The sequence below is a fragment of the Mesorhizobium sp. WSM4844 genome (genome assembly GCF_055811775.1).
The window spans coordinates 1-54,392 of sequence record NZ_JBVVQB010000033.1 but is presented as its reverse complement, the minus strand read 5'-3'; the positions used below and the strand labels follow the sequence as shown (position 1 = coordinate 54,392).

The 54,392-nt window shown below is 63.2% G+C and carries 58 protein-coding genes and 1 pseudogene (1 of these 59 running past the window's edge); 35 read left to right on the top strand and 24 right to left on the bottom strand.

Going from position 1 to position 54,392, the window contains the following annotated elements; all coding sequences use genetic code 11:
• The 3 genes and pseudogenes from AC0L2A_RS23285 to AC0L2A_RS23275 form a co-directional block, all read left to right on the top strand.
• On the top strand, positions 1 to 144 hold the 3' portion of the coding sequence (locus AC0L2A_RS23285) for a hypothetical protein (RefSeq protein WP_027151070.1). Its footprint begins 105 nt before the window's first position; the window shows 144 of its 249 coding nt (coding positions 106–249); its start codon lies off the left edge, out of view; its stop codon occupies positions 142 to 144.
• A 50-nt stretch (positions 145 to 194) separates the two neighbouring features.
• The gene (locus AC0L2A_RS23280) at positions 195 to 332 is read left to right on the top strand and encodes a hypothetical protein (protein WP_167366538.1); all 138 of its coding nucleotides are present in this window, start codon (positions 195 to 197) and stop codon (positions 330 to 332) included.
• 169 nt (positions 333 to 501) lie between these two features.
• A pseudogene (locus tag AC0L2A_RS23275) lies at positions 502 to 2,054 on the top strand (EAL domain-containing protein).
• Between the two features lie 87 nt (positions 2,055 to 2,141).
• On the opposite strand, the gene AC0L2A_RS23270 reads toward AC0L2A_RS23275, so the two are convergent.
• Positions 2,142 to 2,543, bottom strand: coding sequence for a Kazal-type serine protease inhibitor family protein (locus tag AC0L2A_RS23270; RefSeq protein WP_473610834.1), 402 nt, complete (start codon positions 2,541 to 2,543; stop codon positions 2,142 to 2,144).
• A gap of 500 nt (positions 2,544 to 3,043) precedes the next feature.
• Here AC0L2A_RS23270 and AC0L2A_RS23265 point away from each other — a divergent pair, with 500 nt between their 5' ends.
• From AC0L2A_RS23265 to AC0L2A_RS23255, 3 genes are all read left to right on the top strand, one after another.
• Complete coding sequence (locus AC0L2A_RS23265; protein ID WP_023799871.1) at positions 3,044 to 3,256, top strand: cold-shock protein; 213 nt, start codon at positions 3,044 to 3,046, stop codon at positions 3,254 to 3,256.
• A 266-nt stretch (positions 3,257 to 3,522) separates the two neighbouring features.
• Positions 3,523 to 3,735: a cold-shock protein gene (locus tag AC0L2A_RS23260; RefSeq protein WP_006202521.1), complete on the top strand. Its 213-nt coding sequence runs from the start codon at positions 3,523 to 3,525 to the stop codon at positions 3,733 to 3,735.
• A gap of 232 nt (positions 3,736 to 3,967) precedes the next feature.
• A complete protein-coding gene (locus AC0L2A_RS23255; RefSeq protein WP_473610832.1) occupies positions 3,968 to 4,381 on the top strand; it encodes a BA14K family protein in 414 nt (137 codons plus the stop codon).
• Positions 4,382 to 4,494: 113 nt separating this feature from the next.
• On the opposite strand, the gene AC0L2A_RS23250 is transcribed toward AC0L2A_RS23255, so the two are convergent.
• From AC0L2A_RS23250 to AC0L2A_RS23240, 3 genes are all read right to left on the bottom strand, one after another.
• On the bottom strand, positions 4,495 to 5,136 hold the full coding sequence (locus AC0L2A_RS23250; protein WP_473610831.1) for an MBL fold metallo-hydrolase: 642 nt from the start codon (positions 5,134 to 5,136) through the stop codon (positions 4,495 to 4,497).
• 265 nt (positions 5,137 to 5,401) lie between these two features.
• Positions 5,402 to 5,719, bottom strand: coding sequence for a hypothetical protein (locus AC0L2A_RS23245; protein ID WP_027151066.1), 318 nt, complete (start codon positions 5,717 to 5,719; stop codon positions 5,402 to 5,404).
• Between the two features lie 144 nt (positions 5,720 to 5,863).
• Positions 5,864 to 6,757: a branched-chain amino acid aminotransferase gene (locus tag AC0L2A_RS23240; RefSeq protein ID WP_473610830.1), complete on the bottom strand. Its 894-nt coding sequence runs from the start codon at positions 6,755 to 6,757 to the stop codon at positions 5,864 to 5,866.
• Between the two features lie 243 nt (positions 6,758 to 7,000).
• Here AC0L2A_RS23240 and AC0L2A_RS23235 point away from each other — a divergent pair, with 243 nt between their 5' ends.
• The 4 genes from AC0L2A_RS23235 (at position 7,001) to AC0L2A_RS23220 (ending at position 11,015) form a co-directional block, all read left to right on the top strand.
• Positions 7,001 to 7,534, top strand: coding sequence for a MarR family winged helix-turn-helix transcriptional regulator (locus AC0L2A_RS23235; RefSeq protein WP_031255243.1), 534 nt, complete (start codon positions 7,001 to 7,003; stop codon positions 7,532 to 7,534).
• Positions 7,521 to 8,240, top strand: a complete 720-nt coding sequence (locus tag AC0L2A_RS23230; RefSeq protein ID WP_036261013.1) for a response regulator — start codon at positions 7,521 to 7,523, stop codon at positions 8,238 to 8,240. The genes AC0L2A_RS23235 and AC0L2A_RS23230 overlap by 14 nt, the downstream gene beginning before the upstream one ends.
• Before the next feature lie 52 nt (positions 8,241 to 8,292).
• The gene (locus AC0L2A_RS23225; protein ID WP_091598380.1) at positions 8,293 to 9,705 is read left to right on the top strand and encodes an ATP-binding protein; all 1,413 of its coding nucleotides are present in this window, start codon (positions 8,293 to 8,295) and stop codon (positions 9,703 to 9,705) included.
• Between the two features lie 203 nt (positions 9,706 to 9,908).
• A complete protein-coding gene (locus AC0L2A_RS23220; RefSeq protein ID WP_473610828.1) occupies positions 9,909 to 11,015 on the top strand; it encodes a glycosyltransferase family 4 protein in 1,107 nt (368 codons plus the stop codon).
• 202 nt (positions 11,016 to 11,217) lie between these two features.
• On the opposite strand, the gene AC0L2A_RS23215 is transcribed toward AC0L2A_RS23220, so the two are convergent.
• From AC0L2A_RS23215 to AC0L2A_RS23200, 4 genes are all read right to left on the bottom strand, one after another.
• Positions 11,218 to 11,661 carry a YybH family protein gene (locus tag AC0L2A_RS23215; protein ID WP_473610827.1) on the bottom strand — a complete coding sequence of 148 codons (444 nt, stop codon included), beginning with the start codon at positions 11,659 to 11,661 and terminating at the stop codon, positions 11,218 to 11,220.
• A gap of 188 nt (positions 11,662 to 11,849) precedes the next feature.
• Positions 11,850 to 12,209, bottom strand: coding sequence for a tRNA-binding protein (locus tag AC0L2A_RS23210; protein WP_027151061.1), 360 nt, complete (start codon positions 12,207 to 12,209; stop codon positions 11,850 to 11,852).
• Positions 12,210 to 12,227: 18 nt separating this feature from the next.
• Positions 12,228 to 12,728: a type III secretion system chaperone family protein gene (locus AC0L2A_RS23205; RefSeq protein ID WP_006202532.1), complete on the bottom strand. Its 501-nt coding sequence runs from the start codon at positions 12,726 to 12,728 to the stop codon at positions 12,228 to 12,230.
• 311 nt (positions 12,729 to 13,039) lie between these two features.
• A complete protein-coding gene (locus tag AC0L2A_RS23200; RefSeq protein ID WP_027151060.1) occupies positions 13,040 to 13,342 on the bottom strand; it encodes an accessory factor UbiK family protein in 303 nt (100 codons plus the stop codon).
• A gap of 131 nt (positions 13,343 to 13,473) precedes the next feature.
• On the opposite strand from AC0L2A_RS23200, the gene lgt reads away from it, so the two are divergent.
• The 6 genes from lgt to AC0L2A_RS23170 all read left to right on the top strand — a co-directional run bounded on the left by lgt (position 13,474) and on the right by AC0L2A_RS23170 (position 19,347).
• Entirely contained in the window at positions 13,474 to 14,349 is an 876-nt protein-coding gene (gene lgt, locus AC0L2A_RS23195; RefSeq protein WP_473610826.1) for a prolipoprotein diacylglyceryl transferase, read from the top strand.
• 72 nt (positions 14,350 to 14,421) lie between these two features.
• Positions 14,422 to 15,510, top strand: a complete 1,089-nt coding sequence (locus AC0L2A_RS23190; protein ID WP_473610824.1) for a class I SAM-dependent methyltransferase — start codon at positions 14,422 to 14,424, stop codon at positions 15,508 to 15,510.
• Positions 15,511 to 15,621: 111 nt separating this feature from the next.
• Positions 15,622 to 16,416 carry a peptidoglycan editing factor PgeF gene (gene pgeF / locus AC0L2A_RS23185; RefSeq protein ID WP_473610823.1) on the top strand — a complete coding sequence of 265 codons (795 nt, stop codon included), beginning with the start codon at positions 15,622 to 15,624 and terminating at the stop codon, positions 16,414 to 16,416.
• A complete protein-coding gene (locus AC0L2A_RS23180) occupies positions 16,416 to 17,567 on the top strand; it encodes a M24 family metallopeptidase (protein ID WP_473610822.1) in 1,152 nt (383 codons plus the stop codon). The genes pgeF and AC0L2A_RS23180 overlap by 1 nt, the downstream gene beginning before the upstream one ends.
• A 54-nt stretch (positions 17,568 to 17,621) precedes the next feature.
• Positions 17,622 to 18,245 carry a hypothetical protein gene (locus AC0L2A_RS23175; protein WP_473610820.1) on the top strand — a complete coding sequence of 208 codons (624 nt, stop codon included), beginning with the start codon at positions 17,622 to 17,624 and terminating at the stop codon, positions 18,243 to 18,245.
• A 166-nt stretch (positions 18,246 to 18,411) separates the two neighbouring features.
• Positions 18,412 to 19,347 (top strand): ribose-phosphate pyrophosphokinase, encoded by a 936-nt coding sequence (locus tag AC0L2A_RS23170; RefSeq protein ID WP_023799890.1) that lies wholly within the window; start codon positions 18,412 to 18,414, stop codon positions 19,345 to 19,347.
• A gap of 85 nt (positions 19,348 to 19,432) precedes the next feature.
• On the opposite strand, the gene AC0L2A_RS23165 is transcribed toward AC0L2A_RS23170, so the two are convergent.
• A complete protein-coding gene (locus AC0L2A_RS23165) occupies positions 19,433 to 20,299 on the bottom strand; it encodes an AraC family transcriptional regulator (RefSeq protein ID WP_473610819.1) in 867 nt (288 codons plus the stop codon).
• A 131-nt stretch (positions 20,300 to 20,430) separates the two neighbouring features.
• Here AC0L2A_RS23165 and AC0L2A_RS23160 point away from each other — a divergent pair, with 131 nt between their 5' ends.
• The gene (locus AC0L2A_RS23160; protein ID WP_473610818.1) at positions 20,431 to 21,681 is read left to right on the top strand and encodes an MFS transporter; all 1,251 of its coding nucleotides are present in this window, start codon (positions 20,431 to 20,433) and stop codon (positions 21,679 to 21,681) included.
• Between the two features lie 42 nt (positions 21,682 to 21,723).
• On the opposite strand, the gene AC0L2A_RS23155 is transcribed toward AC0L2A_RS23160, so the two are convergent.
• The gene (locus AC0L2A_RS23155; RefSeq protein ID WP_473610853.1) at positions 21,724 to 22,401 is read right to left on the bottom strand and encodes an ArsR/SmtB family transcription factor; all 678 of its coding nucleotides are present in this window, start codon (positions 22,399 to 22,401) and stop codon (positions 21,724 to 21,726) included.
• Positions 22,402 to 22,509: 108 nt separating this feature from the next.
• On the opposite strand from AC0L2A_RS23155, the gene AC0L2A_RS23150 reads away from it, so the two are divergent.
• The 7 genes from AC0L2A_RS23150 (at position 22,510) to AC0L2A_RS23120 (ending at position 28,218) form a co-directional block, all read left to right on the top strand.
• Positions 22,510 to 23,013, top strand: a complete 504-nt coding sequence (locus tag AC0L2A_RS23150; RefSeq protein WP_473610817.1) for a DUF2938 domain-containing protein — start codon at positions 22,510 to 22,512, stop codon at positions 23,011 to 23,013.
• A gap of 319 nt (positions 23,014 to 23,332) precedes the next feature.
• On the top strand, positions 23,333 to 23,974 hold the full coding sequence (locus tag AC0L2A_RS23145; RefSeq protein ID WP_023799895.1) for a 50S ribosomal protein L25/general stress protein Ctc: 642 nt from the start codon (positions 23,333 to 23,335) through the stop codon (positions 23,972 to 23,974).
• 22 nt (positions 23,975 to 23,996) lie between these two features.
• Positions 23,997 to 24,722, top strand: coding sequence for an aminoacyl-tRNA hydrolase (pth, locus tag AC0L2A_RS23140; protein ID WP_473610815.1), 726 nt, complete (start codon positions 23,997 to 23,999; stop codon positions 24,720 to 24,722).
• 97 nt (positions 24,723 to 24,819) lie between these two features.
• Positions 24,820 to 25,923 carry a redox-regulated ATPase YchF gene (gene ychF, locus AC0L2A_RS23135; protein WP_473610814.1) on the top strand — a complete coding sequence of 368 codons (1,104 nt, stop codon included), beginning with the start codon at positions 24,820 to 24,822 and terminating at the stop codon, positions 25,921 to 25,923.
• Between the two features lie 247 nt (positions 25,924 to 26,170).
• Positions 26,171 to 27,145 carry a magnesium/cobalt transporter CorA gene (corA, locus tag AC0L2A_RS23130; protein WP_287280406.1) on the top strand — a complete coding sequence of 325 codons (975 nt, stop codon included), beginning with the start codon at positions 26,171 to 26,173 and terminating at the stop codon, positions 27,143 to 27,145.
• Between the two features lie 126 nt (positions 27,146 to 27,271).
• Positions 27,272 to 27,751, top strand: coding sequence for a MaoC family dehydratase (locus tag AC0L2A_RS23125; RefSeq protein ID WP_287316643.1), 480 nt, complete (start codon positions 27,272 to 27,274; stop codon positions 27,749 to 27,751).
• Complete coding sequence (locus tag AC0L2A_RS23120; RefSeq protein ID WP_473517628.1) at positions 27,748 to 28,218, top strand: MaoC family dehydratase; 471 nt, start codon at positions 27,748 to 27,750, stop codon at positions 28,216 to 28,218. The genes AC0L2A_RS23125 and AC0L2A_RS23120 overlap by 4 nt, the downstream gene beginning before the upstream one ends.
• A 168-nt stretch (positions 28,219 to 28,386) precedes the next feature.
• Here AC0L2A_RS23120 and AC0L2A_RS23115 read toward each other — a convergent pair whose 3' ends face one another.
• From AC0L2A_RS23115 to petA, 4 genes are all read right to left on the bottom strand, one after another.
• Positions 28,387 to 28,932: an adenine phosphoribosyltransferase gene (locus AC0L2A_RS23115; protein WP_091598429.1), complete on the bottom strand. Its 546-nt coding sequence runs from the start codon at positions 28,930 to 28,932 to the stop codon at positions 28,387 to 28,389.
• A 227-nt stretch (positions 28,933 to 29,159) separates the two neighbouring features.
• Positions 29,160 to 30,032 carry a cytochrome c1 gene (locus AC0L2A_RS23110; protein ID WP_473610812.1) on the bottom strand — a complete coding sequence of 291 codons (873 nt, stop codon included), beginning with the start codon at positions 30,030 to 30,032 and terminating at the stop codon, positions 29,160 to 29,162.
• An 89-nt stretch (positions 30,033 to 30,121) separates the two neighbouring features.
• Positions 30,122 to 31,426, bottom strand: coding sequence for a cytochrome b (locus AC0L2A_RS23105; RefSeq protein ID WP_473610811.1), 1,305 nt, complete (start codon positions 31,424 to 31,426; stop codon positions 30,122 to 30,124).
• Positions 31,427 to 31,443: 17 nt separating this feature from the next.
• Complete coding sequence (petA, locus tag AC0L2A_RS23100) at positions 31,444 to 32,004, bottom strand: ubiquinol-cytochrome c reductase iron-sulfur subunit (protein ID WP_027151039.1); 561 nt, start codon at positions 32,002 to 32,004, stop codon at positions 31,444 to 31,446.
• A 302-nt stretch (positions 32,005 to 32,306) separates the two neighbouring features.
• Here petA and AC0L2A_RS23095 point away from each other — a divergent pair, with 302 nt between their 5' ends.
• Positions 32,307 to 32,651, top strand: a complete 345-nt coding sequence (locus tag AC0L2A_RS23095; protein WP_473610852.1) for a cupin domain-containing protein — start codon at positions 32,307 to 32,309, stop codon at positions 32,649 to 32,651.
• Positions 32,652 to 32,943: 292 nt separating this feature from the next.
• On the opposite strand, the gene AC0L2A_RS23090 is transcribed toward AC0L2A_RS23095, so the two are convergent.
• Both AC0L2A_RS23090 and AC0L2A_RS23085 read right to left on the bottom strand, forming a co-directional pair.
• Positions 32,944 to 33,561 (bottom strand): cupin domain-containing protein, encoded by a 618-nt coding sequence (locus tag AC0L2A_RS23090; protein ID WP_473610810.1) that lies wholly within the window; start codon positions 33,559 to 33,561, stop codon positions 32,944 to 32,946.
• 322 nt (positions 33,562 to 33,883) lie between these two features.
• Entirely contained in the window at positions 33,884 to 34,255 is a 372-nt protein-coding gene (locus AC0L2A_RS23085) for a hypothetical protein (protein ID WP_473508311.1), read from the bottom strand.
• Positions 34,256 to 34,343: 88 nt separating this feature from the next.
• Between AC0L2A_RS23085 and AC0L2A_RS23080 the strand changes: the two genes are divergently transcribed.
• Positions 34,344 to 36,011, top strand: coding sequence for a winged helix-turn-helix domain-containing tetratricopeptide repeat protein (locus AC0L2A_RS23080; protein ID WP_473610808.1), 1,668 nt, complete (start codon positions 34,344 to 34,346; stop codon positions 36,009 to 36,011).
• Positions 36,012 to 36,236: 225 nt separating this feature from the next.
• Here the strand turns inward: AC0L2A_RS23080 and AC0L2A_RS23075 are convergent, their stop codons facing one another.
• Genes AC0L2A_RS23075 through AC0L2A_RS23060 form a run of 4 tightly spaced genes read right to left on the bottom strand, consistent with a single transcriptional unit; the run spans position 36,237 to position 40,849 of the window.
• Positions 36,237 to 36,551, bottom strand: coding sequence for a DUF6665 family protein (locus AC0L2A_RS23075; RefSeq protein ID WP_473519242.1), 315 nt, complete (start codon positions 36,549 to 36,551; stop codon positions 36,237 to 36,239).
• 31 nt (positions 36,552 to 36,582) lie between these two features.
• On the bottom strand, positions 36,583 to 38,466 hold the full coding sequence (locus AC0L2A_RS23070; RefSeq protein WP_473610807.1) for an ABC transporter ATP-binding protein: 1,884 nt from the start codon (positions 38,464 to 38,466) through the stop codon (positions 36,583 to 36,585).
• Positions 38,467 to 38,520: 54 nt separating this feature from the next.
• Positions 38,521 to 40,395 carry an ABC transporter ATP-binding protein gene (locus tag AC0L2A_RS23065; RefSeq protein WP_473610851.1) on the bottom strand — a complete coding sequence of 625 codons (1,875 nt, stop codon included), beginning with the start codon at positions 40,393 to 40,395 and terminating at the stop codon, positions 38,521 to 38,523.
• Complete coding sequence (locus AC0L2A_RS23060) at positions 40,379 to 40,849, bottom strand: hypothetical protein (RefSeq protein WP_473610806.1); 471 nt, start codon at positions 40,847 to 40,849, stop codon at positions 40,379 to 40,381. Before AC0L2A_RS23060 ends, AC0L2A_RS23065 begins: the two co-directional genes overlap by 17 nt.
• 417 nt (positions 40,850 to 41,266) lie before the next feature.
• On the opposite strand from AC0L2A_RS23060, the gene AC0L2A_RS23055 reads away from it, so the two are divergent.
• The gene (locus AC0L2A_RS23055; RefSeq protein WP_091598453.1) at positions 41,267 to 41,725 is read left to right on the top strand and encodes a tRNA (cytidine(34)-2'-O)-methyltransferase; all 459 of its coding nucleotides are present in this window, start codon (positions 41,267 to 41,269) and stop codon (positions 41,723 to 41,725) included.
• 169 nt (positions 41,726 to 41,894) lie between these two features.
• On the top strand, positions 41,895 to 42,341 hold the full coding sequence (gene soxR, locus AC0L2A_RS23050) for a redox-sensitive transcriptional activator SoxR (RefSeq protein WP_023799942.1): 447 nt from the start codon (positions 41,895 to 41,897) through the stop codon (positions 42,339 to 42,341).
• On the opposite strand, the gene AC0L2A_RS23045 is transcribed toward soxR, so the two are convergent.
• Positions 42,338 to 42,595 (bottom strand): hypothetical protein, encoded by a 258-nt coding sequence (locus tag AC0L2A_RS23045; protein WP_006202578.1) that lies wholly within the window; start codon positions 42,593 to 42,595, stop codon positions 42,338 to 42,340. The two genes, soxR and AC0L2A_RS23045, sit on opposite strands and share 4 nt — an antisense overlap.
• A 107-nt stretch (positions 42,596 to 42,702) precedes the next feature.
• Between AC0L2A_RS23045 and hemF the strand changes: the two genes are divergently transcribed.
• The 3 genes from hemF (at position 42,703) to AC0L2A_RS23030 (ending at position 44,557) form a co-directional block, all read left to right on the top strand.
• On the top strand, positions 42,703 to 43,617 hold the full coding sequence (hemF, locus tag AC0L2A_RS23040) for an oxygen-dependent coproporphyrinogen oxidase (protein ID WP_027151031.1): 915 nt from the start codon (positions 42,703 to 42,705) through the stop codon (positions 43,615 to 43,617).
• 246 nt (positions 43,618 to 43,863) lie between these two features.
• The gene (locus tag AC0L2A_RS23035) at positions 43,864 to 44,124 is read left to right on the top strand and encodes a DUF1344 domain-containing protein (RefSeq protein WP_473610804.1); all 261 of its coding nucleotides are present in this window, start codon (positions 43,864 to 43,866) and stop codon (positions 44,122 to 44,124) included.
• 247 nt (positions 44,125 to 44,371) lie between these two features.
• Entirely contained in the window at positions 44,372 to 44,557 is a 186-nt protein-coding gene (locus AC0L2A_RS23030) for a DUF1059 domain-containing protein (RefSeq protein ID WP_023799945.1), read from the top strand.
• Positions 44,558 to 44,708: 151 nt separating this feature from the next.
• On the opposite strand, the gene AC0L2A_RS23025 is transcribed toward AC0L2A_RS23030, so the two are convergent.
• From AC0L2A_RS23025 to AC0L2A_RS23015, 3 genes are all read right to left on the bottom strand, one after another.
• On the bottom strand, positions 44,709 to 45,965 hold the full coding sequence (locus AC0L2A_RS23025; RefSeq protein WP_473610803.1) for a CCA tRNA nucleotidyltransferase: 1,257 nt from the start codon (positions 45,963 to 45,965) through the stop codon (positions 44,709 to 44,711).
• A gap of 8 nt (positions 45,966 to 45,973) precedes the next feature.
• Complete coding sequence (locus AC0L2A_RS23020) at positions 45,974 to 46,606, bottom strand: CoA pyrophosphatase (protein ID WP_473610802.1); 633 nt, start codon at positions 46,604 to 46,606, stop codon at positions 45,974 to 45,976.
• Positions 46,607 to 46,683: 77 nt separating this feature from the next.
• A complete protein-coding gene (locus tag AC0L2A_RS23015) occupies positions 46,684 to 47,277 on the bottom strand; it encodes a DUF1285 domain-containing protein (protein ID WP_473610800.1) in 594 nt (197 codons plus the stop codon).
• 182 nt (positions 47,278 to 47,459) lie between these two features.
• On the opposite strand from AC0L2A_RS23015, the gene AC0L2A_RS23010 reads away from it, so the two are divergent.
• From AC0L2A_RS23010 to AC0L2A_RS22995, 4 genes are read left to right on the top strand one after another with little or no spacing between them, the layout of a single operon-like run.
• Positions 47,460 to 48,464, top strand: a complete 1,005-nt coding sequence (locus AC0L2A_RS23010) for an AAA family ATPase (RefSeq protein ID WP_023799949.1) — start codon at positions 47,460 to 47,462, stop codon at positions 48,462 to 48,464.
• Positions 48,464 to 49,378 carry a DUF58 domain-containing protein gene (locus AC0L2A_RS23005; RefSeq protein ID WP_023799950.1) on the top strand — a complete coding sequence of 305 codons (915 nt, stop codon included), beginning with the start codon at positions 48,464 to 48,466 and terminating at the stop codon, positions 49,376 to 49,378. The genes AC0L2A_RS23010 and AC0L2A_RS23005 overlap by 1 nt, the downstream gene beginning before the upstream one ends.
• Positions 49,375 to 52,200 (top strand): DUF4159 domain-containing protein, encoded by a 2,826-nt coding sequence (locus tag AC0L2A_RS23000; RefSeq protein ID WP_473610799.1) that lies wholly within the window; start codon positions 49,375 to 49,377, stop codon positions 52,198 to 52,200. Before AC0L2A_RS23005 ends, AC0L2A_RS23000 begins: the two co-directional genes overlap by 4 nt.
• 3 nt (positions 52,201 to 52,203) lie before the next feature.
• Positions 52,204 to 54,291, top strand: coding sequence for a hypothetical protein (locus AC0L2A_RS22995; RefSeq protein WP_473610798.1), 2,088 nt, complete (start codon positions 52,204 to 52,206; stop codon positions 54,289 to 54,291).
• The last annotated feature ends 101 nt before the right edge of the window (positions 54,292 to 54,392 follow it).

Here is a 54,392-nt window from a genome sequence, read left to right as displayed (position 1 = left end):
AAGACCGCCGAGCTGTTCCAGATCAAAAGCAGGCTGCCGGTCAAGGACGGCTCGCCGCAATACCGCATCCGCAGCGACGAGGAGACCCATGAGCGGGTCACCACGGAAGACAATCTCGAAGTGGCCGACGATCCAAACAGCTAGCCGCCCATCAACCGTCGCCACCATGTTCACCAATCACGAGGGACCAGGAAATGGCCAAGGGTCAACAGCGCAGCAACCGCGAGACACGCAAGCCCAAGAAGGACAAGACGGCGGCAAAACCGGTCTCCCCCTTCGGCTCGGCTGTGAAGCAGGCGGAAGCCGGTTTGAAACCGAAGTCCAAGGGCTAGCGGCAAACGGATGAGCAGCCCTGCATTCATCCAGCCATCGCGGGCCAGATTAAAGATCACGTAATTTCGAAGCCCTATAAGGTCCGCTGGAACCGGGCCCGATCACGGTTGGCTGCCTGGCGGGCCGCGCGCGAAATCGTCGCTCGCAGCCGAAGGCAGGGAGGCGCACATGGACAGGTCGCGCATCATCGTGACTGCGGTGGTGCTGGCCCTGCTCGGGGCGATAGTGCCCATCGCGGCGATGTTCCACTTTTCATGGGTCCTGGCGGTTCAAGAAGAACACGAGCGGCTGGAGCTGTTCGCCAACCGCGCGATCGCCAGGGCCAGCATATCCCTCAAGGATGCAGCCGGCGCGTTGCGGGAGATCGACCGGTTCACCGGCGACCGCTGTTCGGTGGACCACATTGCCCGCATGCGGCGGCTCACCATCAACACGCGCTCGATCGAAGAAATGGGCTACTTCGAAAACGGCCTGCTCAAATGCACATCCTGGGGACCGACCGAAGGAAGCGTTGCGCAAGCCGCACCGGATTTCACCGCTGCAGACGGCGTTGCCGTCACTGCCCGGATACGGCCCCTGGCCAACCAGGACCATCCGCTGATGGCCCTGCACTACAAGCGCCATAATGTCCTTATCGACCCCCTGCGCTTTGTCGACATCGTCGTCGATCCCGACGTTCAGCTTGCCCTGGCGACAAACACGGGCGTCCTGCTCAGCGCGCTGAACGGGCCTGATCCTGCCCGCATCGGCAAGATCATCGCCGATCCGGGCAAAGGCCTGGATGACGGTCATCTGTTTGCCGCGGTGCGCGGGACGGACTGGATCGCCGTCGCCACCGAACCGGAAAGCCAGATTGTCGACAGCGTGCGTAGGCGGCAATTGCTGTTGCTTCCCCTCGGCGCTTTCATCGCCGCCTTCATCATCGGCATGGTTGTCTGGCTGTCACGGCGGCGGCTGTCGCCGCTTGGAGAATTGCAGATCGCCGTGCGTAAGCACGAGTTTATCGTCCACTATCAGCCGATCGTCGCGCTCAGGACAGGTAATTGCGTGGGTGCCGAAGCGCTGGTGCGCTGGAGACGACCCGACGGCTCGCTGGTCCGGCCCGATCTTTTCGTCCCGCTGGCCGAAGAGAGCGGCCTGATCGCGGCAATCACCGACCAGATCATCGCCCTTGTTGTTTTGGACCTGAAAAAACTTCTTGTCGCCAATCGTTCGCTCCACATCGCGATCAATCTCAGCCCGGCCGACGTCAGAACGGCAAGGTCCTTCCGGTCATCGAAAAGGCCCTGCAGCACACCGGAATTCAGCCTCGGCAGATCTGGCTGGAGGCGACGGAGCGCGGTTTCGTCGACGTCGATTCAGCGCATTCGACCGTCATTCGCGCCCGCGAGCTTGGCCATGCGGTCGCAATCGACGACTTCGGCACAGGCTATTCGAGCCTGTCCCATCTCGAGGGCCTGCCGCTCGATGCGCTGAAGATCGACAAGTCGTTCATCGACACGATCGCTACGGATTCCGCCACCAGTTCCGTCACGCCGCATATCATCGACATGGCCAAGACGCTGAAGCTGAAGATCATTGCCGAGGGCGTGGAGACGCAGGCACAGGTCGACTATCTGATGGAACGCGACGTCGACTATGGTCAGGGTTGGTTGTTTGCCAAACCTATGCCCGCGGCCGAGTTCATCGCCTATTGCCGCAAGGCCAGGCTGCCGGCGTAGAAGCAAGAGCCGCCAGTTGCCGTCGCGCGGCTGCGCCCAGTTGATGGATGAGCCTCCCCGCCCGGAGACGGGGAGTAAACCAGCCTCTCAGCAGGGACCGTCGTCTACGATGCGATAGTCGGCGGCGCGAGCCTCGCAAGCGTTGGGGAAGGTGCGCAACTCGCCGCCGCGGCGGGCGCAGACCGGGCGGTATTCGCGCGTGCAGAACGTCTGCTCTCCATCACCGCCACCGTCGCGGCACCGGCCGCCGCTGATGATGCGATATCCGGCCCGCTCGGCGACGCAGGCATTGGCGAAGGTCTGGCGGTCGCCACCGCGCCGGGCGCAGACCGGATCATATTGTCTGGTGCAATATTGCGGCTCGGGCCGAGGCGGGCGGTAGCCCGGTCCGTCCTCCTCCACCACCACCGCGGTACAGGCTGCAAGAACTGCCGACAGCAACAGGATGGCAAAACCCTGTCGCGAGAAGATTGCCGCAGGAAATTTCATCACCAGACCTCCCTCGAGCCCCCGCTCCAATGCATGTCACCCAAAGCATGCCCACGGGACTCTGATCCGAGGGTGCGAAGCGGTTTGGGACAACGGCATGCCAAAAATGAAGCCGATCCTCGCCATTCCACCCGCCGAATGCAACCCCTGTTTGCAGGCTCCCAGCCTGCGTGGCCGGGCTATGGCCGACGACCACCGGGCGAGAACACCGCTTTCTCGATGCCGTGCGTGCGGACGCGCCTATGGGCGGCCGTTGGCGCTACCTTGCAACCACCGCGTTTCCGTGCGATAAATTTTGTGTTCGGGCATTTGCGACCCGGAGAGCGGAACGTTTTGGACGACCTTTCCCCGATACTGTGAATCTCTGACGGCCCCGTTTTTCGGCGGGGGGTTTTGACCATGCGCCAATGCATGACTGCCGAAGCAACCACCGGGACTTGCCCACGGCGTCAGGCGGCGGGCAAACCACAAAGACTGACACGGGTGAAGGAGTTTCCCCAATGGCCCAGACCGGCACCGTTAAATTCTTCAACGCTACCAAAGGCTTCGGCTTCATCACGCCAGATGACGGCGCCAAGGATGTGTTCGTTCACATCTCCGCGATCGAGGCTTCGGGCCTGCGCACGCTCGTCGATGGCCAGAAGGTCACGTTCGATGTCGAGCCCGACCGCATGGGCAAGGGGCCGAAGGCGGTCAATCTCCGCGCGGACTGAACCGTCAGCGCTCACTCCAGCCCGGACGTGCCAGGCCGGAGGTGCCAGGAACGAGCCCGAGGCCGCTCCAAAGGCCTTGAACCGGCTTTCAGCGCCGGACCCGAGTTTCGAAGGCGCGGCGGTTCGTCGCGCCTTTTTTCGTGCCAGGGCGGCAAGCCACTGCTCGCAAAACTTTCTCTTGCCGATGGCGCTAAAATAAACGACAAATTTCCACTCGGGCATTTGCCGGCCCGAGACTGGACTTGATGGGATCAAAGGAGCTTCCCATGCCGCAGACCGGCACCGTCAAATTCTTCAATCATGCCAAAGGCTTCGGCTTCATCACGCCGGATGATGGCGCGAAGGATGTCTTCGTCCATATTTCGGCCGTGCAGGCGTCGGGTCTTCCCGGTCTTGAGGATGGGCAGAAGGTAACATTCGACACCGAGCCGGACAAGCGCGGCAAGGGTCCGAAAGCCGTCAACCTGTCGATCGGCTGAGCCGAGTTCGAGACAGCGTCGGACGGTCCGCTGGCGCAGCTCCGCTCGTTGTCGAGCGTATGATATTTGTGCCTTGCGCCATGCCTGATCGATGAATCGACTGGTCCCAGCCCGCCAATTTCGTTCAGCCCCCGTTCAGCCACGGTCACCTATTAATCTTCGGTAAAGCCGGACCGCATCCCCCAGATTACCCGGGCCGCAGATTACCCGGGCCGGCATGAAGGAGACCGAGATGAACCGAATTTTCAAGACCGCCGTCCTGTCCGCCGCAATTGTTGCAACCACGCTCGCGACCTTGCCGGCGGCCAGCGCTGGTGACTGGCGCCACCGGCACCACCGGGGTAATGGCGATGCGATCGCGGCAGGCGTCCTTGGCCTCGCGGCCGGCGCCCTGATCGTTGGTGCGCTCAACAACCCGCAGCCCAGCTATTACGACCCCGGCTATGACGATTATGGTCGTTATCCACGGCCCGCCCCGGTGCGCCGCTACTACACGGAACCGCGGGTCGTCTACAATGACGGCTATGCCGAGCCATGGACCCGTGGCTGGTATGAATATTGTTCGGATCGCTATCGCTCTTTCAACGGCCGCACCGGCACGTTCACCGGCTATGACGGCGAACAGCATTTCTGCACCGCGAACTGAGGCTTCCCTGCCCCCCAAAAAGCGCTGTCCGCAAGGCCAGCGCTTTTTTTTCGGCGTCATAAGGAAAGGAGAGACCGACGCGCGCCGCGTGACGCTCCGCAGCCACGACGCGTTTAAATCAGGAAGGGGTTGCTCCGGCGCTCCTCGCCGAAGCGGCCGCCGGGACCATGGCCGCAGATGAAGCCGATGTCGTCGCCGAGCGGCAGAAGCTTGTCCTTGATCGAGGCGATCAGCGCGGCGTGGTCGCCGCCCGGCAGATCGGTGCGCCCGACCGAGCCGCGGAACAACACGTCGCCAACATGGGCGAACTTCGCAGCACGATTGTAGTAGACGACATGGCCGGGCGCGTGGCCCGGGCAATGAAAGACTTCGAACGCGTGCTGGCCGAACGAGACGGTATCGCCTTCGCCAAGAAAGCGGTCGGGCACGCAGTTGCGCACCGGCTCGGTGATGCCGTAGTGTTTCGCCTGCTTCTCGAGATTGGCAAGCAACGGACGGTCGGCCTCATGCGGGCCGATGATCTCGATGCCGAGCGCGTCCTTCAGCTCCATGGCGCCGCCGGCGTGGTCGATGTGACCATGCGTGATCCAGATCGCGCCGGCGTTGATCGCATTGTCCTTGAGCACTGCCAGCACCTTGTCGATGTCGCCGCCGGGATCGACGACGACGCCTTGCCTGTCGTCCATGTCGAAGAGGATGGTGCAGTTTTGCTGGAAGGCCGTGACCGGCACGATGCCGGCGTTGAGCTGATCCATGATCGTCCTTTCGCTGTGTCGCTTCTGATTTAGAGACACATGCGAACGTCGTCCACCGCATCCGGCTGTCGCGACAACGCCAAAATGAAATGGGCGGCCGAAGCCGCCCACGCAAAAAGCCCGAAACCGCTAAAGCGCGTCGCGGCTGAATGGATTTATGCGACGCGCTTTAAGTTATTGTTTTTATGCATGTCGTTATCGCAAAACCGCTGCGCATCACGGGTCAGGCCCTGGAGGGCATGCTTTTGCGCGACATGCATTAAGCTTACTTCTTCGTCGCGTTCATGACCGCGCCGATGATGGCCGTCAGGATGGCGCCACCACCAGCACCGCCGAGGATGTTCTGCACATTCAGCGCGCTGCCCAATCCGCCCGTTGCCGCTGCGGCCGCAGCCGGATCGATCGTGCCGCCGCCGAGCAGGCTGCCGAGGATGGCCGCACCGCCGACGCCGCCAAGGGCGCCGCCGAGGATTTTGGTAAGCTGCCCCATTGCCGCTGTCTTGAGCGCGGCGCCCACCGCCTGGCCACCAATGACACCCATAATCACCTGAACAATGATCTGAAGAAGCGTGTTCATGTCCATATTACCAGTCCCTCCATAGCTGCCAGCCTCCCTGGCGACAGCATCATGAGACGCCGAACTGGACGAAAGTCAAATGCCGAGGTGCTTAAATAAAAGGGGCAGTCCGAAAACCGCCCCTACTTGTTAAAAAAGTTGTGACTTTCGTTATTCTGCGGCAATCGCATGCTTGGGTTGAACGGCTGCAGAATAGTCGTTCATCAGAGTCTTGGCGATTTCGCCCACCTCGAATCGGTATGGACCGATTTCTGAAACGGGCGTCACCTCGGCCGCCGTTCCGGTGAGGAAGCACTGCTGGAAGCCTTCGAGTTCTTCCGGCATGATGGTGCGCTCGATCACCTCGAAGCCGCGATCCTTGGCAAGACCAATGACTGTACGGCGGGTGATGCCGTCGAGGAAGCAATCGGGGGTGGGTGTGTGGATCTTGCCGTCCTTGACGAAGAAGATGTTGGCGCCGGTTGCTTCCGCAACCTGGCCGCGCCAGTCCAGCATCATGGCGTCGGCATAGCCTTTGGCTTCGGCGGCATGCTTGGACATGGTGCAGATCATGTAGAGGCCGGCAGCCTTCGATTTCGACGGCGCGGTGCGCGGATCGGGGCGGCGCCATTCGGCCAGATCGAGGCGGATGCCCTTCAGCTTCTGTGCCGGATCGAAATAGCTGGGCCACTGCCAGATGGCGATGGCGCAGTTGATCCGGCTGTTTTGCGCCGAGACGCCCATCTGTTCGCTGCCGCGCCAGGCGATCGGCCGGACATAGGCATCCTGAAAACCCTGCTTCTTCAACAGCGTGCGGCAGGCGTCGTCGATCTCGGCAACCGAATAGGGAATCTTGAAGCCGAGCAGGCGTGCCGATTCGTGCAGGCGCTCGCTGTGGTCGGTCAGCTTGAAAATGTCGCCGCCATAGGCGCGTTCGCCCTCGAACACCGCGCTGGCGTAGTGCAGGCCATGGGTCAGCACGTGGATCTTGGCGTCGGCCCATTGGACGAACTCGCCGTTCATCCAGATAAAGCCGTCCATTTGGTCAAAGGGAACGGATGCCATGGTAACCTCCCGCGGGCGGCCGCCCGCACATTATCGTTGCGCGTTTCTTGTCAGCCGCATCGGGCGGCCACTATCTCGAAGCGTAGGCGGATATATAAGGTCTGGCAAACACAGGAAGTTCCGGAAAAACGGCTTTCCCTTGCCTTTTCGTTCGCAATCCGCCGAAAAGCTTGTCAAAAATTACCATTGCCGGGAAATTACGTCAATAGTACTGACATAATTTCCCTTTCGCACGGAGAAAAGATGACGGATCGCAGCCACCCAGCCGGAAAACCGATCAGGACGGCGATCACCGACGAGGACGGCATCGACTTTGCCATCATCGAACTGTTCTTCTTCGCCTATCGCGATTTTACCTCCGATCCGGACCAGATCCTGTCCGACTATGGTTTCGGCCGCGCCCATCACCGGGTCCTGCATTTCGTCAATCGCAGGCCGGGCCTGACGGTCGCCGAACTCCTCGACGTGCTGAAGATCACCAAGCAGAGCCTGGCGCGCGTGCTCAAACAACTGATCGATACCGACCACATCGTCCAGTTGCAGGGTCCGCGCGACCGCCGCCAGCGCGAGCTCTATCCGACAGCCAAGGGCCGCGCCCTGGCGCTGGCGCTGGCACGGCCACAGTCACGCCGCATCCATGCTGCATTGGAAGATTCCGGAGCCACCGAACGCGCCTTGATCGAGCGCTTCCTGGAAGCGATGGTCAATCCGGAACTAAGGGCGCAGATCGACATTGTGCCCGCAAAAACGTCAGGGAAAAGCCATGGAGACCATTGAAAGGGTTGATCAACCGGCAGCACCGGACGACGATGCGCCGCATCTGCTGGTGATTGATGACGATACCCGTATCCGCAATCTTCTCAAACAATATCTGACCGAAAACGGCTTTCGCGTCACTGTTGCCGGAAATTCCGGCGAAGCGCGGCGCAAGCTCGCCGGCCTCGATTTCGATCTGCTCGTGCTCGATATCATGATGCCGGGCGAAACCGGCGTCGATCTCGCCAAGGCATTGCGGGCAACCAAGAACGTGCCGATCCTGATGCTTACCGCGCTGTCCGAGACCGACAGCCGGATCACCGGGCTCGAGGCCGGCGCCGACGACTATCTGCCGAAGCCTTTCGATCCCCGAGAATTGATCCTGCGCATCAACAACATCCTGCGCCGCGGCGGTCCTGCAACGACGCCCAAGGTCGAGCAGCTGGTTTTCGGGCCTTACACGTTCCAGATCGCCAGGCGGGAACTCAAGCGCGGCGGCGAGGCTCTGAAGCTGACCGACCGCGAGCAGGAGATCCTGGCGATCTTCGCGGCCCGGGCCGGCGAAACGATACCGCGTCATGAACTTGTCGGCGACGAATCCGAAGTCGGCGAGCGCACCATCGACGTCCAGATCAACAGGCTGCGCCGCAAGATCGAGCGCGATCCGTCCAATCCGGTCTGGCTGCAGACCGTGCGCGGTATTGGGTATCGGCTCAGCGTGGAATAGACTGCCGCCCGCAGCCCCTTGTCGAGTGGCTGCGGATGAGCAAAAAGGGCGAATGGCGACCACGCAACTGGAACGGCCGGGAGATCGCGGCTTGAGCGCTCGCGCCAGGCGGGCACTGAAGGCCGTGCCGCTTGCCTGGAAACGGTTCTGGCGCCTCGTTTCGCTTTACATGCCGAAGCGGCTCTATGCCCGCTCGCTGATCATCGTCATCGCGCCGATGATCCTGCTGCAATCGGTCCTCGCCTTTGTCTTCATGGAACGCCACTGGCAGACCGTGACGCAGCGCCTGTCGCAGGCCACGGTCCGCGACATTGCCGCGATCGTCGACCTGGTGGAAACCTATCCGCACGACGCCGACTACGCCAACATCATCCGCATCGCGCAGGATCGCATGCAGCTGAAGATCGACTTGCTGCCGCCCGATCCGCTGCCGGCGCCCGGTCCAAAGCCGTTCTTCTCGATCCTCGACGAAATTCTCTCGTCCGAGATCACCCATCAGATCAACCGTCCGTTCTGGATCGATACGGTCGGCAATTCCAATATCATTGAGGTCCGCGTCCAGCTCGAAGGCAAGGTGCTGCGCGCCTTCGTGCGCCGCAGCCAGGCCTATGCCTCGAACACGCACATTTTCCTGATCTGGATGGTCGGCACCTCGCTGGTGCTGCTGATGATTGCCATCCCGTTCCTGCGCAACCAGATCCGGCCGATCCTGACGCTGGCCGAGGCCGCCGAAAGTTTCGGCAAGGGCCGGCCGATGCCGCTCGATTTCCGTCCGCGCGGCGCCGAGGAGGTTCGCCGCGCCGGCTTTGCCTTCATCCAGATGCGCGAACGCATCGAACGCCAGCTCGAACAGCGCACCGCCATGCTGAGCGGCGTCAGTCACGATTTGAGGACCATCCTCACGCGCTTCAAGCTGCAGCTTGCGCTGACCGGGACCAAGGCCGACACCGAGGCGCTCGGCCAGGACATCGACGACATGCAGTCCATGCTGGAAGGCTATCTCGCCTTTGCCCGCGGCGAGGCAACGGAAGACGCCGGCCGTTTCAACCTTGAAGCCTATTTCGACAAGCTCGGCGAGGAGGCGACGCTGCGCAAGCGCAAACTGTCGACCTCGCTCGCCGGCGATCCAAATGTGCATGTGCGGCCCCACGCCTTTGCCCGGCTGTTGTCCAATGTCGTCGGCAACGCCTTCCGTTATGCCAAGACGGTTGAGATCAACGCCAACCACGGCCGCGGCTCGCTGCTCGTCACCATCGACGACGACGGTCCGGGCATTCCGCCTGAAAAGCGCGAGCACGTGTTCAAGCCTTTCGTGCGGCTTGATGAAGCCCGCAACCTCGATGCCAGCGGCACCGGCCTTGGCCTTGCCATCGCACGCGACATTGCCCGCAGCCATGGCGGCGACATCATGCTCGACAAGAGCCCGCTCGGCGGCTTGCGCGCCGTCATCAAGGTTCCGGCCTGAATTAGAGCGACGTGCGTCCTTGGACGCACAAAGTGCGCTCTACACATAGAACCCACGCGACGTGCGTCCAATTGGACGTACTGCCTTCATCGGCCCGTCATGAAACCATGCTGAAGAGCGCGCATGAAGCGCGTGATCCTGATTGATTCGGCCTTGCGGCCCCGCATCAAGGAAACCGACGACCTTTCAAGCAAAGGCCTGCTATGCGCATCCTGATGGTGACCGACGCCTGGCGCCCGCAAGTCAACGGCGTTGTCCATACGCTGGAACGGCTTTCAGAAACCCTGAAATCGTTCGACGTCGAGACGGACTTCCTGACCCCGAATATCTTTCGCACCTTGCCGCTGCCGACCTATCCCGACATCCGGCTGGCGCTGACGACGCCGGGCCGCGTCGCGCGCCTGATCGAAGCGCGCAACGCAGACCATATCCATATCGTCACCGAAGGCCCGCTCGGCATCATGGCGCGGCGCTATTGCCGCAGGGCCGGCCGGCCGTTCACCACAAGCTATCACACGCGCTTTCCGGAATATCTGAGCGCGCGGCTGCCCATACCGGAAGCCTGGGCCTATCGCTGGCTTCGCGATTTCCACAATTCCGGACAAGGCACGCTGGTTGCCACCCAGTCGCTGGCGGACGATCTGGCGGCGCGCGGCTTCACCAAGCTCAGGCCATGGACGCGGGGCGTCGATACCGACCATTTCCGGCCGGACAAGAAAAAGGATATGGGGCTCAAGCGACCGATCTTCCTCTGCGTCGGCCGCGTCGCGATCGAAAAGAACCTGGCCGCCTTCCTCGACCTGGATTTGCCCGGCAGCAAGGTGGTCGTCGGCGAGGGACCGGAGTTGGCCAGGCTCAAGGCGAGATACCCCGATGCCCATTTCCTTGGCCACCGCCCGAACGACGAACTGGCCGAAATCTATGCCTCGGCCGATGTCTTCATTTTTCCCAGCCGCACCGACACGTTCGGCAATGTCATCATCGAGGCGCTGGCCAGCGGCACGCCGGTCGCAGCCTATCCGGTGACCGGGCCGATCGACATTGTCGGCGACGGCGTCGGCGGAGCCGTATCGAACGATTTGCGTGAGGCCGCGCTCGCCGCGCTCGATGTCGACCGCGCCGAAGCGCGCCAACGGGCAATGCGCTATAGCTGGAAGGCCTGCGCGGAGATGTTCCTGGAGACGGTTGGAGAGGCGCTGGGCACCCAGCGAAAACTGACACCACCTTCGTCATCCACGGGCGAAGCGGCGGCAACGCCGGCGCGCAGACCCGAGGATCCATTTCGTGACTGCGAGCGGCCCCTTCGGTGAAGAACTTGTTGGGTTGAGGCGGCGGCGGCTCCACAGGTCCATCCGGAACGCTTTGCCGAAACCAGGGAAGCGGAGGCGCTGATCGATTTCAATTACTTGCGCCAGGGTGCAGCTCTTGGCGTCCGTCTGGATCGTGACTGCGCTAGCTGGGGCAGCGACCCGGTAGCGCACCCCTGCCGTCGGAAGCAGAGAACGCCGCTGATCAGTTGAAGGTGTGCAGTCGGAGTTTCAGGCTGCCATCTGCCTGCTTTTCGAAGACGTGGGTTGCCACACCGGCCCACGGCTGATCCGCACCCTTGGCGTCTTTACCCTTGGCCGACCATTTCGCCGTGCCAAACAGCAGGTTGCCGTCACCTTCTGCTTCGATAAGTTCGAGCTTGTGGCCTGTCACTCCCATGCTGAAGAGGCCGCCAAAGAATTTCTCGACCCCGTCCGGTGCCTTGATGATGTCATGGGTGGCGGGCAAGAAGATCGCGTCGTCGGTGTAGAACGCCGCAACCGCCTTCGCGTCTGCTTTGTTGAACGCAGCGTCCCAGGCCACGTAAGCGGCTTTCACCTGATCGTCGACGGCGTCAGCGTTGGCGGGCGACCACGAAAAGAGGCAAAGGGAAAGCACAGCGAGAATAGCAGTCAGCAGTCGAACCATCGTATCCTCCCGAGAATTGGCGGCACAGCCCGACAGTTGTCGCGTCAAACAGTAAGCCTGGGCCTGTGGGCTGTCCACTAATCCGTTTGGGGTGGTCCAAACCGTCTAGTCTCTCAAGGGCTCTTCGACTGAAAATTGTTCATATGGCCGCGTCGGCTTCGCTCCCGCTCCGCCCGCGGATGACGAAGCTAGAACAGTCGGCCGCCGTCAGGCACCCTGCGTTCGATCGCACCGAGGACGACCGCACCCTCCTCGTCGGGAAAGCCAAGCGTCAGCACTTCCGACATGAAGGGGCCGATCTGCCGCGGCGGAAAATTGACCACCGCGAACACCTGCCGGCCGATCAGCGTCTCGGGCGCATAGTATTTGGTGATCTGCGCCGACGATTTCTTCACTCCGATGTCAGCGCCGAAATCGATCTTCAGCTTGATCGACGGCTTGCGCGCCTCGGGAAACGGCTCGGCCTCGACGATCGTGCCGGCGCGAATGTCGACACGGTCGAAATCGGCGAAGCTGATCTCTGGCTTGCGCTGGCTGCTCGAACTCATGGAGGATCAGGTCCTGGCTCAGGCGTTTCCGTAGGTCTCGAACAGGACGCCGGCCAGCGCATCCTTGGCCGAGGTTCCCGACCAGACGACGAACTGGAAAGCCTGGAAGTAGCATTCGCAGGCTTCCAGCGCCGACGACAGCAGCACCTCGACCTGCTGGCTCGACGGCTCGACCCCGCCGGCGAGCAGCAGCGACTGGCGGAACATGATCGCGCCCTCCTGCTCCCAGAGGTCGAAATGGCCGAACAGCATCTGCTCGTTGATCAGCGAAAGCAGCCGCATCACTTCGAGCGCGCGCGCCTCCGGCACCTTGATGTCGAAAGCGCAGGCCAGGTGCAGCGCCTCGAAATCCTCCATCCAGGAAAATGAGACGTGGTAGTCGGTCCAGCTTCCGGCAACCGAAATCGAAATCTCGTCGTCGCCGGCCCGTTCGAAGGACCAGTCGTTGTTGTGCGCCACCTGCTCGATAACATCCACCGGATGGATTTCGCGCGAGAATTCGAGTTCGAGAAGTTCCATGAATGCTTCCTGTCGTTCCTTCGCCTCGGCCGGCGGGGCACCCACAACGAACAATTTTGTCTAGAACTCGGACGGCCGGGACTTCGTCAACGCACAAAGACCCCAGACCGGACCCCACCGCCCGGCGCATGACCCTGCTCCGAATCATGCAACAAATTCAGTCTATTGATCGGGAGTCGCGTGACCAGCCCAATTTTTCGCACTGCGTCATTCGCATGTGGAAAGCCGCTGTCATAAAGATTCACGCAATGCCGGTAAGCGATTCACGACAAAGCGCTTTTTGCGATTGTGCTTTGTGGAAAAGTTTAACGTTATTTTTTTGGTCTGGGCTTTGCCGCAGCCGCAGGCGCGGCCTGCCCGGTCAGATCGGCGAGCTTTGCCTCAAGCGTCTCGATGCGCGCAGCGAGACGGGTGTTTTCTTCCCTGGCTTTTACCGCCATGTCGCGGGCGGCCTCGAATTCTTCGCGCTGCACCAGGTCCATCGAGTTGAGAACACGCTCGGCCTGCCCCTTGAAGGCGGTTTCCACTTCGCGGCGCACGCCTTGCGCGGCACCGGCAGCGTCGGTCATCAGCTTGGCGAATTCATCGAGAATGCGGTTCGGTCCGGTCGACATGGCAAATCCTCGCTTGCTCGATTTGACGTAGTGGCGCGCGACGCGGAATGCAAGCATCCACGTCGCCTTGACCCCGTCAAAACCCTGCCGCATGGTCCGCGCCCGAACGTGATCGCAACCGGGAGATCCTGTTGAGCGAGTATCTTATGCTGCCGCTGGCCGCCCTGCCCTTCCCCAACATCGACCCCGTCATCGTCCAGATCGGGCCGCTGGCGGTGCATTGGTATGGCGTCGGCTACATCGTCGGCATTTTGTTCGCCTGGTGGTATGCCAAACGGCTCGTCACCAATGCAAGGCTCTGGCCCGACGGCACCGTGCCCATGAAGCCTGAGGATCTCGACGACTTCATCGTCTGGGCGGCTATCGGCGTGGTGCTTGGCGGGCGTGTCGGCTACGTGCTGTTCTACGACCTGCCGCGCTACATCGCTCAACCCTTCGATATCCTTGCCGTCTGGCAGGGCGGCATGTCGTTCCATGGCGGGCTGCTCGGCGTCATTCTCGCCATGACGCTGTTTTCCTGGTCGCGCGGCATCCGCACCTGGTCGCTGTTCGACGTGGTGGCGGCCGGCGTGCCGGTCGGCCTTGGCCTCGTCCGCATGGCGAATTTCATCAACTCCGAACTCTGGGGCCGGCCGACCGACGTGCCATGGGCTGTCGAATTCCCCAATGGCGGGCCCTTTGCGCGCCATCCGAGCCAGCTCTACGAGGCGCTGCTCGAAGGCCTGGTGCTGTTCCTGGTCCTGCGCTTCCTCACCCATTCCAGGCTCAAGCTGAAGACGCCGCGCTTCGTCGGCGGCGCCTTCATCGCCGGCTACGGTCTCTCGCGCATCCTTGTCGAATTCTTCCGCGAGCCCGACCAGCAGCTCGGCTACCTCCTCGGCACCAACTGGCTGACGATGGGCATGGTGCTGTCGCTGCCGATGCTGCTGGCCGGCATCTGGGCGATGGCGACCGCTACCGCTTCGGGCCAAAAATCGGAATCGATTTTGGGAAAGCACGATGCGTAGAATCAAAGTGCCAGGGCGTACTTTCCAAATGGACGCACGTCGCCCTAGGGCGGTAACGCAGCCACAGCCGGTATGACCCGGCTGAAAACCCGCATCGTCGAGCTGATCGGTGCGGCGGGGCCGATCCCCGTCAACCACTACATGGCGCTTTGCCTGTTCGATCCGCTGGACGGCTACTATACGACACGCGAGCCGTTCGGGGCTGCCGGCGACTTCGTCACCGCACCGGAGATCAGCCAGATGTTCGGCGAGCTGATCGCCGTCTGGCTCTACGAAGCCTGGCTGGCGACCGGCCGGCCGATGCCGGCCACCATCGCCGAGATCGGCCCCGGCCGCGGCACGCTGATGAAGGACATGCTGCGCACGCTTGCGCGGCTCGATCCGGCGCTGACCGCCGGTGCGTCGTTCGCCATGATCGAGACCAGTCCGCGACTGGCCGATGTCCAAAGGCAAACGCTTGCCGCCACGCCGGCCGCGATCGGCTGGCACGAAAGCATCGACACGCTGCCGCAGACCCCGCTTTTCATCATCGGCAACGAATTGTTCGACGCGGTGCCGATCCGCCAGTTCGTCCGCGCCGGAACAGGCTGGCGCGAACGGATGATCGGCCTCGACGGCGCCGACGAATTGCACGTCTTCGCCGGCGCCGGCTCGGTCGATCCAACGCTGTTGCCGGACGATGCCGAAAACGCGCCACAGGGCGCGATCGTCGAGGTCGCGCCGGCCCGAGCCGCGCTGATGGCGAGCATCGCCGAGCGATTGGCCGGGCTCGGCGGCGCCGGCCTGTTTCTTGACTATGGCTACCTCCAGCCAGGGATCGGCGACACCTTGCAGGCCTTGCGCAAGCACGATCACGAAGATGTGCTGGCCAATCCGGGCGAAGCCGATCTCACCGCCCATGTCGATTTCGCCGCCCTTGCCGCGGTTGTGCGGGCGCATGGCCTCGATGCCCATCTCTCCACGCAAGGCGAATTCCTGGTGGAAATGGGGCTTCTCGAACGCGCCGGTCAGCTCGGCGCCAATGCCAACGAGGCGGCGCGCGAAAAGATTGCGGGCGAGGTCGAACGCCTCGCCGGCCCGCAAGCCATGGGCGACCTGTTCAAGGTGCTTGCTGTCCTGCCTGCCGGCATCGCCGTTCCGCCCTTTGCAACGGCGGATTGACTTTTCACTGCCGCCTCTCCCACTCTCCCGCCTTCCGACTGTCGCCGTTGGACTGTCGCCATCTTTCGACTGTCGCTTGACGAAATCGCTCTCACGGACAACAACGCAGCCATGCTGAATCAGACCAAACCGGATCCCGTTCGGTCGCCCTTGCTGGAGAAAGCGCGTGCGCAAGGCATTCGCCACGGCTATTTCACCCGCGTCGGCGGCGTCTCCAGCGGCATCTATCACGGCCTCAACATCGGCACCGGCTCGAGCGACGACCCGACGCAGGTCGCCGAGAACCGCCGCCGCGTCGCCGACTGGATGGGCGTGCCATCAAGACATCTGTTGACCGCCCACCAGATCCATTCGCCCGACGTCGTCATCGCCAGGGAGCCTTTTTCCGGCGAGCGGCCGAAGGCCGACGCCGTCGTCACCGACCGGCCGGGGATTGCGGTGGGCGCCTCGACGGCCGATTGCGGACCGGTGCTGTTCGCCGATGCCGAGGCGCGAATCGTCGGCGCAGCCCATGCCGGCTGGAGGGGCGCCTTGTCAGGCGTGCTGGAAAACACCATTGCGGCGATGGAAAGCCTCGGCGCCCGGCGCGAGCGCATCGTTGCGGTTCTCGGCCCGTCCATCGGCCCGGAAAACTATGAAGTCGGCCCGGAATTCATCGCTCGTTTCGTCGAGGTCGATGCCAACAATATCGGCTATTTCGCGCCCTCGGCGAAGTCGGAACATGCAATGTTCGACCTCAACCGCTATACGGTCGATCGGCTGACGCGGGCCGGCGTCACCGCCGATGGGCTCGGCCGCTGCACCTACGCCGAGGAGGATCTGTTCTATTCCTACCGGCGCAGCACCCATCGCAAGGAGCCGGATTACGGGCGGCAGATTTCGGCAATCGTTTTGGAGACAGAATAATGGCGCTGCATTTCGAACGGTCGGAATTTGACGCGCGGCGCGATCGGCTGATGATCGAGATCGCCGAGAAGAAGCTCGATGCCGTCCTTTTGTTTGCGCAGGAGAGCATGTACTGGCTGACCGGCTACGATACGTTCGGCTTCTGCTTCTTCCAGTGCCTGGTGGTGAAGGCAGACGGCTCGATGATCCTGCTCACGCGCTCGGCCGATCTGCGCCAGGCGCGCCACACCTCGATCATCGACAACATCGTGCTGTGGACCGACCGCGACGGCGCCAATCCGGCGATCGACCTGCGCAATCTGCTCAACGACCTCGACCTGCTCGGCGCCCGCATCGGCGTCGAATACGACACCCACGGGCTGACCGCCTACAATGGCCGGCGCCTGGACGAGCAATTGCAGACCTTTGGCCAGATCGCCGACGCGTCCGGCATCGTCAGCCGGCTGCGCCTGTTCAAGAGCCCGGCCGAAATCGCCAAGGTGGAAAAGGCCGCAAATCTCGCCGACGACGCTCTGGACGCGGCCCTGCCGCTGATCAAGCAGGGTGGCGACGAAGCCTTGATCCTTGCCGCCATGCAGGGCGCGATCTTTGCCGGCGGCGGCGACTATCCGGCCAACGAGTTCATCATCGGCTCCGGCGTGGACGCACTGCTTTGCCGTTACAAGGCTGGCCGCCGCAAGCTGAGCAAGAACGACCAGCTGACGCTCGAATGGGCCGGCGTCTTCCACCATTACCATGCGGCGATGATGCGCACGGTGCTGACCGGCAAAGTGTCGAAACGTCACCTGGAACTGTTCGATGCGGCGCGCGCCGCACTTCTGGCGGTCGAAAAGGCGATGACGCCCGGAAATACCTTCGGCGACGTTTTCGACGCGCATGCCCGCACGCTCGAGGCGCACAATTTGACCAAGCACCGGCTCAACGCCTGCGGCTATTCGCTCGGCGCCCGCTTCACCCCATCATGGATGGACATGCCGATGTTCTATCAGGGCAATCCCGAACCGATCGCGCCGAACATGACGCTGTTCGCCCACATGATCATCATGGACTCCGAAACCGAGACGGCGATGACGCTTGGCCGCACCTATCTGACGACTGAATCGCAGCCGAAGCCGCTGTCCCGCCATGATCTCGACTTGATTGTGCAATGAATCCATAATGGTAAGAATGCAAGAGGCGTTCATCGCCAGGGAGTTTTGAGGCAAATGAGGCGATCGCATGCGACGACCGTGTCATTGCTCGCGGCGCTGGCGCTGGCCGCCTGCACCAACGCGAAGGACGTTCTCGAACCCTCGGCCATCGCCCCGCAGTCGACGCAGGCCGTGGCAACGCCCGGAAGCGGCACGGCTGCAACGCCGACCGCACCTGCAGCCACCGCCCAGCCTTCCGCGACAACACAGCCTTCCGCGACGGCACAGCCCGCAACCGAGCTGCCGGCAAAAAGCGCCGCCGTCATCGCACGCACCCGCCTGCAGGTAGCGCCGATCGTCGGCGCCTCGGTGGAAGCCGCGACACCATTGACCGCGCAGCTTCAGACGCGAGCCAAGCAGCGCGGCATCACCTTGGCAGGAAGCGCCGGACAGACCCCGACGCATGTGCTGAAAGGCTATTTCTCGACGATGTCGGAAGGCAAGGATACCACCGTCATCTATGTCTGGGACGTCTATGACCCGGCAGGCAACCGGCTGCATCGCATCAACGGCCAGCAGAAGGCGCCCTCGGTCAATGATGGCGAAGGCTGGGCTGCAGTCGCGCCGGAGACCATGCAATCGATCGCCGACCAGACGATCGACCAGTTTGCCACATGGCTTGGCGGGCAAGCGGGCTGACCGGCGGGCTGACATGTTGCCGGCTTCCCTCGCCGTCGACGTTTATTGAGATTAGCCGGCGGATTCCGATCACGACGCTTGCAATACCGGCACGGGCCGCTAAAAGCCCCGACTAAGGGGCTCAAGAGAGTCTGCCAGAGTCTCCATCCTTCACCAGGAACGGTGCATGAAGCTTTTCGCGGGCAATTCCAACAGGGTGCTGGCCGAAGCGGTCGCCCGCTATCTCAACATTCCGCTGGGCAAAGCCAGCGTCAGGCGCTTCGCCGATCAGGAAATCTTCGTCGAAATACAGGAGAATGTGCGTGGCGAGGATGTCTTCATCCTGCAGTCCACCTCGTTCCCGACCAACGATCACCTGATGGAACTGCTCATCATGATCGATGCCTTCATGCGCTCGTCGGCCAAGCGCATCACGGCGGTCATTCCCTATTTCGGCTATGCAAGGCAAGACCGCCGCGCCTCGGGCCGCACGCCGATCTCGGCCAAGCTGGTCGCCAACATGATCACGCGGGCCGGGGTCGATCGCGTCTTGACGCTGGATCTCCACGCCGGCCAGATCCAGGGCTTTTTCGACATCCCGACCGACAATCTGTTCTCGGTGCCGGTCATGGCCCGCGATGTGAAGGCGAAATACAAGCGGCTTGCCAATGTCATGGTCGTGTCGCCGGATGTCGGCGGCGTGGTCCGCGCCCGCGCGCTCGCCAAGCGCATCGACGCCCAGCTTGCCATTGTCGACAAGCGTCGCGAGCGCCCTGGCGAATCGGAAGTCATGAACGTCATCGGCGACGTGCGCGGCAAGGATTGCCTGCTGATCGACGACATCATCGATTCGGGCGGTACCTTGTGCAATGCGGCCGATGCGCTGCTTGCCGCCGGCGCCACCAGCGTCACCGCCTACACCACCCATGGCGTTCTGTCCGGCGGCGCCATCGCCCGCATCGGCGCCTCCAAGCTGCAGGAACTGGTCATCACCGATTCCATCCAGCCGACCCAGGCGGTGCTCGACGCCAGCAACATCCGCGTCGTCTCCATCGCCGACCTGATGGGTGAGGCGATCTCGCGCACGGCGACCGAAGAGTCGGTGTCGAGCCTGTTCGACTGAAATCTGCCCGCGATACAGCGCCGCGCGTCCAGAGACGCGCAAAGGACGCTGTAGCACCTTGATTTTGCGCATGATCCTTTCGGGGTCATGCGCTAGCGTTCGACACCCTGATGTTGTCCCTTGAGCCGCGCATATAGCCGCGCGGCGACGCCCCCAGCATGCGCTTGAACATGGTGATGAAGGCCGGCACGCTGTCATAGCCGAGATCGAGCGCTACCCTTGTGATCGGCTCGCCGTCCGCCAGCCTCGGCAAGGCCGCGAACAGGCAGGCCTGCTGGCGCCATGTCGACAACGACAATCCGGTCTGGCGATGAAAGGCGCGGGTGAAGGAACGCCTGCTCATGCCGACAATATCGGCCCATTCGTCGATCGTCGCGTGCGGCGAGGGTGCTGCGACGAAGCGCCGGCACAGTGCCGCAAGCCTTGGATCCGAAGGAAAAGGCAGGCCGAGCGGCCGTTCCGGCAGGTTCGGGATTTCGTGCAGCAGCAGGCTCATGATCAGCCCGCCGCGCCCCTCAAGCTCGGCGCCCTGCGGCAGCTTTTCCGATTCCACGATCAGGCTGTGCATCAGATCGGTGATGCCGACGACGCGCAAGCCATCCGGCAGCCCGGCAATGGCGTCCGGCATCACATAGACCGATCGCATGCTGACGTCGCCAAGCATCTCGACGGAATGCTCGGTGCCGGCGGGTATCCACATCGCATGATCGGGCGGCACCATCCAGCGCCCATGCCGCGTCGTCACCAGCACGACGCCGACAAGCGCATGCAGCAATTGACTGCGGCTGTGACGGTGCTGCGGCACGTGGTAGCCGTCGGGAAATTCGGTCGGCAGGGCCACCGCCGGCCCGACGGCCTGCTCCAGCCACTGCCAGCGGCGCAGCAGCCCGAGATCGGTGAACTGGCCGAGATCGGTGTCGCCCGCTTTGAAGATTTTGGTGCCATGCGGCATTGGCTATTGGCCCACTCGCGAAACTATTGGACCAAACCACGAAAGAAGTCGCCCGGCAAGTAACTTATAAGGCAGCGGGGCCATAAGGGCCGCCTGCGGGAGCGTCCGCCAAAAAAACCATGGAGCCTGCGTTGACCGATACGACAGCCACCTCCGCCGCCACGCCGGCGACGGCCAGCCACACTTCGGCGCAAGCGACGGCCTTCACCGTCATACTTGCGGTGAGCTTCTGCCATTGTGTCAACGACATCATGCAGTCGCTGCTGTCGGCCATCTATCCGCTGCTGAAGGACAATTACCGTCTCGATTTCTGGCAGATCGGTCTTTTGACCTTCACCTTCCAGGTGACGGCGTCATTGCTGCAGCCGCTGATCGGCATGGTCACCGACAAGCGGCCGATGCCCTATTCGCTGCCCTACGGCATGGCGTCCTCGCTGATCGGCCTGATCGTGCTGGCCTATGCCGGACACTATTGGCTGCTGCTGATCGGCGCGTCGCTGATCGGCATCGGCTCGGCGATCTTCCACCCGGAATCCTCGCGCATCGCCCGCTTCGCCTCGGGCGGCAGGTTCGGCCTGGCGCAATCGCTGTTCCAGGTCGGCGGCAATCTCGGCCAGGCCATCGGGCCGCTGCTCGCCGCCTTCATCGTCGTGCCGTTCGGCCAGACCAGCATAGCGTGGTTCGCCGCCGGATCGCTGATCGGCATCGTCGTGCTGTGGCGGGTCGGCGGCTGGTACAGCCGGCTGCGCGCCTCGCTCGCCAACCGCAAGGCGGCAGGCTTCGTCTCGCCCTTCCCGCGCCGCAAGGTAATGGGCGCGCTGGCGGTGCTGACCCTGCTGGTGCTGACCAAGAACGCCTACGTCGCCAGCCTCGCCAGTTACTACACCTTTTACGCCATCGATAAATTCGGCGTTTCGGTGCAGATGTCGCAGGTCATGCTGTTCCTGTTCCTCGGCGCCTCGGCGCTGGGCATCCTGCTCGGCGGCCCGTTCGGCGACCGCTACGGACAGAAGCCGATGATCTGGTTCTCGATCGTCGGCGTGCTGCCGTTTACGCTGGCCCTGCCCTACGCCAATTTCGAATGGACGATGATCCTGACCGTGCTGATCGGCCTGATCCTGTCCTCGGCCTTCTCGAACATCGTCGTCTTCGCCCAGGAACTGGTGCCCGGCCGCGTCGGCATGATCGCCGGCATCTTCTTCGGCTTCGCCTTCGGCATGGGCGGCATCGCCGCCGCTGTGCTCGGCGTCGTCGCCGACATGAAAGGCATCGACTTCGTCTTTCAGATCTGCTCGTATCTGCCGCTGCTCGGGCTGCTGACGGTTTTTTTGCCGAACATGATGGAGGCGAGGAAGCTCGAAGCTGGAACCACTATCGGGTGAACCTTGAGTTGGCTTGCCCCGGCGACGCCGGCTTCGGCTCTGTCAGCCGCTTTCGTAGTTCATGCCGTCGACATCAAGGCTTGGGGTCAGCCACTCGGGAAAGCCGCCTTCGAACCGGCGTGAGGCCCAGCCTCGCGCCCTCAGGATTGACAGCGCGTCAGCAGAAAGAACGCACTGGACACCACGACAATAGGCGACGATGACCTTCTGTCGTGGAAGCTCCGCAAGTCGCTCTTCCAACTCACCCACGGGAATGTTGATCGCACCCGGCAAATGCCCGGCCGCGTATTCCTCTTGCGGCCGGACGTCGAGCAGCACGACTTCGTCGTCCCGCATGCGGCGCACCAGTTCCTCGCGCGAGATGCTCTCCAGCCTGTCCGGCCGGCTCATAGTATCATCGATAAGCTCGCGGATTTGCTCGCGCCTGTGGTTCGCAAGGCTGCGCAGGGCCCCAAGCACGTTTTCGATTGGACCATCGGCCAAACGATAAAGCACGCGTTTCCCGTCTCGCCGGGTCTGCACCAAGCCGGCCCGCTTGAGCTGTTGAAGATGCTGCGAGGTGTTGGCCATGGCGATGCCGGAAAGTTGCGTCAGCTGCTCCACGGCCAGTTCGCCGTCGGCAATGTGGCGCAGAAGAACCAGCCGGTGTGCATGCCCCAGCGTGCGGGCGAGATCGGCTATTTCGTCAAAGATCGGATGATGGACATCTGCGTTTTTCATATCGCATGGTACAATAATCAAACGATCAATCAATACATTGAATGTTTTATTTGAAGCGGCTAGTGTCTGGCGCCGTGACAGGAAGCATGGACAAGGCAGGAGCAAAAAATGAACGAGCAGTTGGAGTTCGTTGTCCGCGCAGCCGCGATCGGAACGGGGGCGACGGCGGTGATGGATCTTTGGGGATTGTTTCTGAAACGAACGTTGGCGATTCCGCCGCTTGATTATGCCTGGGTCGGCCGCTGGATCGGCCACTTTCCGCGAGGACGTTTCGCACATGCGAATATCGCGCAGGCGCCCCGAATTCGCGGCGAAACGCCTGTTGGCTGGGTCGCGCATTACGCGATCAGCATCGTCTTTGCTGCATTGCTGATGGCAGTATGGGGCCTCGACTGGGCACGAGACCCGACATTGCTTCCCGCCCTTGTTGTCGGCATGTCCACTGTCGTTGCCCCGTTTTTCATAATGCAGCCAGCCTTTGGAGCCGGAATTGCAGCCTCGAAAACGCACAATCCGAGCACCGCGCGTCTGCGCGGCCTCATCACTCATCTGTCCTTCGGCGTCGGGCTGTATGCCGCTGCGTTGTTTTCCGCACACCTGTTCCCGATCTGATACTGGTCGATTGCGGTCGGCTTTCAGGACACAACCCCAATATTTTGCAAATGCGGGAGCAAGCACGAAATTCAAAGGCGAGACACTGCCCACCCGCGTTCGCCACCCGCCTTTGGCTTGCACCTCGCCCCACCTTCCGCTATAGAGCCGCCACCCGCGTAGACACCCTTGGAGGCAACGCGGCGGAAGGCTGTCCGGCCTCACGTGATCCCAAATAGATTTTGGACCAGATCATGTAGGGCCATGACGGCTTTCGACGTTTACGGCCCAGGCATCTCGCCGGCCGCGAACGCTCCAGAACAACGCGAAAGGAAATGCCATGAGCCAAGCTTCTTACGAGCTCAAGGCCGAAGCGCGCGAACAGGTCGGTAAGGGGTCCGCCCGTGCAGTTCGCCGCAACGGTAAAGTGCCTGCAGTAATCTACGGCGACAAGCAGCCTCCCCTGGCGATTGCGCTGACCTACAAGGACATCTACTACAAGATCCATGGCGGCGGGTTCCTGACCACGATCGCCACGATCGATGTCGACGGCAAGAAGATCCAGGTCCTGCCGAAGGACTACCAGCTCGACCCGGTCAAGGATTTTCCGGTCCATGTCGACTTCCTGCGTATCGGCAAGGACACCGAAGTCAATGTCGACGTGCCGGTCCACTTCATCAACGAGGACAAGTCGCCCGGCATCAAGCGCGGCGGCGTGCTCAACATCGTGCGTCACGAGGTCGAGTTCCACTGCCCGGCCAATGCGATCCCGGAATTCATCACCGTCGATCTCACCGGCACCGATATCGGCGATTCGATCCACATCTCGGCGGTCAAGCTGCCGGCCGGGGTCAAGCCGGTGATCTCCGATCGCGACTTCACCGTCGCGACAATTGCCGGCTCCGCGGCGATGAAGCCGGAGGCTGAAGAGACGGTCGAAGCGGCTGAACCCGAAGCGGCTCCTGCCGACGAAGAGAAGTAATCCTTTCCGCTCGGAGGTGACGATGCTGCTGTTTGCAGGCCTCGGCAATCCGGGCGCGAAATACGCTGACAACCGGCACAATGTCGGCTTCATGGCGGCGGACGCAATCGCCCGCCGCCATTCCTTTTCGCCCTGGTCGAAAAAGTTCCAGGGCCTGATCGCCGAAGGCACGCTTGCCGGCGAAAAAATCATCCTGATCAAGCCGCAGACCTTCATGAACCTGTCCGGCCAGTCGGTCGGCGAGGCCCTGCGCTTCTACAAGCTCGACGCTTCGGCGCTGACCGTCTTTTATGACGAGATCGACCTTGCCGCCGGCAAGGTGCGGGTCAAGGTCGGCGGCGGTTCCGGTGGCCACAACGGTATCCGCTCGATAGACCAGCATGTCGGCAAGGATTTCCGCCGTGTGCGCATTGGCGTCAGCCACCCTGGCGTCAAGGAAATGGTGCATGGCCATGTGCTTGGCGATTTCGCCAAAGCCGACCGCGAGTGGCTGGACGTGCTGCTCGACACCATCGCCGACGATGCCGGACTGCTTGCCAAGGGCGACGACAATTCCTTCATGAATCGCGTGACGCTGGCCTTGCGCGACAAGCTCACGCCGACGGGCGACGACGACCGCCCACCACCCAAGGCGCCGAAAGCACAAAGCCACGTTCGCCAGGCGCGGCCGCAGCAGCCGGCAGCCAAGCTGCCCGAAACCGGCCCGATGGCCGCCATGCTGAAGAAGCTGTTTGGCGGCAAGGATTGAGCCTGGCCACGGATCGGGGCTGCAGGGCTTGACGTTCGTCACCCGTTTCGCCCATAGCCCTCATCAAATTACGATTTCCCGATAGGACCGGATAAAAATGGGTTTCAAATGCGGCATCGTTGGCTTGCCCAACGTCGGCAAGTCGACGCTTTTCAACGCGCTGACCAGAACGGCGGCGGCGCAGGCCGCCAACTATCCGTTCTGCACCATCGAACCGAACACCGGCGAAGTGGCGGTGCCCGACCCGCGCCTGCAAAAAATCGCGGCGATCGGCAAGTCGAAGGAGATCATCCCGACCCGCATCTCGTTCGTCGACATCGCCGGCCTGGTGCGCGGCGCCTCGAAAGGCGAAGGGCTGGGCAACCAGTTCCTGGCCAATATCCGCGAGGTCGACGCCATCGTCCATGTGCTGCGCTGCTTCGAGGATGACGACATCACCCATGTCGAGGGCCGCATCGATCCCGTCGCCGACGCCGAAACCGTCGAGACCGAGCTGATGCTCGCCGATCTCGACAGCCTCGAGCGCCGCATCGTGCAGTTCCGCAAGCGCGCTTCCGGCAAGGACAAGGAGGCGCTGACCGTGCTTCCGATGATGGAAGCCGCCCTTGAACTCCTGCAGGCCGGCAAGCCGGCCCGCATCCTGCTCAAAAATATCTCCGCGGAGGATCTGCGCATCCTGCAGGGGCTGAACCTGCTGACATCGCACCCCGTGCTCTATGTCTGCAATGTCGCCGAGGCCGATGCTGCCACCGGCAACGCACACACCAAAGCGGTCGAACAGATGGCTGCCGCGCAGGGCGCCCGCACCGTGGTGATTTCGGCGGCGATCGAAGCCGAGGTCGCGCAGCTCGGCGACGAAGAGGAAATGGAATTTTTGGCGACCCTGGGGCTCGACGAGCCCGGCCTGAACAAGGTCATCCGCGCCGGCTACGAGCTGCTGCAGCTCATCACCTATTTCACCGTCGGGCCGAAGGAGACGCGCGCCTGGACCGTGCACAAGGGCGCCAAGGCGCCGCAGGCTGCAGGCGTCATCCACACCGATTTCGAGCGCGGCTTCATCCGCGCCCAGACCATCGCCTACAACGACTTCGTCACGCTGGGCGGCGAAGTGGCGGCCAAGGAAGCCGGCAAGGCGCGCGACGAAGGCAAGGAGTATGTCGTCCAGGACGGCGACATCATGCTGTTCAAGTTCAACACCTGAGCTGACCAACGGCGCCTTCTTCCTTCTCTGGTGCCAAGCTGGAACACCCCTCATCCGACCTCGCTTCGCGAGGCCACCTTCTCCCACAAGGGGAGAAGGAAGAGCCGTTCCGGCGCGGCTTGACTGCCCGCAACGCCCGGTCTAAGGGGCGTCTGCACCGGCCCTGCTTTCGTCGAAAGCGCGTGCAATCCGAAACGACGCGCCCGCTCCAACCTATCCTTTTGGCCTCAGCAACGGAGACCCGGCGATGATCAAGGCATTCGTCGTGGACAATGATCGCCTGCGCCTTGCCGACGATCTCCTGGCAAACAGCGACCAGGTCGTCTGGGCCGATCTTGTGAGCCCGACAAAGGAAGAGGAAGCGGCCATCGAGGCCTGGCTCGGCGTTGCCATTCCGACGCGCGAGGAGATGGAGGAGATCGAGATTTCGAGCCGCCTCTATGTCGAGGACGGCGCCTATTTCATGACCGCCATTCTGCCGGCCCAGACCGAGGCCGACGATCCCCTGATGTCGCCGGTCACCTTCGTGCTGGCCGGCAACAGGCTGATCACCGTGCGCTACCACGAACCGAAGGCCTTCAAGACGTTTCCGCAGCGTGCCGAGAAGGTGGCGACCGGCTGCACCAGCGGCGACACCATCCTGATCGGCCTGCTGGAGGCGATCGTTGACCGCCTCGCCGACATTCTGGAGCGCGCCGGCCGCGACATCGAGGCGATCTCGCGTGACATCTTCCAGCCAAGCTCGACCAAGGCGTCGAAGCGCAATCGCGATTTTCAGGAATTGCTGAAAGCCATCGGCCGCAAGGAGGACATCGCCTCCTCGATCCGCGACAGCCTGATCTCGCTGCAGCGGCTCGCCGGCTTCCTCACCCACGCCTCGACCCAGACCAAGATGAGCAAGGACATCCGCGCGCGCATCAAGACCTTGTCGCGCGATGTGCTGTCGCTCGCCGACCACGCCACCTTCCTGTCGCAGAAGATCAACTTCCTGCTCGACGCGACGCTCGGCATGATCTCGATCGAGCAGAACGCCATCATCAAGATCTTTTCCGTCGCCGCGGTCATCTTCCTGCCGCCGACGCTGGTCGCTTCGATCTACGGCATGAATTTCAACGTCATGCCTGAACTGACCTGGAACTTCGGCTATCCTTTCGCCATTGGCTTGATGATCCTCTCGGCGATCCTGCCCTTCTGGTATTTCCGCCGCCGCGGCTGGCTGTAGAGGCTTCGGAGCTTCCATTGCCTTGAGCGTGATGGCCTGGCGCACCAGAAATGACTTGACCGCCCCGCCTGCATCCGGGAAACCCGATCCGTGTCGATCGTACAATCTTGAACCGGATTCCAGACCATGACCGGAAAGAACGAAAAGACTTGGGCCTATGAGGATTTCGTCGAGGGCGCCTCGCTCGACCTCGGCACGAAGCTGGTGAGTGCGGCCGAGATCATCGAATTCGCGCAAGAGTTCGATGCGCAGCCGATGCATCTCGACGAGGCGGCGGGCAGGGCCAGCATCCTTGGCGGGCTGGCGGCCTCCGGCTGGCACACCTGCGCGATGTTCATGCGCATGCTGTGCGACGCCTTCCTGCTGGACTCGACCTCCCAGGGCGCCCCTGGTGTTGATCAGGTCCGGTGGAAGAGGCCGGTGCTGGCCGGCGACATTTTGAGCGGCAGCACCACCGTCCTTGCCAAGCGTCTGTCCAGATCCAAGCCGCAGCTCGGTCTCGTCACTTTGCGCAGCGAGCTTTTCAACCAGCGTGGCGAAGGCGTCTTCGAACTCGAGAACACGGTCATGTTCCTCGCCCGTGATGCCGCACAGGGCCGCTCATGACATTGGACGAGTTCTTCTGCATCGGCGTCACCGTCACCCTCGGCTCGCATAGATTCGAGCCCGAGGCGATCAAGGCGTTCGCCAGGAAATACGATCCGCAGATATTCCATCTCGACGAAGAGGCGGCGAAGAACAGCGTGTTCGGCGGCCTGTGCGCCTCCGGCTGGCACACAGCTGCAACCTGGATGAAGCTGAACCTCGAGACCGGCGTGGCGGCCGAAGGCGCCCGCTGGGCCGGCGCTGGGCCCGCCCCCGAATTCGGCCCCTCGCCCGGCTTCAAGAACCTCAAATGGCTAAAACCCGTCTATGCCGGAGAAACCGTGACCTTCACCCGCACCGCGCTTGCCCACCGCCCCATCGCATCGCGGCCGGGCTGGCGAGTGCTGACACTGCGCTCGGAAGCTTTCGATTCGACCGGCGACAAGGTCATCGAGTTCGAAAGCGCCGTGCTGGTGAAGGTGGAGTGAAGCGCCTTTTTCCTTCTCCCCTTCTTGTGGGAGAAGGTGGATTGTCGCGAAGCGACAAGACGGATGAGGGGTGTTGGCCGGAGCGCGGGGTGCCAAGCTGGAACACCCCTCATCCGACCTCGCTTCGCGAGGCCACCTTCTCCCACAAGGGGAGAAGGAAAGAGCACTTCAATGCCCTTCGAACCCGATCAGCGTCCTGACCGGCACGCCGAGCGCCTCGAGTTTGTCGCGACCACCAAGGTCCGGCAGGTCGATGACGAAGCAGGCGGCGAGGATGTCGGCGCCGATCTGCCGCAGCAGCTTGACCGCTGCCTCTGCCGTGCCGCCGGTGGCGATCAAATCGTCGACGAGGATCACCTTCTCACCCGGAGACACGCCATCCCTGTGCATCTCCATCTCGTCCAGCCCGTATTCGAGGCTGTAGGCCACGCGCACCGTCTCGTAAGGCAGCTTGCCCTTCTTGCGGATCGGCACGAAGCCGGCCGAGAGCTGGTGGGCGACGGCGCCGCCAAGGATGAAACCGCGCGCCTCGATTCCGGCGATCTTGTCGACCTTTTGGCCGGCATAGGGATGCACCAGCTCGTCGATGGCGCGGCGGAAGGCGCGCGCATTGCTTAGCAGCGTGGTGATGTCGCGAAACAGGATGCCCGGCTTCGGATAGTCCGGAATGGTGCGGATCGCGGCAAGCAGCGTGTCTTCGAGCGAAGGTTTCATGGGGCGGCTCTCCGGGCGTTCGTCCGACTTGAAGACATGAAAGGGAATTTTGGCCGATCGTAACCCGGCGCGGCCGGCGACGGCTACCGCGATGTGGCGCCTGGAAGAAAATTGTCCGGCAAAGGACCGGAGCCGGCTACCTTCGGAGGCGGTCTTCGGAGGCAGTCCTCAGAACATGCAAAAAGGGCGCCCTTCGACGCCCTTTCGATTTCGTGGTTTTCCGTAGCTCAGTGCGCCACGCCGGCCCACACCTTGCGCTTGGTCAGATAGACCAGCGCGCCGAACAGCAACAGGAAAACCAGCACGCGAAAGCCGGTCTTCTTGCGGTCTTCCAGATGCGGCTCGGCTGCCCACATCAGGAAGGCCGACACGTCGCGGGAATACTGGTCGACCGTCTGCGGCGAGCCGTCGTCATAGGTCACCTGATCGTCGGAAAGCGGGTTGGGCATCTTCAGCGAGACGCCGGCTATGAAGTACGGATTGTAGTGGGTGCCTTCCGGTATCTCCATGCCCGCCGGCGGCTGCTCGTCATAGCCGGTCAGCAGCGAGTGGATGTAGTCGGGACCGCCCTGGGCGTATTGCGTGAAGATGTCGAAGACGAATTGCGGAAAACCGCGCGTGACGCCGCGCGCCTTGGCCAGCAGCGACATATCGGGCGGCGCAGCCCCGCCATTGGCGGCCGCTGCTGCCTGGTCGTTGGGGAACGGCGCCGGGAAATGGTCGGACGGTATGCCGGGACGCTCGAACATGTCGCCGGCATCGTTGGGACCATCGTTGATCGTGTACTCGGCGGCCAGCGCCTTGACCTGCGCTTCCGAATAGCCAAGATCTTCCAGCGTGCGAAACGCCACCAATTTCATCGAATGGCAGGTGGCGCAAACTTCCTTGAAGACCTTCAGCCCGCGCTGCAACTGCGCCTTGTCGTAGGTGCCGAAAGGCCCGGCGAAGCTCCAGTCCATCTCCTTCGGCTGGTGTATCGGGAAATGCGTCGGCGCGGCTTCGCTGTGCGCCTTCTCCTGGGCGATCGCCCCGGTGGTCGCGGCCGCGGTGCCTGCCAGCACAAGGCCGAGCAGCGCCAGCGAGGTGAGAATCGTCTTCATACCAAATCCCCTTGAGATTCTCTGGCGCGCTGTCGTCGTCTCGAGCATGATCTTGTCCGAAAACCGGTCTCCACTTTTCGGGGTCATGCTCAGCCCTTGGTTTCCGGCGCGGCTGTCGCGCGAGCCGGATGCCCGCCACCGCCACCCTTGTTCTTCTCGAGAACTGCCTCGGTGATCGAGTTCGGCAATCGCCGCGGCTTCTCGACCAGGCCCAGCACCGGCAGCACGACCAGGAAGAAGGCGAAGTAGAACAATGTCGCCATCTGCGCCATGAAGACGTAGCTGCCCTCGGCCGGCTGCGAGCCCAGCCAGCCAAGCAGGACGGCATCGATCACGAACAGCCAGAAGAACAGCTTGTACCAGGGCCGGTAGACCGCCGAGCGCACTTTCGAGGTGTCGAGCCACGGCACCAGGAACAGCATGGCGATGGAGCCGAACATCGCGAGCACGCCACCGAGCTTGGAGTTGATCGGCCCGATATTGAAGGTGATGGCGCGCAGGATGGCGTAGAACGGCAGGAAGTACCATTCCGGCACGATGTGGGCCGGCGTCTTCAGCGGGTCGGCGACGACGTAATTGTCCGGATGGCCGAGAAAGTTCGGCAGGTAGAAGACGAAATAGGCGAAGATGAACAGGAACACCAGCATCCCGAACGCGTCCTTGATGGTCGCGTAAGGGGTGAAGGCGACGGTATCGGTCTTCGATTTGACCTCGATGCCGGTCGGGTTCGACTGGCCGACCACATGCAGCGCCCATATGTGCAGCACGACGACGCCGGCGATCATGAACGGCAGCAGATAGTGCAGTGAAAAGAAACGGTTCAGCGTCGGGTTGTCGACAGCGAAGCCGCCGAGCAGAAGCTGCTGGATCCATTCGCCGACCAGTGGAATGGCGGTGAAGAAGCCGGTGATGACGGTCGCGCCCCAGAACGACATCTGTCCCCAGGGCAGCACATAGCCCATGAAGCCTGTCGCCATCATCAGGAGATAGATGATACAGCCGAGGATCCACAGAAGCTCGCGCGGCGCCTTGTAGGAGCCGTAATAGAGGCCGCGGAAGATGTGGATGTAGACGGCGACGAAGAAGAACGACGCGCCGTTCGAATGCAGATAGCGCAGCAGCCAGCCCGAATTCACGTCGCGCATGATCTTCTCGACCGAATCGAAGGCGAGACTGCTGTCCGCCGCGTAGTGCATGGCCAGCACGATGCCGGTCAGCATCTGCGCCGCCAGCATGAGCGCCAAGATGCCGCCGAAGGTCCACGCATAATTGAGGTTGCGCGGCACCGGATAGGCGACGAAGCTGTCATAGACCAGCCGCGGCAGCGGCATGCGGGCGTCGATCCAGCGTCCGATACCGGTCTTGGGCGTATAGGTCGAGTGTCCCTCGCTCATCGAAATGTCCCCTCGCCTCAGCCGATACGGATCTTGGTGTCGGAAATGAACTGGAATACCGGCACCGACATGTTCTCCGGCGCCGGTCCGCCGCGGACGCGGCCGGCGGTGTCGTATGTCGAACCGTGGCACGGGCAGAACCAGCCGCCGAACTCGCCTTCCTGGCCGAGCGGAATGCAGCCGAGATGGGTGCAGACCTGGACCATCACCATCCAGGCCTCCTTGCCCGGCATGGTGCGGTTGGCGTCGGTCGCCGGCGCATCGGCCGGCAGATTGGCGTTGCGGGCGAGCGGATCCTTGAGCTCGGCCAGATTGACCGCCTCGCCGTCCTTCATCTCTTGTTCGGTGCGGTTGCGCACCACCACCGGCTTGCCGCGCCATTTCACCACAAGCGACGTTCCCGGCGTCAGCGAGGAGACGTCGACCTCGACCGAGGCCAGCGCCAGCGTCGAGGCATCCGGGCGCATCTGGTCGATGAACGGCCAGGCGACGGCACCCGCGCCGACCACCGCGGCCATGCCCGTGGCGACGTAGAGAAAATCACGACGGTTGGGATCCTGGATGTCGGTTGCGCTCACGGGTGCCTGATCCTTTCGCCTCTTCCGTGCCGGTGGCCGAGGCTTGCTCCCCGCTCTTTCACGCCAACCCGACAGCGCATGGCGAACAGGCTAGCGAATTCCTCCGGCAATTGGCCTTCGGTTTATGCGTGAAGCCCGTTTTTGTCCAGACGGGTGAAGGCACAAGGGCAGATTGTCGCGGGGACGCAATTCGGCGTCGGGCGGCATGGCGACGAAGACGGCGAAACCACAGGAAAACAATGGCAAAGCCGGCGCCGGCGTTTGCCTCGACAGGAGACCCAGCCTCGGTCTATCCTCGGCTCATGGCGCATGTCATCGACCGCGACAAATGGGCCAGGAGCGCCGACCATTGGCAGGGTGAACTGCAGTGCGGCGCCTACGGCTCCAGAAGCTGCCTGATCTTCAACCATCTGCCGGAGATCGGCGGCGGCCCGCGGCTGCACATGCATCCCTATTGCGAGATCTTCATTATCCGTGCTGGCACCGGCCTGTTCACCGTCGGCGACCGGCAGATCGAGGCGTCGGCCGGCCAGATCCTGATCGTGCCGCCGAACACGCCGCACAAATTCACCAATCTCGGCCCAGGCCCGCTGGAGACCACCGACATCCACGAAAACGGCAGCTTCATCACCGAATGGCTGGAGTAGGCCATGATCACGAACAGAAGGTCCGGGTCAGCGAATAGCTGAACCGGTTTTCGGAAAAGACCACAGTCAAACTGGTGGTGAGAATCCGACGCTTGGTACCCGAGGTTAGACAACCGCTTTGGTGGAGAGCGGAAGTACCAGGAATTGTCATCTGTAGCAGGATTGAGGTCCAAACTGCCATTCGATGATGCGTGTAAGCGAAGATCCAAAATTTTCTGGAATCTTGCGGATCTTCGCTTGGGTGCCGTCTCAGCTCGTCCAAAACATTCGGGCCACCCCGGGAAATGTCGGCTCAGTCGAGGCTGGCCGGTGACGAGAACGGCCGATTGGCATCCACCACGAAGATGGCCAGCTCGTCGAGATCGGTTGTGCCGGCGCTGAACACCTCCATCGGCGTGTTGGCCCCGTGTCCGGTCATGGTCGTGCCGGCTTCAGCATAGGTCACGCCGTGGGGCGTCCTCTGGCCGAGCTTGCCGGCCAGCACATAGAAGGCCTCCGGTCCCGGATGCGTATGGATCGCCGACTTGGCACCGGGCGCTCCACCGGCGCGGTTGACGCGCAGCAAATACTCGCTCGCGCTGATCGGCGGAAGGGGACCGATCTCGACGACCTTGGTTCCGCCGGGCGTAGAGCCATCCTTCGGTCCAAGCGTGAACAGCCAGACCTTGCCTGCGACCTCCGCCGCAAGCGAGGTCGGGCCCGCAGCGGTTTGGGCCTGCGCCAGCGTTGGGAAATTTTCCAGCCGCCAGTACAACGGTCCGGAGGGCAGTTCCTTCACCTTTTTCTCAACCACCGGCTCGACGGCGAATTTGCTGTCTGCGGGCATTGAGGCTGACGTCATCAACCCGAAAGCACACAGGGAGAACAAAAGCACGCCAATACGGCGAGCGCTGAGAGAATGCGGCTTCATGGTCGGTCCTCCTTTGCATGCTCGTCCCCTCGACCAAAATATTAGCTACCGCTAAGATAGCATCTTTGCCGCCTTACGGCACGACCAAATTCGGGCCACCCCCGAGAGCGCCTGCCGCCAAAGAGGTCGGATCGCACGAAGGTCCGCTTGTCGTGCGACCGCGCCGGGCATTGGCAATTCGGCTGCACTGTAAATGCCGGCTACAGCAGAAATCCTGACACCGACGTGTCTCCGCCTGCCTTCGCTCGTTAAACAATCGCAGCTCGGGCGATATCGCTGAGGTCAGGTGCGGTCCGAGCGTGAACAGCCAGACTTTGCAAAATTACGGTTCTGATGCGCAGTCGCAGTAATGAAAGGTGGCGAGATAGCCGGGGAGTGCGCGCATGAACTCCTGTTGGTGGGTCCAAGCTCTGCATTCGGCCATGGAGGTCATGGGTTTGACGTGGGGGAGCCTGATTAGGGTCCCCTGGTTGGTCAGATGGATTGTGACAGCGATAGCGGTGAACATGGCGCGGTCATCCATCGACATTAGGCTGGCGACATTGTGACTGCCGGAGTTGGGACGAACGTCGTCCGGGGCGACGTCTTTGACATGACCAGGGCCACAGATTCTTGCGGTGCGGGAATCTGCGTTTGCAGCGGTTTGCGCTGCCAAAAGAAGAGCCAGAGCAATGATGAGCTTGGTGCGATTCATTTCGTCCTCCGTTCCATCCGGTGCTGCAGGGATCGCTTGGAGGCGGCGGCCGAATGGGCTAAACTAGGAAGCGCGCCAGGAAGGTGAAATGTCCCGAACGGCCCCTGAAATTGATCTGAAATCTGCTGAAACGATCACGTTTCGCGGTTTTGTCTTGACGAAATGCAAGGAACTCCGAACCGTCGAAGGCAAAGCGGTCAATCTTCGCAGCCAGTCCGCCGAGGTGCTCTCCGCGCTCGGGGCGCGACCGGGCGAGATCGTGTCCAAGGATGCGCTGATGCAGGCGGTTTGGCCCGATACCTTCGTCACCGACGACAGCCTCACCCAATGCATTGCCGATATTCGCCGCGCGCTGGGAGACGACGCGCATGTGATCGTGCAAACTCTCCCCAAGCGAGGTTACCGGCTGAATGCCGATCCATCGGACGCCGCGGTCCCAAACGGCTCGGACGGCACGGAGCGCGCCAACACACTGTCTTCGCCACGCAATCTCATCCTTGCTGCACTCGTCGCGGCGGTCATCGCTGCATTTTACGGAGCGGAGATGTGGCAATCCGCTCCAGTTCGTTCGAGTGACATGCCGAGGATTGCGGTACTTGCCTTCGAGGACATCAGTACCGGCGCGGACGTGGGATATCTCAGCGACGCCGTCGCTGAAGGGATCATAACCGAGCTTGCGCGGAGCAAGACTTATGCCGTCATCGCGCGGAACTCGAGCTTCAGGTATCGCGACCAGCCGGTTGACGTCAGGCAGATTGGAGATGATCTCGGCGTCGACTACCTGCTCGAAGGCAGCCAGCAGAAGATCGGAGATCGCCTGAAAGTGACCGCCCAATTGCTGAATGCGCATGACGGATCGCATCTCTGGGCCAACACCTACAACCGGGAGATCGGTGATCTCTTTGTTGTACAAGAGGAGATCATCCGCACACTTGCGGATCGGGTCGGGCGCCAGATCCAGCGCCCTCTGCCAGAGAGCGGTGCCGCCCGGGTCAGCGCGCTTCACTATCACCTGTTGGGAGTCGCGGAGATCCGCAAGGACAATTCTGCCGAGAGGAACGCGCTGCTGCGGCATTTCAGCCTCAAGGCGATCGAAGCGGATCCAAACGCCCAGTTCGGCTATATCGGGCTGGCCTGGTCCTATCGCTTTGATGCGACATTCGGGTGGCACGAGCAGGAGCATAACCGGGACGAGGCCTTGAAGCTCGGCGCCGAGTACGCCGACAAGGCCATCCTGCTCGCTCCCGATGATGCCGAGGCGCACAATGTCCGCGCCCGCATCCATGCCGAAGCCGGAGAGATCGAGCAGGCCCTTGCACGGTTCGATCAGGCAATTGAGTTGAATCCCAGCAACTCAAACATCCTCGCCGGTAGTACGGACCCATTGCTGTATGTTGGCCGCACCGACGAAGCGATCGATCGGATCGAGCAGGCCAAGGGAATCGACCCTTTCCACCCTGACTGGTTCCACTGGCAGATGGGCTGGGCGCTCTGGGAAAAGAATGATTGCGGCGCTGCGCTGACGGCGATGCGGAAAATGTCCAGAATCCAAAGCGGCGCATACCGGATGCTTGCGGGGATACACGCTTGTCTGGGAAACGATCGGGAGGCAAAGGAAGCGCTTGCGGTTTTCCTCAAAGACTCACCCAGCCACTCCATCAGCAAAGAACGCGGGGAATGGGAAAGGATTTGGACCGCACCCGGAAGCCTCGACCGCTGGATCGGACACATGCGGATCGCGGGGCTACCGGAGTGACGGCTGACCGTATGCGATCCGGCAGAGACTGATTGGCCGCCAAACCTTTGAAGTCTTAGTGCGTATAAGCGCTGATTGCCTCAAAGTGGCATCATCCTTCGCAAGGAATTTGAGTGCGGGAACGTCGGCAACCGGGCCGACTTGCGCCAAAGTGCGCTCGCACTTCTGGAACGGGTCGAGTTCGGTATTTCGTCTTCGGTACCATCAGATTCTCAACACCATTGTCTATTTCGCGCCGAGCCTGGCCAGCACGGCTTTGGGGATGTTGTATTCCCGGATCACTGCGTCGTGCTTGCGCAAGCCGCACAATTCGCGCTGGATGAAATAGGCGTGGACGGCCTCGGCCGCGTCCTTGAGCAGCCGGGCGCGATGTTCGCCATCGTCGCCATGCTCTCGCAATCTCGCCAGCGTCTCATCCACGCGTCGGCCGGCGCGGCCGAGCGCCGCCGCCTTTTCGCCGAGGATTTCATTGCCGAGTAGGTCGAGCGCGCTCTCCTGCGCCCCCGACCGTCCGAAATTCGATGGCATTCGCACCGACATGATTCACTCCGGTTTTTGCTGAAATCTGGCCCTACTCCGCCGGCCGCGTCTCCTCCAGCACGCTCTCCTCGTTGAACAGGAAGCCGCCGGACTGCCGCTTCCACAGCCGCGCATAGAGCCCATCGAGCGCCACCAGCTCGTCATGCGTGCCTTGCTCGACGATGCGACCCCCGTCGAGCACCACCAGGCGATCGAGTGCAGCGATAGTCGACAGCCGGTGCGCGATGGCGATGACCGTCTTGTTCTCCATCAGCCGCGCCAGGTTTTCCTGGATGGCCGCCTCGATGTCGGAATCGAGCGCCGACGTCGCCTCGTCGAGTATCAGGATCGGCGCGTCCTTGAGGAAGACGCGGGCGATCGCCACGCGCTGGCGCTGGCCGCCAGACAATTTCACGCCGCGCTCGCCGACAAAGGCCTCATAGCCCTGGCGATCGCGATTGTCGCGCAAGTCGAGGATGAAGTCGTGCGCCTCGGCCTTCTTCGCGGCCGCGATAACCTCGGCGTCGGTTGCTTCCGGCATGCCGAGCTTGATGTTGTCGCGCAAGGAACGGTGGAAAAGCGCGGTATCCTGGCTGACGACGCCGATGTTGGCACGCAGCGAATTCTGCGTCACCTTCGAGACGTCCTGGCCGTCGATGGTGATCTTGCCGCCCTCGAGGTCGTAGAGGCGTAGGATCAGATTGGCCAGCGTCGTCTTGCCGGCGCCGGACGGCCCGACCAGTCCAACCTTCTCGCCCGGCCGCACGATAAGATCGATGCCGTTGAGCACGCCGAATCCCTTGCCGTAGTGGAACTCGACATTGTTCACTTCGATCCGGCCGCCGGTCACGACAAGCTCCTTGGCGTCGGGCGTATCGGTCAGGCCGAGCGGCTGCGAGATCAGCGCCTTCGAGTTTTCCAGCACGCCGAGATTCCGCAGGATGCTGTTGAGCTGCATCATCAGCCGGCCGAGCAGCATATTGAGCCGCAACACCAGCGACAGCGTGAAGGCGACGGCGCCGACGGTGATCGAGCCTTCGATCCAGAGATAGACGGCAAAACAGGCGATCGCGGTGATCATGATCCCCGACAGCGTCGTCAGCGCCATGCGCACGCCGGTCAGCCTGCGGGTGAACGGGCGCAGCGCATCGAGATAGATATTGAAACCGCTCCTGATGTATCGGTCGTCGCCATCGGCGGAGAACAGCTTCAGCGTCTGCACGTTCGAGTAGGAATCGACAAAGCGGCCGGTGATCATCGAACCGGCCTCTGCGGTTTGCTCGGCATGCTTGCGGATCGCCGGCAGATAGCGCTTGGCCAGCCAGCCGAAGGCGGTGATCCAGATCACCACCAGCGCCGCCAGCCGCAAGTCGAGGCCGGCGACCAGCACCAGCGTCGTCACCGTATAGACGACCATGAACCAGACGACCTCGATGAAGCTTTGCATCAAATCGCCGGTCGCCTGCCCGGCCTGCCAGACTTTTGTTGCGATGCGGCCGGCGAAATCGTTCTGGAAGAAGTTGTAGGACTGGCGCGAGACATGGCGGTGCGCCTGCCAGCGCACCAGATTGTAGAAGCCGGGGGTGATCGTCTGCTCGTCGACCAGCGCCGCCAGGCCGACGACGATAGTGCGGATGACCAGCACCACGGCGGCCATGAAGACAAGTTCGGGGCCGGCGGCAGTCCACAGCGCGTCCCAGCTGCGCTCGCCGGGGATCTGGTCGAGAATGTCGACCAGCCTGCCGACGAAGTAGAACAGCCCAGCCTCGACCAGCGGCGCAATGCCGCCGATGACAAGCATGGCGAAGAAGGCGACCTTCGCCTGGCCGACATAGTGCCAGAGGAAACCGCTGACGCTGACCGGTGGCCGAAGGTCCGCGGGCTCCCTGAACGGATAAACCCAGTTCTCGAACCAGCGATAGACGGCAATCATCATTCGGCGGCCATCATTCTGGTGCCATCATTCTGCGGCCCATCATTCCGCTGCCCATCATTCCGCTGCTTGACCCTTCACAATGGCATCGTTGGCGGCCGCACCCTCGTCGAGCAGGAAGCCGCCCGACTGACGCTGCCAAAGCTGCGCATAGAGCCCGCCGCTGGCGACGAGCTGCTCATGCGAACCCTCCTCGATGACGCGGCCCTTGTCCATGACGACGAGCCGGTCCATCGCCGCGATGGTCGAGAGCCGGTGCGCGATGGCGATGACGGTCTTGCCTTGCATAAGCTTGTAAAGGTTCTCCTGGATTGCCGCCTCGGCCTCTGAATCCAGCGCAGACGTCGCCTCGTCGAGGATGAGAATCGGTGCGTCCTTCAGCATGACACGGGCAATCGCGATGCGTTGCCGCTGGCCGCCGGACAATTTGACGCCGCGATCGCCGACATGCGCATCGAAACCGGTGCGGCCACTGGCGTCCGAAAGCTTTGATATGAAATCAAGCGCCTCGGCGCGGCGTGCCGCCTCGACCAGCATCTCGTTGCTGGCGTCCGGTCGGCCATAAAGGATGTTCTCGCGCACCGAGCGATGCAGCAGCGAGGTATCCTGCGTGACCATGGCGATCTGGGCGCGCAGCGAATCCTGCGTCACCGCCGCGATTTCCTGGCCGTCGATCAGGATCCTGCCGCTTTCAAGGTCGTAGAAGCGCAACAGAAGGTTGACCAGCGTCGACTTGCCGGCGCCAGAGCGGCCGACGATGCCGACCTTTTCGCCCGGCTTCACCGTCAGCGACAGGCGTTCGATCATGCCTTTCTGCTTGCCGTAGTGGAAGCGGATGTCCTCGAAACGGATCTCGCCCTTGGTCACGACAATGTCCTTGGCGCCCGGCCTGTCTTCGACGACGCGCGGCAGCGAGATCGAGCTGATGCCGTCCTGCACCGTGCCGATATTCTCGAACAGGGTGGACATCTCCCACATGATCCACTGCGACATGCCCCAGAGCCGAAGCACGAGGCCGATGACCAGGGCGACGGCGCCGATCGTCACCACCTGGCCGAGCCACAGCCACAGCGAGATCGCAGTGACTGAAAACAACAGCAGTGAGTTGAGGACGTAGAGCAGGCCGTAGAGCTGCGTCACCAGCCGCATCGACCGGTAGACCGTATCGAGAAAGCCGGCCATGCCTTCCCGGGCGAAGGACGCCTCGCGCCGCGCATGCGAGAACAGCTTGACCGTCTGGATGTTGGAGTAGCTGTCGACGACGCGGCCGGTCATGGTCGAGCGCGCGTTGGCCTGCTCCTCGCCGACCTTGCCCAATCGCGGGATGAAATAGCGCAGCAGCAAGACATAGCCGGCAAGCCAGACGGCAAGCGGTGCCGCCAGCCGCCAGTCGGCCGAGCCGACAATCAACAGCATGCCGAGGAAATAGACCACGACATAATTGAGCACGTCGATGAGCTTTATGACGCATTCGCGCACGGCGAGCGCCGTCTGCATCAGCTTGGTCGCGATGCGTCCGGCGAACTCGTCCTGGTAGAAGGCCATCGACTGCTTGAGCAGATAGCGATGCACCTGCCAGCGGATACGCATCGGATAGTTGCCCATCAGCGTCTGCTGGTTGAGGAGCGCATGGAACCAGACCGTCGCCGGCAGCGCGAAAACCACGATGAAAGCCATGCCTGCGAGCTTCCAGCCCTCGGTCTGCAGGAATGTCTCGCGATTCTGCACCGACAGCCAGTCGACGATCCGGCCCATGAAGCCGAACATCCACACCTCGGCAAGGGCGATAGCCGTCACCAGCATCGCATCGATTGCGATGTAGGGCCACGCGCCGCGCGTATAGTGGACGCAGAAGGCGATCAGCGTCTTCGGCGGCTCGACCGGCTCCTCGGCAGGGAACGGATCGAGCCTTGTTTCAAACCAGCGGAACATTGTCTTGGTACTCACATGCTCGTTTTCGCTCACGCCGCGCGGGAGTGCGTAGCGTCCTGGGAGCGCATGGCGTCATGGTTCGCGTGGCAGCAAGGACCGGCGTCCCGGAATCACCCGGGCCGCCGATCCTGCTTCGCGCAATATAGGATGTCGCGGGCTTTTCGCCGACAGGCTCGTTTGACGATCCTGACAGCGCTGTGTCGACGACCCGGAGTTTCGCGCCGGTTTTTGCGGCAGGGCGGATCAGCCTGATGATCCGGCGCACCAGCGACGGCCGGCTGCGGTCGGGAACCGCGCGCGAGAAATCGACGTCCGGCAGCATGCCGCGATGTGGGCGCCGGCGGGTTTCGGCGTGAACCGCCGACGAGTAGGTTTCGCCAACCAAAAGCGCCCAGGTCGCCATCCTGCGCTCGTGAAGGTTTCTTGAACCGGGAATTTTGCAGGGATCGAACATCGGTCCGTCCTCCATGTGAAAATAGGGAAGAAAATCCGGCCTGTTCGCAGGTGAATGGCCAGCGAATGGCGGGGGTTGAACAGCGGCGTGCTCAGGCGGGGCGTTCAGCCCCTTCGACAGCTTGAAAAACATCGCAGGATTCCTTCGAAGACCGAAAAAGGGTTTCGGCTAAGAATCGGTGCGATCGAAATCTAAAAGGTCAGGAGAATCGTCGAACCGAAACCGCCGGCAGGCTGGTAAGCCCACATGAGGGGCGCTGGATGTGCATGATCATCATGAATTACCCCTCCATCGGTTCGGGTTGACAATGCCCGGCGTATAACCGACTTCGCAGAAAATGACCACCCGCCGGTCCAGAAATTTCCAAAACCGCGAACCTGTTGTGGCCGATCTGCCACTTATTAGAAGGATGCGGAAATGAACAACCGTCTCCGCATCGCGCTCTACCAGCCGGATATCGCCGGCAACACCGGGACAATCCTGCGCTTCGCGGCTTGCCTCGGTCTCGGCGTCGACATCATCGAACCGGCCGGCTTCCCGCTCTCCGACCGGGCGCTGAAACGGGCCGGCATGGATTATCTCGAAATGGCGGCGCTGACCCGGCATGTCGACTGGCAAGCCTTCGAGCACTGGCGCAGGGGCGAAGCGCGGCGGCTGGTGCTGCTGTCGACCAGAGCCGCGACCGCCTATACGGATTTCGCCTTCGCCGACGCCGACATTCTTCTGTTCGGCCGCGAATCCGCAGGCGTGCCTGACCCTGTCCACGAAGCGGCGGATGCGCGACTGATCATCCCGATGCAGCCGGGCGCGCGCAGCATCAACGTCGCGCTTTCCGTCGCCATGGTGGCCGGCGAGGCGATCCGGCAGCTCGGATAGGATTTGCAGATCCTCAGCGGGTGCAGCGATTATGGCGGCTTTCTCGCCGACGACCGCACCGGTGCTTGTCATTCTCACCCAGGCGCACATCGCCTTCTCCTGCGGTTTGCATATCAAGGGTTTCTTCGTTACAAGCTCAACTTAACTTGAGGTCAAGCGGAAAATTCAAATGGCTGCGGTGACGGAATTGACGGTCGGCCAGGTGGCCACGCGCAGCGGGGTGGCAGTGTCGGCGCTGCATTTCTACGAGGCGCGCGGATTGATCCGCAGCCACCGCACATCAGGCAACCAGCGGCGCTACGGCCGCGACGTGCTGCGGCGGGTGGCGATCATCAAGGTGGCACAGGAGGTCGGCATCTCGCTGGCCGAGATCGGCGAGGCATTGGCATCGCTGCCTGAAGGCCGCACGCCGACGCGCGGGGACTGGAATGTGCTTTCAACCGCCTGGCGCGACCAGCTCGATCGCAAGATTGCCCAGTTGAAGAAGCTGCGCGACGGGCTGACCGATTGCATCGGCTGCGGCTGCATGTCGATCGACAAGTGCCCGCTGCGCAACAAGGAAGACCGGCTGAGCGCCCAAGGCCCGGGCGCAAGGCGGTTGTTGGTCGCTCGCTAATCCGCCGCCGGCAATCGCCTGATGGTGAATTCGATGACGTCGCCCGGCCGCTCGAACCAGCTTTCGATCTCGGTCCAGTAGGCCTGCTTGGGAAAGCGCTCGAACCACTCCTTCGCCTTGAGCCGCGCATCGGAGCGCGGCAGGACGAAGGTCTCGCGCAAAAACCCGTCGCGCGGCATGCGCTCGCGCTCGGCGCGCGAACGGTCGAGCCTCTTCTTCAGGCCATCCAGCGGCGGTCTTGCCGGAGTGCGCACGAAAGAACTCCATTCACACTTGACCCTTGCACCTAAGAGATTAGGGATCGCGGCCGGAAAAGACGAGTCATTTGTCGGGGTACGCTCCCCACAACCGGAGACAGCATTTGCAACGACCCGAAATACCGGCGGGGCTGCCGGCCGACATCGAGCAGAAGAAGATGAAGGCGCGGCTGTGGTTCGAGACGCTGCGCGAGCGCATCTGCGCCGCCTTCGAGCAGATCGAGCAGGACCTGCAGGGGCCGCAGGCCTCATGGTCGCCCGGCCGCTTCGAAAAGACGCCGTGGCAGCGCGACGCCGGCAAGGGCGGCGGCGGCACCATGTCGATGATGCGCGGCCGCGTCTTCGAGAAGGTCGGCGTCCACACCTCGACGGTCTATGGCGAGTTCTCGCCGGAGTTCAGGAAGCAGATGCCGGGCGCCGAGGAAGACCCGCGCTTCTGGGCGAGCGGCATTTCGCTGATCGCCCATCCGTGGAACCCCAACGTGCCGGCGGTGCACATGAACACGCGCATGGTCGTCACCTCGCGCCAATGGTTCGGCGGCGGCGCCGACCTGACGCCGGTGCTCGACCGTCGCCGCAGCCAGGAGGACCCGGACACGGTCGCCTTCCACCGCGCGATGCAATTTGCCTGCGAGAAGCACGCTGGCGTCGCCGACCACGCGAAATTCAAGGCCTGGTGCGACGAGTATTTCTATCTGCCGCACCGCAACGAACCGCGCGGCACCGGCGGCATCTTCTTCGACTGGCTGCATTCGGACGAGGACAGAGGCGGCTGGAACGCCGATTTCAACTTCGTCCAGGATGTCGGGCGCACTTTTCTCGTCGTCTACGGGCATCTGGTGCGGGCCAATTTCAACGACAACTGGACCGACGGCGACCGCGAAGAACAGCTCATTCGCCGCGGCCGCTATGTCGAATTCAACTTGCTTCACGATCGCGGCACCATCTTCGGGCTGAAGACCGGCGGCAACGTTGCCGCGATCCTGTCCAGCCTGCCTCCAGAGGTGAAATGGCCGTAAAATCTCGGTGAGTTGGACGTGAGTCGCAATCGGGTCCAAATCGCAGGATTCTGGCGGCGAATGTGGCGCGCAGAATATCTTTTTCGTCTAATATCCATTTGAAAAAGCAAGACTATTTTCGTTACGGGCCGGGAAACGCCGGCGGTTCTCGCCTCCCTGGAACCGCGACCCGACGCGACTGGACGGCCCATGATTAAGTAGGACACCTTCCCAAAATGGTGCCCTCATTTTCCAGGAGAGCATGCCATGTGCAAGCTTATTATGTCGGTTGCGGCTGCTGCCGTTCTTGCCTCTGGTGGCGCTGCCTTCGCAGCGGTCAAGCACACCACGGGCACGATCAAGACTTACGATGGAACGGCGATGAGCCTTGTTCTGGATAACGGATCTACCTTTACGCTGCCCAAGGCCTTCAAAAATCCTGGCCTGAAGGCCGGCGAAAAGGTCCGCGTTTCGTGGGACATGAACGGCAAGCACAAAATCGCCGAGGCAGTCAGGATCGTGAAGTGATGGCCTGCCCGCGGGAGCAAGACGAGGTCTTGCCTCCGGGGTAGCGTCAAGATGGCGGAGCAGCGATGCTCCGCCTTTTTCGGTCTCTGCAGCAACCAAAACCATCCGATCGTGTTATGCTGGTTCGGCCAGCGCATGACCCGAAAACCGAACCGGTTTCCGACAGGGATCATGCGTCGATCACAGGTGCTGGAGCTTCCGTGTCAGAGCAGATGCGGCGCTTCGAGGAGGAAAAGGGAGAAATCCGATGAAGGAATTCCACTGCGGCTCGCTGGTTCCGGGTTGTGACTGGCATACGCGCGCCGACGAGGAAGCCGAGATCATGCGTCGTGCCGTCGAGCATATGCGTGAGACGCATGGCGAGACGATCATTCGCGAGACGATGATCGAAGCGATCCGTTCGCGCATCGAAAAGGCTCGCGACGCGGCCTGATTTGCCTAAGAGACTGTTTCGAAATTCGCTCTGGCGAGTCATATGGTGGTGGCTTCGAGAACCGGAGCGCAGCGGACATTTGGGTCCGTGAGCACCGGAAGCGCAGAAAACGCCATCAGATGGCCGCCAGAGTAGAGTTTCCAAACGGTCTCTAACTTTCGAGTGCTTCTGCGGCGCGCTCGAGAAGTGCGCCGCGATCCAGCGCAAAGCCGGACTCGATCCACTCGTTTTCGAGGTTCTTCAGGGTTGCGCCGAGTTTCGGCCCGGGCGACGCGCCAAGCCTCGTCAGATCGGCGCCCTTGAGCGGAAAGCCGGGCTTTTTCCATTTTTCGGCAAAGGCCAGCAGCCGCGAGAAGCCGCCGGCTTCGAGCAGCGCGTCGTTGTCCTCGACGGCGCGGGCTCGAGCGGAAGCGAGCGACAGCCGCAAGCGATCGACAAGGCCCTGACGATCGCCGCGATAGAGCCGTTTTGCGAGTTCCGCTTCGGTCGTCTTCGGCCCGACGGGCGCTGTCAGCGCCCACTGCCTGAGGCGACCGGCGTCGCTGACGGAGAACCTCAACCGCTCGGCGAGCGTCTTCATCCGCGCTGCGTCCGGTGGCACGATCGCTTCCAGCCTGAGCAGCGGGTCCGGCGCCCAGCCGAGATCCTTCTCGGCCCTGGTCAGCGCATGGATCGCATCGATGCCCCATTTCTCGCTCTCCGGCAGAACGCTGGTGAGCACGCCCGCCTGGCGCATCCACAGCAAGGCGCGCGATGGATCGGGGGCCGACAGCAGCTTCTTCAGTTCGGACCAGACGCGCTCGACCGAGAGTTGGCCAAGCCCCTCCTTGAGCCGGGCGCAAGCCTTCAGCCCTTCGGCATCCGGCCGGCCGTCGCCATACCAGGCGAAGAAGCGGAAAAAGCGCAGGATGCGCAGATAATCCTCGCGGATGCGCGCCTCCGGATCGCCGATGAAGCGCAGCCGGCGCGCCTCGATATCGGCAATGCCGCCGACCAGGTCGACGATCGTACCGTCGGCCTCGGCATAGAGCGCGTTGATGGTGAAATCGCGCCGTTCCGCATCGGCTTTCCAGTCGCGTTCGAACGACACTTTTGCCCGCCGACCGTCGGTTTCGATGTCGGCGCGCAGCGTGGTCACCTCGAACGGCTTGCCGCCGGCGACAATCGTGACGGTGCCGTGCTCGATGCCGGTCGGCACGGCCTTGAAGCCTGCCGCCTCGGCGCGGCGGATGGTCTCGTCAGGCACGGTCGTGGTGGCGATATCGATGTCGGCAACCGGCTGGCCGATGAGCGCATTGCGCACCGCACCGCCGGCGACGCGCGCCTCCTCGCCGCCATCCGCGAGCGCCGCAAGCAGGCGCTGCAAATGCCGTTCCCCGAGCCAGTCGGCCTTGCCCGCGAGCGACATCCGGCCGCTCACGTATAGAGCCTTTCATAGAGCGTGCGGATGATGCCCGCGGTGACGCCCCAGATGCGTTGTCCCTCATAGGGCATTTCGTAGAAGACCCATTCGAGATCGTTCCACATGCGGCTGTCGCGGCCGTGGTTGGCCGGGTCCATCAGAAAGCGCAGCGGCACTTCGAAGGCGGCGTCGACCTCCTCGGAATTCAGCGTCAGTGAAAAGTCCGGCCGCACTATTCCCAGCACCGGGGCGATCCGGTAGCCGCTGCCGGAGACGTAATCGGGCATGCGGCCGATGATCTCGACCAGGTCCCGGCCAAGCCCGATCTCCTCGAATGTCTCGCGCAATGCCGCCGCCTCCGGGCTCGGATCGGTAGGATCGATCGTGCCTCCGGGAAAGGCCACCTGCCCCGAATGGCTGCGCAGCTTTTCCGCCCGCTTGGTCAGCAGAACCGTGGCATCGCGTCCGTGATCGACCACCGGGATCAGCACGGCTGCATCGCGCAGCGCCTTTGCGAGCTTCAAACGCGGATGTCCCGGGTTGAAGCGATGGTCACCATAATCGTCGGCGGCATGCGCCAGCGGCTGCGCCGCGACGCGGGCGCGAAAATCCTCGGCCGAAAACGGCGCCGGCGTCACTTGGTCCATAGTGTCACCTGGTCCATCATGCCCCGGTTCATTTTGGCCCTGGTCCATTTGGCCCCGGTCCATTTGGCGTCGCCCTCTCATGCGCTCAGCCGCTGCAGCTTTTCCGCCGGCATGATCGGATAGACCGCACCCTTCGAGCGGACCGCAAACATCCTTCGGCCGCCGACCTCGATCTCCTCGCCATGCTCGACCAATTCATACATGACCGGCCGCGCCACCAGCGCCTCCAGCCGTCCGCGCACCAGAACATAGGGTTTCAGGCCGCCGGTTACCTCCTCGTCGACAAAGCGCAGCGGATGCTCCGGCCCGGCCTCGACCACATCGCCGACATTGGTACGAAAGGTGATGACCCGGCCATCGCCGGTGCCGCAAACATCCATCTCGACGGCTATGAAGGGCGCGTCGACGACGCGGATGCCGACCCTTTCCACCGGCGTCACCAGGTAGGTCCTGCCGTCTTCGTCCTTGCGCAGCACGGAGGAAAACAGCTGCACCAGCGGCATGCGGCCGATCGGCGTGCCCTGGTAGAACCAGGTGCCGTCCTGCCTGATCTCCATGTCGAGATCGCCGCAAAAGGCCGGATTCCAACGCTCCACCGGCGCCGGCCCTTTGCCCGCGCGGGCGGCACGCGAGATCAGCGCCTCCAGTCCGCGCGCCTCGGTCGCTGCCATCAAACTTCCTTCACGATCGTCGGCGCGTTCTGTCATGGTCACGAAATAGTCACTGTTGTTCCGCTTGTCAGCCTAAGTCAGTGATTTAAGTTCAAAGACAGGCGCCACGCGAGGCCGAATCGCGGCACTCTGTGGCGTCGAAGCTGCAAGCCGGTATTTCCAACGAGAAGGATCGATGCTGCATGAGCGTGATGATCAAGGAAAGCCCGATCAGCGAAGAGGACATGATCGCCCTGGCCGAGACGGCGCTGGCCGACATTTCCAGGGTTCGCGAGGGCGTCGGCCGCGTCATCTTCGGCCAGGAAAGCGTTGTCGAACGCACGCTGGTGGCGCTGCTCGCAGGCGGCCATGCGCTGCTGGTCGGCGTGCCCGGCCTCGCCAAGACCAAGCTGGTCGAGACGCTGGGTATCGTGCTCGGCCTCGATTCCCGCCGCATCCAGTTCACGCCCGACCTGATGCCGTCCGATATTCTCGGCTCCGAGGTGATGGAGCAGGACGAATTCGGCAAGCGCTCGTTCCGCTTCATCTCCGGGCCGATCTTCGCGCAACTGCTGATGGCCGACGAGATCAACCGCGCCTCGCCGCGCACCCAGTCGGCGCTGCTGCAGGCGATGCAGGAATACCACGTCACCATTGCCGGTGTCCGCCATGACCTGCCGGCGCCCTTCCACGTGCTGGCGACGCAGAACCCGTTGGAGCAGGAGGGCACCTATCCGCTGCCCGAGGCGCAGCTTGATCGTTTCCTGATGCAAGTCGACATCCTCTATCCGGAAATCGAGGCGGAGCGCCGCATCCTCCTGGAAACCACCGGCATTGAGGACGCCAAGGCGCAGAACGTGTTGCAGCCGGCGCGGCTGAAGGAGATCCAGACCCTCATTCGCCGCATGCCGGTACCGGAAAGCGTCGTCGAGGCGATCCTCCAGTTGGTGCGCTCGGCGCGCCCCGGCCAGGGCAATGCCGAGACCGACAAGCACGTCGCCTGGGGCCCGGGCCCCCGCGCCAGCCAGTCGCTGACACTGTGCGCCCGCGCCCGCGCCCTTTATGACGGACGGCTGGCGCCGTCGATCGACGACATCAGAGCGCTGGCCGAGCCGGTGCTGCAGCACCGCATGGCGCTGACCTTTGCCGCCCGTGCCGAGGGCACGACCGTGCGTGACGTGGTGGCGAAACTGGCAAAAGGCATCTGATGGCGCGTATAGGCGAGGCCCAGGCTCCGGCGGCAACGCGTGACGCGCTCGCCCGCGGCCGGTTGCGGGCATCCCTGGTGCCGGACCTGCTAGTCGAGGCGCGTCGCATCGTCAACACGGTGATCGCCGGCTGGCACGGCCGCCGCAAGCGCGGCATCGGCGAGAATTTCTGGCAGTTCCGGCCCTATGTCGAGGGCGACTCCTCGCGCATCGACTGGCGCCGCTCGGCCCGCGACGACCACATCTATGTGCGAGACCGCGAATGGGAGGCCGCCCATACGGTGTGGCTGTGGGCAGATCCCTCGCCTTCCATGCTCTACAAATCGACCGGCGCCACCGTCTCGAAGGAGTCCCGCGCGCTGGTGCTGGCGCTGGCCATGGCCGAGCTTCTGTCGCGCAGCGGCGAGCGCATCGCCTGGCCCGGGCTGACCGATCCGTTCACCGCCCGCAACGGCGCCGAGCGGATCGCAGCACAACTCAGCCATGCCGGCGAATTGCCGGCAAAGCCCGACCTGTCCGCCATCCGCCGCTTCTGCGACATCGTCATCGTCAGCGACTTCCTCGATCCGGTCGAGGACACCATCGCCTGGCTTGACGTGCTCGCCCGCCACGGCGTGCGTGCCCATCTGATCGAGGTCGCCGACCCGGCCGAGGAGAGATTCCCCTATGCCGGCCGCACCGAATTCACCGATCCCGAGACCGGCGACAAGCTGACCGCGGGCCGCGCCGAAACGCTGGGCGATGACTACCGACTGCTTTACATCGCCCGCCGCCAGGAACTGACCGACTGGTGCAAGCGCCTCGGCTGGAGCTTTACCGTCAACCACACCGACCGCCTCGCCTCCGATGCGCTGGTGCGTGTCCACATGGCGATGACCGTCGATGGCAGCTCAGCCGGGAGGATCCGCGCATGAGCTGGCTGCCGCTCTCCTTCGGAACGCCGATGGTGCTGTGGGGCCTTCTGGCCCTGCCGGTGATCTGGTGGCTTTTGCGGTTTACCCCGCCCAAGCCGCAGACTGAGGTCTTCCCGCCGCTGAAGATCCTGGCCCGCGTGCTGAAGCGCGTGGAGACGCCGCAACAGAGCCCGTGGTGGCTGACGCTGCTCAGGCTGCTGATGGCGGCCCTTATCGTTGCGGCGCTGGCCGAACCTGTCTTCAACCCGCGTGAGAGACTGCCGGCCGAGGGCACCGCTCTTGCGTTGGTCATCGACAATGACTGGGCAAGTGCCGCCGACTGGGGTCAGCGCGTCGCCACTGCCGAACGGCTGATCACCGATGCCAGCTCCAACGACGTGCCTGTCATCATCGCCTTCACCGCCGAAAAACCGAATGCCGAGATCGGCCCGTTCGACGCCGCCACCGCGCTCGACCGGCTGCGCGCGGCAAAGCCGCAGCCGATCCCGACCGACCGCCCGGCCGTCTATGCCCGCGTCGCGACAACCCTGGAGAGCTTGCCGGGCGCCAGCGTCGCCGTGCTCGCCGACGGTCTGGCGGCGGAAGGCGACGAGGCCGCCTTCAACACGCTTCTGTCGAAGAACGCCGCCCGTGTCGTCTGGGCCGCCTCCGACCGGCCTGGCCTGATCGGCCTGACTGGCGCCGACAACCAGGTGGACGGCTTCGAGCTGACCGCCATCCGCGCGCCGGGCGATCCGGCGCCGGCTCAGGTGACCGCCGGCGCCTTCGACGACAAGGGCCGCCGCATCGCCGACGCCACGCTGACCTTCTCGCCGGGCGAATCCACCGCCACCGGCACGATGGCGGTGCCGTTCGAGCTGCGCAACGACTTCGCCTCGATCGCGCTCGACGGTCAGCGGCAGGCCGGCGCCGTCCGCGTGCTCGACGAGAGTTCCAAGCGCCGCCGCGTCGGACTGCTGTCGCAGGCCGAAGCCGACCAGGCGCAGCCGCTTCTGTCGCCGCTGTACTACATCCGCCGCGCGCTGCAGCCCTTCGCCGATCTGGCCGAGCCGTCGAGCGCCGACCTTGCCGACGCCATCCCGCAGCTCCTCGACCAGAAGCCGGCGATGATCGTCATGGCCGATGTCGGCACCATTCCGCAGCAGGTGCGGCAAAGGCTGGTCGACTGGGTCGACAATGGCGGCACGCTGGTGCGATTTGCCGGCTCGCGGCTGGTCGCCGCCGGCAATGACGACGACCTGCTGCCGGTCAGGCTGCGCACCGGCGAGCGCTCGCTCGGCGGCGCGCTGTCGTGGACGACGCCGCAGCCGGTCACCGATTTTCCGAAGACCGGCCCCTTCGCCGATCTCGCTCCGCCGGCCGAGGTCACCGTCACCAGGCAGGTGCTGGCCGAGCCGACGCCCGATATCGTCGAGCGCAGCTGGGCCACGCTTGCCGACGGCACGCCGCTGGTGACCGGTATGAAGAAGGGCAAAGGCACGCTCGTCCTGTTCCATGTCACGCCGGAGGCGACCTGGTCGAACCTGCCGATCTCCGGCAGCTTCGTCGAGATGCTGCGCCGCATCGTGCAACTGTCACGCAACCAGGGTGCGGCGGTCGCCAATGCCGAAGCCGCCGCCGCCTCGCTGGCGCCCTACCGCATGATATCAGCCGATGGCACGCTGGTGCCGCCGACGCCGGATGCACGGCCGCTGGTGCCGGGTGCCGGCCCGCTGCCGGTGACGTTCGAGAATCCGCCCGGCCTGTATGGCTCCGACACCGGCGTCATCGCTCACAATCTGCTCAATGCCGAAAGCCGCTTGGCGCCGCTGGTCCGTCCTCAGATCACCGTGCCGGTCACCACCGTCCAGTACGCTTTCGACGAATCGCACAATTTGAAGGGCCCGCTGGTGGCGGCAGCTCTCCTGCTGATGGTCCTTGATACGCTGGCGGTGTTCTGGATGGGCGGCCTGTTATCGCGCCGGCCGCGCCGCGCCGGCACGGCCGCCGCAACCACCGCCGCCCTGCTGATTACGCTCGGCGCCCTGGTCGGCCACACCGACATCGCCCGCGCCGACGATGCCAAACCCGGTGATGAGCGGGCGATCGAGGACATTTCGAAAACCCGGATCGGCTATGTGCAGACCGGCGACCGGAGCGTCGATTCGATCAGCCAGGCCGGGCTGGAGGGCCTGACCCGCTTCCTGATCGAGAAGACCGCGCTCGAGCCGGGGGCGCCGGCCAGCGTCGATATCTCGAAGGACCAGCTTGCCTTCTATCCGCTGATCTATTGGCCGATCGATCCTGCCGCGCCGATGCCGAGCCAGGCCGCGATCGCCCGCGTCGACGCCTATATGCAGCAGGGCGGCACGGTGCTGTTCGACACGCGCGACCAGTTCGCCACCGGCATCGGCGCGGAGCAGGCCAGCCCGGCGACGGAGCGGCTGCGCGACATCCTCGGCAACCTCAACGTGCCGGCGCTCGAGCCGGTGCCGTCGGACCATGTGCTGACCAAATCCTTTTACATCCTGCCTGAGTTTCCCGGACGCTTCGCCGGTGGCCCGCTCTGGGTCGCGGCGTCGCTCGAAGCCAGCAACACCGAGAACCGCCCGGTACGCACCGGCGACGGCGTCTCGCCGATCATGATCACCGCCAATGATTTCGCCGGCGCCTGGGCGGTCGACGAGAATGGCGACCCGCTTTTGCCGACCGTGCCGTCGGATCCGATGCAGCGCATTTATGCGCTGCGCGCCGGCGTCAACATCATGATGTACATGCTGACCGGCAACTACAAATCCGATCAGGTGCATGTGCCGGTGCTGCTCGAACGGCTGGGGCAGTAAGCCATGAACTTGTCGCTCGCCTTCGAACCGCTCATCTCCTGGCCGCTGCTCGGCCTGGTGCTGGCGCCGCTGTTGCTGCTGGCATTGGTCGGCCTGTGGTTCCGCCAGCGCGGCGCGGTCTTCCGTTTTGCCGCCCTGCTGGCGCTGACTGCGGCCCTGCTCAACCCGGTGTTGCTCGACGAAGAGCGCGAGGCGCTGAAAAGCGTCGTCGCCGTCGTCGTCGACCGCAGCCAGAGCCAGGACATTGGCGAGCGCACCAGGCAGACCGACGAGGCGCTGGCCGGGCTTCAGCAGCGCCTCGGCCGCTTCAAGCAGTTCGACATCCGCGTCGTCGAGGCCGGCAAGTCGGAAGCCGCCGAGGAGCGCACCGAAACGCGGCTTTTCGGGGCGCTTGAGAGCGCTTTCCGCGACGTGCCGCCTTCGCGCATCGGCGGCGCGATCATGATCACCGACGGCGAGGTGCATGACGCCCCGGGCGGCACGCCCGACTTCAACGCCCCGCTGCACGCGCTGATCACCGGCAACGACCAGGAAAAGGATCGCCGCATCCGCTTCGAGAATGCGCCGCGCTTCGGTCTGGTCGGCAAGCCTCTCGAAATGACCTATCGCGTCATCGGCACCAACAACGAGGCCGGCTCGGTCGATGTGCGCGTCTCGGTCAATGGCGAGCAGGTTTCGGTCGAGCGCGCCACCATCGGCCAGGCTATGCCGCTGCAGGTGACCATTCCCGGCGCCGGCCGCAACATCGTCGAGCTCGCCATCGATCCCGAGCCCGACGAACTCACCGACACCAACAACCGCGCCATCGCGCTGATCGACGGCATCCGCGAGAATTTGCGCGTGCTGCTGGTCTCCGGCGAACCGCATGCCGGCGAACGCACCTGGCGCAACCTTCTGAAATCCGACGCCTCGGTCGATCTGGTCCACTTCACCATTCTGCGGCCGCCGGAAAAGCAGGACGGCACGCCGATCAACGAATTGTCGCTGATCGCCTTCCCGACGCGCGAACTGTTCGTCGAGAAGATCAAGGATTTCGACCTGATCATCTTCGACCGCTACCAGCACCGCGACGTGCTGCCGGTCCTCTATTACGACTACATCGCCGAATATGTTGAAAAGGGCGGCGCGCTGCTGATCGCGGCAGGACCCGAATATGCCGGCGAAAGTTCCATCGCTCGCACGCCTTTGATGTCGGCGCTGCCGGCGATGCCGACCGGCGAAGTCGTCGAAAAGGCCTTTTATCCGCGCCTCACCGAGCTCGGCCAGCGCCATCCGGTGACGCGCGGGCTTGACGGCTCCGCCACCGAGCCGCCGCACTGGAGCCGCTGGTTCCGCACCATCGGCGTCGAGAACCCCGGAGGCGAGGCGGTGATGAAGGGCGCCGACGACCGTCCGCTGCTGCTGCTCGACCGCAAGGGTGAAGGCCGCGTCGGCATGTTTTTATCCGACCAGGGCTGGCTGTGGGCGCGCGGCTTCGAGGGCGGCGGCCCGCATGTCCAGCTCTATCGCCGCATCGCCCACTGGCTGATGAAGGAGCCCGAACTCGAGGAGGAGCGGCTGACTGCCGACGGCCGCGGCATGATGCTGGAAATCCGCCGCCAGACGATGAGCGACGATCCCGGCCCGGCGCAGATCATCACCCCGTCCGGCAAGGCGATGACCGTCAAGCTCGAGAGAGCCGAACCCGGCGTCTTCCTGGGCAGCATCGAGACCAGCGAGATCGGCCTCTATCAGGTCGGCAATGGCGACCTGAAAGCGCTTGCCCATGTCGGCCCGGTCAACGCACCGGAATTCACCGACGTCGTCTCCACCGAGAACCGGCTGAGAGCCCCGGCCGAGGCCACCGGCGGCAGCGTGCGCCGGCTGGCGCAATCGTCCACCCTTGGCAATCTCACAAGCGGCGTGACGCTGCCGTCGGTCGTCCCGGTCCGCTCCACGGGTGCGGCGGCCGGCAACGACTGGATCGGCCTGCGCACCACCGACGACAGCGTGCTGAAGGCCGTCTCGCGCGTGCCGCTGTTCGGCGGGTTCCTCGGCCTCGGCCTGCTGCTTCTGGCATTGGGCTCGATGTGGTACCGCGAGGGGCGTTAGCGACGCGCCTTCCCCTTCTCCCCTTGTGGGAGAAGGGGATTGGCGCGCAGCGCCAAGACGGTTGAGGGGTGCTGAACGGAGTGCCGTCGCTGCCAAGCTGG

Bases quoted from the DNA above. Each gene is read 5' to 3' on its own strand.
- AC0L2A_RS23280 (WP_167366538.1), top strand. From the start codon at position 195: ATGGCCAAGGGTCAACAGCGCAGCAACCGCGAGACACGCAAGCCCAAG.
- AC0L2A_RS23270 (WP_473610834.1), bottom strand. From the start codon at position 2,543: ATGAAATTTCCTGCGGCAATCTTCTCGCGACAGGGTTTTGCCATCCTG.
- AC0L2A_RS23265 (WP_023799871.1), top strand. From the start codon at position 3,044: ATGGCCCAGACCGGCACCGTTAAATTCTTCAACGCTACCAAAGGCTTC.
- AC0L2A_RS23260 (WP_006202521.1), top strand. From the start codon at position 3,523: ATGCCGCAGACCGGCACCGTCAAATTCTTCAATCATGCCAAAGGCTTC.
- AC0L2A_RS23255 (WP_473610832.1), top strand. From the start codon at position 3,968: ATGAACCGAATTTTCAAGACCGCCGTCCTGTCCGCCGCAATTGTTGCA.
- AC0L2A_RS23250 (WP_473610831.1), bottom strand. From the start codon at position 5,136: ATGGATCAGCTCAACGCCGGCATCGTGCCGGTCACGGCCTTCCAGCAA.
- AC0L2A_RS23245 (WP_027151066.1), bottom strand. From the start codon at position 5,719: ATGGACATGAACACGCTTCTTCAGATCATTGTTCAGGTGATTATGGGT.
- AC0L2A_RS23240 (WP_473610830.1), bottom strand. From the start codon at position 6,757: ATGGCATCCGTTCCCTTTGACCAAATGGACGGCTTTATCTGGATGAAC.
- AC0L2A_RS23235 (WP_031255243.1), top strand. From the start codon at position 7,001: ATGACGGATCGCAGCCACCCAGCCGGAAAACCGATCAGGACGGCGATC.
- AC0L2A_RS23230 (WP_036261013.1), top strand. From the start codon at position 7,521: ATGGAGACCATTGAAAGGGTTGATCAACCGGCAGCACCGGACGACGAT.
- AC0L2A_RS23225 (WP_091598380.1), top strand. From the start codon at position 8,293: ATGGCGACCACGCAACTGGAACGGCCGGGAGATCGCGGCTTGAGCGCT.
- AC0L2A_RS23220 (WP_473610828.1), top strand. From the start codon at position 9,909: ATGCGCATCCTGATGGTGACCGACGCCTGGCGCCCGCAAGTCAACGGC.
- AC0L2A_RS23215 (WP_473610827.1), bottom strand. From the start codon at position 11,661: ATGGTTCGACTGCTGACTGCTATTCTCGCTGTGCTTTCCCTTTGCCTC.
- AC0L2A_RS23210 (WP_027151061.1), bottom strand. From the start codon at position 12,209: ATGAGTTCGAGCAGCCAGCGCAAGCCAGAGATCAGCTTCGCCGATTTC.
- AC0L2A_RS23205 (WP_006202532.1), bottom strand. From the start codon at position 12,728: ATGGAACTTCTCGAACTCGAATTCTCGCGCGAAATCCATCCGGTGGAT.
- AC0L2A_RS23200 (WP_027151060.1), bottom strand. From the start codon at position 13,342: ATGTCGACCGGACCGAACCGCATTCTCGATGAATTCGCCAAGCTGATG.
- AC0L2A_RS23190 (WP_473610824.1), top strand. From the start codon at position 14,422: ATGACCCGGCTGAAAACCCGCATCGTCGAGCTGATCGGTGCGGCGGGG.
- pgeF (WP_473610823.1), top strand. From the start codon at position 15,622: ATGCTGAATCAGACCAAACCGGATCCCGTTCGGTCGCCCTTGCTGGAG.
- AC0L2A_RS23180 (WP_473610822.1), top strand. From the start codon at position 16,416: ATGGCGCTGCATTTCGAACGGTCGGAATTTGACGCGCGGCGCGATCGG.
- AC0L2A_RS23175 (WP_473610820.1), top strand. From the start codon at position 17,622: ATGAGGCGATCGCATGCGACGACCGTGTCATTGCTCGCGGCGCTGGCG.
- AC0L2A_RS23170 (WP_023799890.1), top strand. From the start codon at position 18,412: ATGAAGCTTTTCGCGGGCAATTCCAACAGGGTGCTGGCCGAAGCGGTC.
- AC0L2A_RS23165 (WP_473610819.1), bottom strand. From the start codon at position 20,299: ATGCCGCATGGCACCAAAATCTTCAAAGCGGGCGACACCGATCTCGGC.
- AC0L2A_RS23155 (WP_473610853.1), bottom strand. From the start codon at position 22,401: ATGAAAAACGCAGATGTCCATCATCCGATCTTTGACGAAATAGCCGAT.
- AC0L2A_RS23150 (WP_473610817.1), top strand. From the start codon at position 22,510: ATGAACGAGCAGTTGGAGTTCGTTGTCCGCGCAGCCGCGATCGGAACG.
- AC0L2A_RS23145 (WP_023799895.1), top strand. From the start codon at position 23,333: ATGAGCCAAGCTTCTTACGAGCTCAAGGCCGAAGCGCGCGAACAGGTC.
- pth (WP_473610815.1), top strand. From the start codon at position 23,997: ATGCTGCTGTTTGCAGGCCTCGGCAATCCGGGCGCGAAATACGCTGAC.
- ychF (WP_473610814.1), top strand. From the start codon at position 24,820: ATGGGTTTCAAATGCGGCATCGTTGGCTTGCCCAACGTCGGCAAGTCG.
- corA (WP_287280406.1), top strand. From the start codon at position 26,171: ATGATCAAGGCATTCGTCGTGGACAATGATCGCCTGCGCCTTGCCGAC.
- AC0L2A_RS23125 (WP_287316643.1), top strand. From the start codon at position 27,272: ATGACCGGAAAGAACGAAAAGACTTGGGCCTATGAGGATTTCGTCGAG.
- AC0L2A_RS23120 (WP_473517628.1), top strand. From the start codon at position 27,748: ATGACATTGGACGAGTTCTTCTGCATCGGCGTCACCGTCACCCTCGGC.
- AC0L2A_RS23115 (WP_091598429.1), bottom strand. From the start codon at position 28,932: ATGAAACCTTCGCTCGAAGACACGCTGCTTGCCGCGATCCGCACCATT.
- AC0L2A_RS23110 (WP_473610812.1), bottom strand. From the start codon at position 30,032: ATGAAGACGATTCTCACCTCGCTGGCGCTGCTCGGCCTTGTGCTGGCA.
- AC0L2A_RS23105 (WP_473610811.1), bottom strand. From the start codon at position 31,426: ATGAGCGAGGGACACTCGACCTATACGCCCAAGACCGGTATCGGACGC.
- AC0L2A_RS23095 (WP_473610852.1), top strand. From the start codon at position 32,307: ATGGCGCATGTCATCGACCGCGACAAATGGGCCAGGAGCGCCGACCAT.
- AC0L2A_RS23090 (WP_473610810.1), bottom strand. From the start codon at position 33,561: ATGAAGCCGCATTCTCTCAGCGCTCGCCGTATTGGCGTGCTTTTGTTC.
- AC0L2A_RS23085 (WP_473508311.1), bottom strand. From the start codon at position 34,255: ATGAATCGCACCAAGCTCATCATTGCTCTGGCTCTTCTTTTGGCAGCG.
- AC0L2A_RS23080 (WP_473610808.1), top strand. From the start codon at position 34,344: ATGTCCCGAACGGCCCCTGAAATTGATCTGAAATCTGCTGAAACGATC.
- AC0L2A_RS23075 (WP_473519242.1), bottom strand. From the start codon at position 36,551: ATGTCGGTGCGAATGCCATCGAATTTCGGACGGTCGGGGGCGCAGGAG.
- AC0L2A_RS23070 (WP_473610807.1), bottom strand. From the start codon at position 38,466: ATGATGATTGCCGTCTATCGCTGGTTCGAGAACTGGGTTTATCCGTTC.
- AC0L2A_RS23065 (WP_473610851.1), bottom strand. From the start codon at position 40,395: ATGTTCCGCTGGTTTGAAACAAGGCTCGATCCGTTCCCTGCCGAGGAG.
- AC0L2A_RS23060 (WP_473610806.1), bottom strand. From the start codon at position 40,849: ATGTTCGATCCCTGCAAAATTCCCGGTTCAAGAAACCTTCACGAGCGC.
- AC0L2A_RS23055 (WP_091598453.1), top strand. From the start codon at position 41,267: ATGAACAACCGTCTCCGCATCGCGCTCTACCAGCCGGATATCGCCGGC.
- soxR (WP_023799942.1), top strand. From the start codon at position 41,895: ATGGCTGCGGTGACGGAATTGACGGTCGGCCAGGTGGCCACGCGCAGC.
- AC0L2A_RS23035 (WP_473610804.1), top strand. From the start codon at position 43,864: ATGTGCAAGCTTATTATGTCGGTTGCGGCTGCTGCCGTTCTTGCCTCT.
- AC0L2A_RS23030 (WP_023799945.1), top strand. From the start codon at position 44,372: ATGAAGGAATTCCACTGCGGCTCGCTGGTTCCGGGTTGTGACTGGCAT.
- AC0L2A_RS23025 (WP_473610803.1), bottom strand. From the start codon at position 45,965: ATGTCGCTCGCGGGCAAGGCCGACTGGCTCGGGGAACGGCATTTGCAG.
- AC0L2A_RS23020 (WP_473610802.1), bottom strand. From the start codon at position 46,606: ATGGACCAAGTGACGCCGGCGCCGTTTTCGGCCGAGGATTTTCGCGCC.
- AC0L2A_RS23015 (WP_473610800.1), bottom strand. From the start codon at position 47,277: ATGGCAGCGACCGAGGCGCGCGGACTGGAGGCGCTGATCTCGCGTGCC.
- AC0L2A_RS23010 (WP_023799949.1), top strand. From the start codon at position 47,460: ATGAGCGTGATGATCAAGGAAAGCCCGATCAGCGAAGAGGACATGATC.
- AC0L2A_RS23005 (WP_023799950.1), top strand. From the start codon at position 48,464: ATGGCGCGTATAGGCGAGGCCCAGGCTCCGGCGGCAACGCGTGACGCG.
- AC0L2A_RS23000 (WP_473610799.1), top strand. From the start codon at position 49,375: ATGAGCTGGCTGCCGCTCTCCTTCGGAACGCCGATGGTGCTGTGGGGC.
- AC0L2A_RS22995 (WP_473610798.1), top strand. From the start codon at position 52,204: ATGAACTTGTCGCTCGCCTTCGAACCGCTCATCTCCTGGCCGCTGCTC.